The following is a 57,263-nucleotide window of genomic DNA, read 5'->3' as shown; positions in this document are numbered from 1 at the left end:
CCCCGTTCCGCGTTCTCCTCCTCGCGCGACGACCGGTCCTCGATCGGCTCGCCGCGACCGGCAGTGCGAGCGCACCACCGGTCGCTCCCGTCGCACGCCGCGACGTCGCGCGTCCCGATCCCCAGGAGTTCGCATGTCCGCCACCTTCGCCGATCTCGGCGTGTCCAACGCCGTCGTCCGCGCCCTCGAGGAGCAGGGGATGACCTCCCCGTTCGCCGTCCAGGAGCTCGTGCTCCCGGACGCCCTCGCCGGCCGCGACGTCCTCGTCTCCTCCCCCACCGGGTCGGGGAAGACGATCGCCTTCGGCCTCGCGCTCGTCGACGGCATCGAGGCGACCGACCCGCGCCCCAGCGCGCTCGTCCTCGTCCCGACCCGCGAGCTCGCGACGCAGATCGTCGACGAGCTCTACGAGCTCGCCCACTCGCGTGCGCTGGCGATCACCGCCGTCTTCGGCGGCGCCGGGCTGGAGAAGCAGTCCCGCCTGGCCGCGAAGGCGCACATCCTCGTGGCGACCCCCGGCCGGCTCGAGGACCTCCTCTCGCGCGGCGCGTTCGACCTCTCGCGGGTCCGCAAGCTCGTCCTCGACGAGGCGGACCGGATGCTCGACATGGGCTTCCAGCCGGTCGTCAAGCGGATCGTCGCCCAGATCCCGCGCAAGCGCCAGACGCTCTTCCTCTCCGCGACGCTCGACGGCCGCGTCGGCGAGCTCGCCACCGCCTACACCACCGACGCGAAGCTCATCGAGTACGAGCCGCCGGTCCAGGACCAGGGCAAGATCGAGCACCGGTTCCGTCGCGTGACGCGCGACGACAAGCTCGACCACCTCGTGGGCGCGCTGCGCGACGAGGGGCGCGGCCGGACGGTCGTGTTCGTCCGCACGAAGTTCGGTGCCGACAAGATCGTGCGCAAGCTGAGCCAGCACGGCGTCGAGGCCGTCGCGCTGCACGGCAACCGCTCGCAGGCCCAGCGCCGCCGGGCGCTGCAGGCCTTCGACGAGGGCACCGTCACGACGCTCGTGGCCACCGACGTCGCCGCCCGCGGCATCGACGTCCAGGACGTCACGCACGTCATCCAGTACGACGTGCCGGTCGACCACGAGACCTACGTGCACCGGATCGGTCGCACCGGCCGCGCCGGCGCGACCGGCATCGGCATGACGTTCGTCGAGCCGGAGGAGCTGTCCGACGTCGCCGTCATGGGCCGCGACCTCGAGCTGCACGACGAGCTCGAGGCCGCCGGCCTGCGCGTGGCGCTCCCGGGCGAGAAGGGCTCCGGCTACGTCCGCCAGCAGGGCAAGCGCCAGCCGGGCGGCGACGGTCGCCCGCAGGGCGGCGGCCAGGGCGGCCGCGGTCCGGGCGGCCGCGGCCAGGGCCGCGGCGGCCAGGGGCGCGACGAGCGCCACGGCGTCCGCCGCCACGAGGAGCGCGGCGCGCGCGGCGAGGGCCGCGAGCCCGGGCGCCGCCACGCGACCGAGGACGACCGCCGCCGACACCAGTCCGACGGTCGCCAGGGCGGGGGGCGCAACCGCTCCGAGGGCCAGCGGGACGGCCGCTCCGGCGGCGGCCAGGGCAACGGCCGGCAGGGCGGGCGCGGTCCGGGCGGCCGGGGCCAGGGCGGCCGCGGCCGCGCGGGCGGCGGGCGCTCCAGCGGCGGTCGCTGAGCGCGGGGCCGCGTCGCCCGACGCGCGACGCGGGCCGTCGGGCAGGATGAGGCGCCGATGGCTCCGCCCCCGCGCAACCTCGTGAACCTCCAGGCGGCCGGCAAGGAGTACGCCAGCCGCCGGATCCTCGACCGCGTGACGCTCGGCGTGGCGGCCGGCGACCGGATCGGCATCGTCGGGCGCAACGGCGACGGCAAGTCGACGCTCCTGCGGCTCATCGCGGGCCGCGAGCAGCCCGACGGCGGCCAGGTGACGCGCCAGAACGGGCTCCGCTCGGCGGTCGTCGACCAGCAGGACCCGCTCGACCCGGCCGCGACGATCCGCCAGGAGCTCATCGGGGAGCGCGCCGAGCACGAGTGGGCCGGCGACCCGCGCTTCCGCGACGTCCTCGACGGGCTGCTCGGCGGCGTGACGCTCTCGCGCTTCGCCCAGGGCCTCGACACGGTGATCGGCGGCCTCTCCGGGGGCGAGCGGCGCCGGATCGCGCTCGCGCAGGCGCTGACGCTGCAGCTCGACCTGCTGCTGCTCGACGAGCCGACGAACCACCTCGACGTCGAGGGGGTCGACTGGCTCGCGCGCCACCTCGCCGCCCGCCGCAGCGCGCTCGTGGTCATCACCCACGACCGCTGGTTCCTCGACGCCGTGTGCACCCACACGTGGGAGGTCGCCGACGGCGACGTGCACCAGTACGAGGGCGGCTACGCGGCCTACGTGCTGGCCCGCGCCGAGCGCGACCGGCAGGCGGCCGCCGCCGACGCCCGCCGCCGGCAGCTCCTGCGCAAGGAGCTCGCATGGCTGCGACGGGGCCCGCCGGCGCGGACGTCGAAGCCGAAGTTCCGGATCGAGGCCGCCAACGAGCTGATCGCGGACGAGCCGCCCGCCCGCGACGGCGTCGAGCTGCTGCGCTTCGCCAGCGCGCGGCTGGGCAACACCGTGCTGGAGGCGGAGGACGTCGTGGTGCGCCGCGGCGAGCGGACCGTCCTGCGGGGCGTGACCTGGCGCCTGGGTCCCGGCGACCGCGTCGCGCTCGTCGGCGTCAACGGCGCCGGCAAGTCGACGCTCGTGCGCACCCTCGCGGGCGAGATCGAGCCGGAGTCCGGCACGGTCCAGCGCGGCAGCACCGTCCGGCTGGGCATGCTCTCCCAGGACACGGTCGAGGTCCGCGGCGACCTCATGGTGATCGAGGCGCTCGAGGAGGTCCGCGGGGTCGCGACGACGAGCGAGGGCGAGGAGCTCACGGCCGGCTCGCTCGCGGACCGCTTCGGCTTCCGCGGGGCGAAGGGCCGGACGCTCGTGCGCGACCTCTCCGGCGGCGAGCGCCGGCGGCTGCAGCTCATGCGGGTGATGCTCGCCGAGCCGAACGTCCTGCTGCTCGACGAGCCGACGAACGACCTGGACATCGACACGCTGACCGCCCTCGAGGACCTGCTGGACCGCTGGCCGGGGACGCTCGTGATCGTGAGCCACGACCGCTACGTCGTCGAGCGGGTCTGCGACGACGTCTACGGCCTCGCCGAGGACGGCTCGATCCGGCACCTGCCCGGCGGCATCGAGCAGTACGTCGCCGAGCGCCGCGAGGCGCTCGAGCAGGCGCCGCGGGCCCCGGCGTCGGCCGCGCCGGAGGCCGGCGCGCGCCCGCGCGGGGCGATCGTCCGCGCCGCGCGCAAGGAGGTCGCGCGGCTCGAGCGCCAGCTCGAGAAGCTCGCCGCCCGCGAGGAGGCGCTCCAGGAGGAGATGGCCGCCGCGATCAGCGACCACGTCCGGCTGCGGGAGCTCCAGGTCGAGCTCGCCGAGCTCGTCGCGCAGCGCGAGCAGTCCGAGGCGGACTGGCTCGAGCAGTCCGAGCTGCTCGAGGACGCGTAGGCGGCCGCGGCCGGTCGGCCGCGGCCGGCGGTGCCGCGCGCCGCGGGCGCCGCCTCCGGGGTGACCGGCGCCGCGCCGCTCAGCCCGTCACGTCGCGACCGATCAGGGACCGCGCGATGACCCACTGGAGGACCTCGTTGGCCCCTTCGAAGATCTCGAGGACCTTCGCGTCGCGGAAGAGCTCCTCGAGCTGGAAGGTCTCGCCGGTCGCGGCGATCTCGCGCGCGAAGCCGTAGCCGCCGAAGACCTGCACCGCGTCGCGGGCGACGTCGTTGGCGAGCTTCGTCGCGAACTGCTTGGCCATCGACGCCTCGGGCTCGCCGGAGCGGTCGCCGCGGTCCAGTCGGACCGCCGCCTTCTGGTAGAGCGACCGCGCCGCCTCGAGGTGCGTGGCGTGGTCGGCCAGCCGGTACTGCCAGTGCTGCATCTCCCCCAGCCGCTTGCCGAAGAGCACGCGGGAGCGGACCCGCTCGACCGCCAGGTCGAGCGCCTTCTGCGCGACGCCGACGCCGGCCGCGGCGATCCCCACCCGCCCGGCGGCCAGCGACGCGAGCGCCGCGCCCAGGCCCTTGCCGGGCGCGCCGAGGACGCGCTCCTCCGGCACGAGGACGTCCTCGAAGACGATGTCGGCGGTGATCTGGCCGCGGTGCCCGAGCTTGCGGTCGGGCGCGCCGACCGTCACCCCGTCGGCGCGCATGTCGACGAGGAGGAACGTCAGCGCGGGCTCGTCGCCGTCGCGGCAGAGCACGCAGCACCAGTCCGCGACGACGGAGTTCGTGATCCAGCGCTTGCGACCGCTGATCCGGAACCCGCCGTCGACGCGCCGGGCGACCGTCCGCAGCGCCGTCGGCGTCAGGTCGCTCGAGGCGTCCGGCTCGGTGGTGGCGAAGGAGAAGGCCGACGCCCCGGAGACCAGCGACGGCAGGACGAGCTCCTGGACCTCCGGCCGGGCGAACGAGAGCGCGCGGGCGTTGAGGATGCACTGGCCGTCGTAGACCCCGGCCATCGAGGAGGACTCGTAGGCGATCTCCTCCGTGACGAGGCAGGTCGCCAGCATCGCGTGCTCGAGCCCCGCGCCGTGCGGCTCGGGGAACGGCACCGCGAAGAGGCCGTCGGCGGCGAGGCCGCGGAAGGCCTCCCAGGGGAAGGCGTCCGCGGACTCCTCCATCGCGCCGATCTCGCGGGCCACCGGTGCGAGGTGCCGCGCGACCGACGTCCGCGCGAGCTCGCGGACGTGGGCGACGTCGTCGGGCAGGAACACGTCGTGCCAGGTCCGGTCCTGCGTGCGCGCCGGGGTCCCGCCGCTCGTCGAGCTCGTCATGCCGGGAAGCCTGCGGCCCGCGCGGCGCGCCGTGCACCGTCCGTTCGGGACAGGTTCCTCCCCCGGTCGGCGATGCGGCACGCGGCTCGCCGTGGCGGGAGCCTCCGGAGCGAGTAGCGTGGCGTCCCGATGGACGGCGCGACGATCGGGGACCTGCGGCGCGCGATCGAGCGCCTCCGCGGGCCCGCGAACCGGCAGGGGCTCTGCGACGCGACGGCGGGCGCGCTCACCGCGTGCCTCGGGTTCGGGCGCGGGCTCGTCCTGTGCACGGCCGACGAGCGGCCGCTCATGATCAGCGCCGCGGTCGCGGACGACCGGGCCGCGGCCGGGGCGCTCGTGGCGGAGGCGGCCGACCGCGGGCTCGCCCTGCCCGAGGACGGCCCGGAGCGCGACGCCCTGCGCCGCCGCCGCGCCGTGCTCGGCGACGGCGGGCGCAGCTGCGCGGTCGCGGTGCGCGGGCCCTACGCCGTGGCGCCGATCCTCGAGGACGGGCGCCCGGTCGGGCTGCTGCACGGCGACCGCGAGCAGGGACGGCCGGTCGACGCCGGCGACCTCGTGGTGCTCGAGGCCTTCGCATCGGCCGTCGGCCTGGCGTTCGAGCGGGCCGGCGCGCAGGAGCGCGCGCGACGGCAGGCGCACGCCGTCCGGCACACCGCGGCGGCGCTGGAGGCCGTCGCCGACGACGCGCTGGCCCCGGCCCGCTCGCTGCTGCCGCGCACGACGGCGCCCGGACGATCCGACACGCCCGTGGCCCGGCTCGCGCAGGCGCTCACGCGGCGCGAGCTCGAGGTGCTCGAGCTGCTGGCCGCCGGCGCGACGAACCAGCGGATCGCCGAGGAGCTCGTCCTCTCGCACGGCACGGTGAAGACGCACGTGAAGCACATCCTGCGCAAGCTCCGGGTCGCCAACCGCGCGCAGGCCGCGGCGCTCTACAGCCGCTTCGTCGCGCGCAGCTGAACGGTCGTCGATCAGCGGTCGGCGGCGAGCGCGGCGCGCATCGTCGGCCCGGGACGGTGGCGGCGGCGCCAGGTGTCGTACCCGGCGACCGACAGGAGCGTCACCACGAGCAGCACGCCGACGGCGAACGCCGGGATCGCGGTCCCGGCCAGCCCGATGAGCAGGCACGCGCCGATCGCGATGGTCCGCGACGGGCTGAGCCTCCCCGTGTTGCGCAGCCGCATGAGGTCCTGCGCCAGCAGGTAGAGCACCGGTCCGGCGACGGCGGCGATGAGCGCGGCGGTCTCCAGCTCGTCCTTCGGGTGCGCGAGGATCACCTCGTCGCCCACGGCGCTCGCGACGATCCCGCCGATCAGCACGACGTGGAGGTACGTGAAGATGTCGCGGGCGACCGTCGTCCGCTGCTCCTCGGCGCCGTGCAGGTGCGTCTCCGTCAGCAGGGCGATCGAGCCGAAGTACAGCCACCAGAGCGTCGCGGTGCTGACGAACGCCAGCACGACGGCGAGGGTCGAGACGAGATCGAGCTCGTGGCTGGACGCGGTGGCGCCGGTGAGGATGATCGTCTCGCCGAGCGCGATGATCACGAACAGCTGGAAGCGCTCGGCGAAGTGCGACGCCCCGACGTCCCACGCGCCGGCCGGGGACCGCCCGCGGCCCGGCAGCCAGTACAGCGCCAGCGGTCCGCCGTAGTCGATCAGCAGCGCGACGAGCCAGAGCGCCGTCCGGGAGCCGCCGTCCGCGATCCCGCCGGCGATCCAGAACGCGCCCGCGACGACGAACCACGTGAAGATCCGCGCCGCCCGGTCGCGCTCGACGGTTCCGGGACGGGCCGCGGAGAAGGCGAGGAACCCGTGGCGCAGGAGCTGCACCGCGACGTAGCAGCCGACGAAGAGCAGCGCCCGGTCGCCCCACGCCTCGGGGATCGCCACGGCCATCAGCAGCCCCAGCAGCATGAGGACGAGGAGCAGCAGGCGGACCGGGCCGGACTCGGGGTCCAGCTCGTTCATCGCCCAGGTGGTGAAGTTCCACGACCACCACACGACGAGCAGCACGAGGGCCGTCTGCCCGGCGCCCTCCCAGCTGAGGTGCTCGAGCAGGAGGTGCGAGGTCTGCGTGATCGCGAAGACGAAGACGAGGTCGAAGAACAGCTCGAGCGTCGTGACGCGCTGGGCCTGGTCGCCGGCGCGGCGAAGGGTGGTGGTCATGCGTGTTCCGGGGCCGTTCGGGGGACGCGGGGCAGCGTACGGGCCCGGCGGCGATCCGCCGCCGGGCCCGGTCGAGGTTGGCGCGTGCCCGCTCTCCACGGGCGGGGGTGCCGCGCGGCTCAGCGCGTCGTGTAGCCGCCGTTGGCGAAGATCGTCTGGCCGGTGATCCACCAGCCGCCGGTCACGAGGAACTCGATGATCGGCGTGATGTCCTCGATCTTCGTCAGCTCGCCGTTGAGGCTCTGCGAGCGGTGGTAGGCGATCGAGTCGTCGTCCTCGGCCGGGTAGAAGAACGGCGTGTCCATCGGCCCGGGCCCGAGGGCCGTCACGGAGATCCCGCGCGGCGCGAGCTCCTTCGCGGCGGCGCGGGCGAAGTGCTCGACCGGCGACTTCGAGCCGGCGTACGTCGAGTAGAGGCCGGTGAAGGCCGCCAGCAGCGACGTCACGATCGTGACGATCCGCCCGCCGTCCTCGATCCGCTTGCCGGACTCCTGGAGGAAGAAGTACGCCGCCTTCGCGTTGATCGCGAACATCTCGTCGTACTCGGCCTCGGTCGTCTCGACGATCGGCTTCTTCAGGACCTTGCCGACGGTGTTCACGGCGACGTCGACCTTGCCGAAGCGGTCGATCGCGGCGTCGAACAGGGCCTGGACGTTCGCCGGGCGCTTGAGGTCGCCCTGCACGGCGATCGCCTGGCGGCCCGCCGCCTCGACGGCGGCCACCGTCTCCCGCGCGGCGTCGGCCGAGGCGTCGCTGTTGTAGTGGACGACGACGTCGGCGCCGCGGGCGGCGACCTCGCGGCTCAGGAGGCCGCCGAGGTTCTTCGCGCCGCCGGCGATCAGGACGACCTGGGACTCGAGCGTGGGGGACATCGGGTGCTCCTTCGTGGGGTGCGGGGTGCGCGGCGTCGGGGCCGCGGGCGCGGCGGCGACCGCGGGCCCGGGACGCGGAGACCGACGCTACGAGCGACGTGCCGCGGAGGGAAACGCGCGCTGCTGGTGGATCCACAAGCAGCGCCGGTGGATCGCGTACCGTGGGGCTCGTGCCGCTGGACCTGCGCAAGCTCGAGCACTTCATCGCGGTCGCCGAGGACCGGAGCTTCACCGCCGCCGCCACGCGGCTGCACCTGAGCCAGCAGGCGCTCTCGGACTCCATCCGCCGACTCGAGCGCGAGCTCGGCGTGACGCTGCTCACCCGGACCACGCGCCGCGTGGCCCTCACCGAGCCGGGCCGCGCGCTGCTCACCGACGCGCGGTCGCTGGTGGCCGCCGCGCTCGCGGCCCGCGAGCGCGTGCGCCGCGTCGACCGCGGCGATCACCCGGTCCTGCGCGTCGGGCACACCCCCGCCCTCAGCGGGGAGCAGGTCCACGAGCTCACCGCGCCGCTGCTGGACCGCGTGCCCGACGTGCGGTTCGCGGCCACCCAGCGGTACCCGAGCGACCTGCTCGACGAGCTCGCGCGGGGGACGCTCGACCTCGGCCTCGCGCGCGCCCTCGCCGCACCGGCCGGGCTCGAGGGCCGGATCGTCGCCGAGCACGCCCTGCGCGTCGCCCTCCATCGCGACCACCCGCTCGCCGGCCGCGAGCGGGTCGCGCTCGGGGACCTCGCCGAGGACCGCCTGATCGTGTGGGGCGATCCCGGGCGCTCGAACCACGCCGACGAGCTGATCGAGCGCTGCCGTGCGGCCGGATTCACCCCGCGCACGGTGCGCAGCGCGATGCAGGGGACGCCGCCGGTCACCTCGGTCGTCGCGCCGGACCGGTTCGCGCTCGTGACGGACCGTCCCGGGCCCGCGGTCGGCGGACGGGTGCTCGTCCGCGAGCTCGACCCTCCGGCGACGACGGCGGTCCGCGCGCTCTGGAACCCGGCGGCGACGCCGCCGCTCGTGACGACCTGGCTCGAGGCCCTCCTGCCTGTCACACACGAGAAGTGACATCACTTCTTGACTCGGGAGGGTCGGCCCGACTACCGTCGGCCATGCCCTCCGCGACCGACCCGGCCTACGAGACGATCCGCTACGCGACCGACGGCCCGGTCGCGACGATCACGCTGGACCGTCCCGCCGAGCTGAACACGATCGTGCCGCCGATGCCCGAGGAGGTCGAGGCGGCGGTCCTGCGCGCCACGCGCGATCCGGCGGTGAAGGTCGTCGTCCTGCGGGGCGCCGGCCGGGCGTTCTGCGCCGGCTACGACTTCGGCGACGGCTTCCACCACTGGGGCGAGCTGCTGGAGACCGACGGGCGCTGGGACCCGGGCAAGGACTTCGTCATGGCCACCGCGCCGCAGCTCTCGCCGACCCAGCAGCTCATGAGCATCTGGCGCTGCCCGAAGCCGGTGATCGCGCAGGTGCACGGCTGGTGCGTGGGCGGCGGGAGCGACTTCGCCCTCTGCGCGGACCTCGTCGTGGCGAGCGAGGACGCCGTCATCGGCACGCCCTACAGCCGGATGTGGGGCGCGTACCTCTCCGGGATGTGGCTGTACCGCCTCGGCCTGACGAAGGCGAAGGAGCACGCGCTGACGGGGCGGCCGCTCACCGGGCGCGAGGCCGCCGACGTGGAGCTCATCAACCGCGCGGTGCCGTTCGCCGAGCTCGAGGCGACCGTCGCGGCGCTCGCGGCCGACCTCGCGCGGATCCCGAGCTCGCAGCTCGCGGCGCAGAAGCTCATGGTGAACCAGGCCTACGAGCAGATGGGGCTGCACGCCACGCAGACCCTGGGGCCGATCCTCGACGGCCTGATGCGCAACACGCCCGACGCGCTGGCGTTCATCGACCGCGCCGAGCGCGAGGGCGTGCGCGCCGTCGTCGCCGAGCGCGACGGCCCCTTCGGCGACTACGGCCAGGCGCCCCCGGAGCGGCGGCCGAACCCCGAGCACGTCATCGAGCCGTGAGCCGCGCTCGGGACGGCGCCGCACCCGCCCTCGCGCGGGACGCCGGCGGTCCGGCGACCGCGAAGGGCCGGGCCACCCGGGCGCGCCTGCTGGACGCCGCCGCGGCGCAGCTCGCCGCCGACGGGCGGATCGAGGTCGCCGCCGTCGCCGAGCGCTGCGGCGTCGCCCCCAGCGTGCTCTACCGCTACTTCGCCGGCCGCGACGGCCTCGTCGCCGCCGTCGTGGACGCGCTCTACGACGACTACGCGGCGGCGGTGTTCGATCGTCCGCTGGGCGAGGACCCCGACCTGCCGGCCGGCGCCGGCTGGCTCGTGCGCGAGGAGCACCGGATCGGGCGCGAGGTCGCGTTCCTCTACGCCCACCCGCTCGGGCGGGCGGTGGCCGCCGGGCTCGTGCACGACGCGGCGGCGACGCAGGTCGACGCCGCCCGCCTGCGTCGCCACGTCGCGCAGGCGGCGCGCAACATCGAGCACGGGCAGCGACGCGGGGAGCTCGACCCGGCCATCGACGCCGGCCTCGCGGCGGCCGCGATCATCGGCGCGCTGCGCGCGGTGATCGCCGACGCGCTCGGACGACCCGAGCCGCCGCCCGAAGCCGAGGTCGTCGCGACCGTCGTGCGGGTCGGGCGAGCCGTGCTGCGGGCCGGCTGACCGAGGACGCCACGCGCCCGTGCCCGGCCGCGCGGCCCCGGCCACCCGCGCTCGTCCGGCCCTACGGGGCCAGGCCGACGGCGCGGGCGAGGTCCCGGCCCAGCGGGGTGAGCACGAGGCGCTTGCGCACGAGGCGCGCACGACCGACCCGGCGCGCCAGGGCGACCTCCGGCTGCGCCTCGAGCACCTCGTAGGGCCCGTCGCCCGGCAGCGGCTCGTCGCAGGCGGTCGCGATCCCGAGCCGCCGCAGGTCGTCGAGCAGCACCGCCGGGTCCAGCGCGGTGCGCACCCCCGCCTCCCGGACCGCCATCGTCGCGTCCGCCAGCACGGTCCGCTCGCCGCCCCGCAGGCCCTCGCGGACACGAACGTCGAGCATCGGCTGCGGGCCCCCTTCGGCGAGCAGGCGCAGGACGCGCGCGCCGTCCGGGCTGAGCTGCTCCAGCAGGCGGCCGAGGACGGGGTCCGGCGCGCCGTCGTCGCGCGCGACCCGGGAGCTCTGCTCCAGCAGCGCGGCGAACCGCGCCCCGAGGCCGCCGCCGCCGGGGCCCGCCGGTCCGGCGGTGCACGCGTCGGCCGTCCCGGTGCCGAGCGCGCGCTCGGGTCCGGTCGGCTCGTCGAGCAGCGCGCGGAGCTGCCGGCGCAGGCCGCGGCCGCCCCAGCGAGCGACGGATCCGGCGAGGTCGAGCGGGGCGGTGGCGATGGCGATCACGGGGGTCCTCCGACGGTCAGACATGGGTTCCGAAGACGGCGAGGTGCAGGAGGCCGCCGACGACGCCGAGCGCGCCGCCGTGCAGCAGGAGCAGCCACTCGTCCTCCTTCATCGCCGCGCGCAGGAGCTCGGCGAACTCGGGGTGGCTGAGGCTGCGCATCCGCTCGGTGAGCATCCGGTGGATGTGGACGCCCTGGCGCGCGTTGAGCTCGGGATCGGCGAGCGGGGCCAGGGACCGCGCGGTCGAGCGACGGGCGATCTCGGCGCCGAGCGCGGCGTAGTCGCCGGCGCCGACGGCCGCCTTGAGCGCGATCCGCGCGGAGCCGAGCGCGTGATCGAGGACCGGCTCGAGCTCCTCCGCGATCATCGCCCGGGTCCGGTCGGACTTCGGTCCGTGCAGCAGGTCGTCGGCGAGCCGCTCGACGGTCAGGACCTCCTCCGCGATGATCGAGCTGTAGATCTCGGCGACGTCGTGCTGGCGGCGGATGAAGAGGCCGTGGACGGTCAGCGGGCCGATCCTCCGCGGCTCGAGCGGCGAGAAGATCGCCTCGATCGCCAGCCAGTTCGTGACCCACCCGATGACGATCCCGGCCAGCGGCAGGACCCACCACTGCGGCACCGCCGAGACGAGCGCCACGAGCGGGATCCCGAGCACGAAGCCGAACACGAAGCCGAGCCGGATGATCATCTGCAGCTCGCGCTCGCCGACCTCCTGGAAGACGCGGTTGGCCAGCTGCGGCCGCTCGGCCATCCGACGGATGACCATGAGCTTGATGTCGAGCAGCTCGTCGACGTCGTCGCCGATCCGGACGGTCACGCGCCGCAGCGCCGCGGGCAGCTCGTCCTGGACGCGCCGCTCGATCGAGCGCTTGGCCCCGGCCGGGACGCGGTCCCACAACCCGCCGTAGCGGGCACGGATGGCCTCGTCGACGAGCTCCGGCACCTGCGGCGACAGCTCCCGCTCGAGCCGTGCGGCGATCTCGTCCGGCTGCAGCTGGCGGTAGAAGTCGGCGGCGCCACCCAGCCGCGAGAGGCCCTTGTCGACGGCGATCGAGCCCATCTTCGCGGCCCGCGAGGGGATGATCCCCTGCCAGCCGAGGCGGCCCTCGGCGAGGCCGAGCGGGACGAGCCGCAGCCGGCGCGGCAGCGCCGGCCCGATCCGCGCGAGCCCCGGGATCCGCGCGCCCCGGAACTCCAGCGGGCTGAAGAGCATCCAGATGCCGGTCCAGTTCGTGACGTAGCCGATCACGGCGGTGAAGAGCGGGATCGAGAGGCCGGCGACGCCGACCCCCAGGACGGTGAAGCTCGCGATCGTCATGCGACGTCTCGGAGGCGGTCGGTCACGGGCGTCTGGCTCATGGGGACGACCGTAGGCCCGGCGCTCCCTCGGTCGCTCGTCCCGCTCCGACAACCCGGCCGCGGGCGTTGTCCGGAGAGGACGAAAGGGCACGCGCGACCCGCCGTAGGCTGGCGACCGTGGCCAGCATCCCCTCCTCCGATCCCGCCGTCGACGCCGCGCTGCGGGCGACCGTGGAGCGCAGCCGCGAGCGGCTCGACGCGCTCGCCGACCGCCTGTCGGGGCACCTCATCGGGAGCGTCGCGGATCTCGCCGACGAGCCCGAGATCGCCGACGTGCTCGTCACCGCGGCCCGCGAGGGCACGGCCGCCTGGCTGGCGATCGTCCGCGACGGCGCCCTCCCGCGCGAGGTCGCGGTGCCCGAGTCGGCGCGCGCGCTCTCGCGCGCCTGGGTCCGGCGCAACCGACCGCTGCCGCCGCTGCTGCGCGCCTACCGGCTGGCGCACGGCTTCGTCGCGCGCGAGATGCTCGCGCTGCTGCGCGAGCTCGCCGACGATCCCGGGACGCTCGGCCGGGCGTCGGAGCGGCTCGTCGAGCTGAGCTTCGGCTACGTCGACGGTCTCTCGGCCGCGATCACCGACCTCTTCCTCGGCGAGCGCCAGCGGCTCGTGCGCAGCGCCGAGCTCGCCCGGGCGGAGGTCGTCACCGCGCTGCTCGCCGGCGAGGCCGTCGACGTCGACGCCGCCGAGCGCCGGCTCGGCCATCCGCTGCGCGGCCACCACCTCGGCCTCGTGCTGTGGGCCGAGGGCGGCGAGGCGACCGACGAGCCGCTGGGGCGGCTGGAGTCCGAGGCGCAGCGGCTCGCCGACGCGGCCGGCGGCCGCGCCCTGCTGCGCATCCCGGTCGGGGGGCGGCTGCTGTGGGCGTGGATCGCCGGCGACGCCCCGCTCGAGGATCGCGCGCTGCGCGCCGCGCCGTCCGCCGCCCAGCGCACGCGCCCGACCGGCGAGCGACCGGCCCCGCGGGAGGCCGCGGCCGGTCCCCTGCCGGCGGTGCTGCACGTCGCGATCGGCGCGCCCGCCGCCGGCCCCGCGGGGTTCGTGCGCTCGCACCAGGACGCGCTCGAGACCCGTCGGGTCGCGGTGCTCGCCCCGCGACCGCCGCGGCTGAGCCGCTACCGCGACACGGACCTGCTCGCGCTGCTGACCGGCGACGAGGAGCGCGCACGGCGGTTCGTCGAGGCCCGGCTCGGCGCGCTGGCCGAGGACGAGGACGGCGCGCGGCGGCTGCGGGTGACGCTCCGTGCGCACCTCGAGGAGCGCGGCAGCAACGTCGCCGTGGCCCGCCGGCTCGGGATCCACGAGAACACGGTGAAGTACCGCGTGCGCAAGGCCCGCGAGCTGCTGGCCGCCGGCGCGGCGGACGACGACCCGCTCGCGCTCGGCGCGGCGCTGCGCCTCGCCGACCTGCTGCCGGCTCCCTGAGGCTCAGTCCTTCGCCGACCCGGGCTTCGTCTGGCGCTCCTGCATCCGCGCTCCCAGCCGGTCGGGCACGACCGAGCCGACCGTCGCCTGGACGCTGTTGCTCGCGCCGCCGGTGACGACGTGGTCCTCGCCGCGCATCATCGCCTCGAACCCCTCGCGGGCGACCTCGGCGGGATCGTCCTTCGGGCCGGCGCCGACCTTCGTGTCCTCCATGTCGGCGCGCACGAAGAACTCGGTGTCGGTCGGGCCCGGCTGCAGCGCGGTGACGCTCACGCCGTGGGGGTCCAGCTCGCGCCGCAGCCCCTCGGCGAAGGACTGCACGAACGACTTCGACGCGCCGTAGGTCGCCTGGTAGGGCGCGGGCGCCGACGCCGCGATCGAGGAGGTGATGAGGATCCGCCCCGAGCCCTGCCCGACCATCCGGTCCACCACGTGCTTGGCGAGGTGGACCGTGTGGCCGACGTTCAGGTCGACGAGCCGCAGGTGGTCGTCCAGCGAGGTCTCGGCGAACGGGCCGCCGAACCCGACGCCCGCGTTGATGACCGCGACGTCCAGCGGCCGCGCGTCGCCCTCGACGACCGACCAGAGCTCGTCGACGCCGTCGCGACGCGCGAGGTCGACGCGGACCGCCTGGACCGCGACGCCGGAGCCGCGCAGCTCCTGCGCGACGTGCTCGATGTCGTCGTCCTCGGCGGCGACGACGAGGTCGAAGTCGTGAGCGGCGAGCTGGCGGGCGAGCTCGCGCCCGATGCCGCTCGAGGCGCCGGTGACGACGGCGCGCTGCCGGACGGGGGACTCGGTGTGCGTCATGACCCGCGCCTGCCCGCCGCGGGTCGTGCGCATGCGCGCTACATCCGGAACAGCGGCCGGCGGACCGGCGGCAGCGGTGCGTTGGCGCACGCGTCGAGCGCCAGGCCGACGACGCGGCGCGTGTCGCGCGGGTCGATGATCCCGTCGTCCCAGAGCCGCGCCGAGGCGTAGACCGGGTTGCCCTGGCGCTCGAACTGCGAGCGCACCGGGGCGGCCATCGCCTCGCGGTCCTCGTCGGAGAACGTCTCGCCGCGCGCGGCGAGCTGCTGCTCGCGCACGGTGGTCAGGACGGTCGCCGCCTGCTCGCCGCCCATCACGCCGATGCGCGCGTTGGGCCACATCCAGAGGAACCGGGGCGAGTACGCCCGGCCGCACATCCCGTAGTTGCCGGCGCCGTGCGAGCCGCCGACGACGACGGTGAGCTTCGGCACCCGGGCGCACGAGACGGCGGCGACCATCTTCGCGCCGTCCTTCGCGATCCCGCCGGCCTCGTACTCGCGGCCGACCATGTAGCCGGCGATGTTCTGGAGGAAGAGCAGCGGCACCGAGCGCTCGTCGCAGAGCTCGATGAAGTGCGCGGCCTTCAGGGCCGACTCGCGGAAGAGGATCCCGTCGTTGGCGAGGATCCCGACGGGGTGGCCCTGGACATGGGCGAACCCGGTCACGAGCGTCTCGCCGTAGAGCGGCTTGAACTCGTGGAGGTCGCTGCCGTCGACGAGCCGCTCGATCAGCGGCCGCGGCGAGTACGGCTCGCGCGTGTCGACCGGCACCACGTCGAGCAGGGTCTCCGGGTCCTCGCGCGGCGGGCGCGGGGCGCGGGTGGCCCACGGCGCCAGCGGCGCCCCCTCCTCCGGTGCCGGGTCGGACGCCAGCGCGCCGCCCGCCGCGCGACGGCGCTCGTGCGGGAGCGTCGCGACGATCCGCCGGACGATCTCGATCGCGTGCGCATCGTCCTCGGCCAGGTGGTCCACGACGCCGGAGGTCCGGGCGTGCAGGTCGCCACCGCCGAGCTCCTCCGCCGTGACCTCCTCCCCCGTGGCGGCCTTCACGAGCGGCGGGCCGCCGAGGAAGATCGTCCCCTGCTCCTTGACGATCACGGTCTCGTCGCTCATCGCCGGGACGTACGCGCCGCCGGCGGTGCAGGAGCCCATGACCGCGGCGATCTGCGCGATCCCCTCGCGGGAGAGGCGGGACTGGTTGTAGAAGATCCGGCCGAAGTGCTCCTTGTCCGGGAAGACCTCGTCCTGCTTGGGCAGGAACGCCCCGCCGGAGTCCACGAGGTAGATGCAGGGGAGGCGGTTCTCGAGGGCGATCTCCTGCGCGCGCAGGTGCTTCTTCACCGTCAGGGGGTAGTACGTGCCGCCCTTGACGGTGGCGTCGTTGGCGACGATCACCACCTCGCGGCCGTGGATCCGGCCGACCCCGGTGATGATCCCCGCGGCCGGGACGTCGTCGTCGTAGACCTCCTCGGCCGCCAGCGGGCTGAGCTCGAGGAACGGGCTGAACGGGTCCACGAGCCGGTCGATCCGCTCGCGCGGCAGGAGCTTCCCGCGGGAGACGTGCCGCTCGCGCGCCCGCTCCCCGCCGCCGGCGGCGACGCGGTCCAGCCGGGCGCGGAGGTCGTCGATGAGCGCCAGGTGGCGCTCGCGGTTCGTCGGGGCCGGCGCGTCGGGCGCGCCGGCGGTCGCGGTCGTCTCGGTGCTCATGCCTCGTCCTCCTCCTCGACCGCGGCCAGGACCTGGCCGCGCTGCACGTGGTCGCCGACGGCGACGTCGACGTGGGCGACGACGCCGTCGCGCGGGGCGCTCACGTCGAGCTCCATCTTCATCGACTCGAGCACGACGACCGTCTCGCCGGCCGCCACCCGCGTGCCCGCCGGGGTGCGGACCGCCAGGACGACGCCGGGCAGCGGCGCCTCGAGGCTCCCGGAGCCGGCCGCGGCCCCCGCCGCGCGCGCGGGCTCCGGGCGCCAGGCCACCGTGCCGGTCGGGCCGTGCAGCCAGCGCCACTCGCCATCGGGCACGCGACGCCAGGTCGCCTCGTCGCCGTCCTGCACGACCCGCAGCACCAGGTCGTCGGCCGGTCCGGCCACGGCGTGCGCCCGGACGACCCGTGCCTCGCCGTCGTCGAGCGCGACCTCGAGCCCGCCGTCGTCGGTCGGCCGGACCGTCGTGACGAGCGGCTCGTCCTCGCCGTCGCGCCAGGCCAGGCGCGTCGCGGCGCGTCGGCCCACGCGCCAGCCGTCGGCGTCGCCGAAGCCCGCGTCCGCCGTGCCGCCGAGGGCGAGCCGCTCGGCGGCCGCCAGGGCGACGGCGGCCCGCGCGCGCTCGGCCGCCGGCGGCTCCCGCAGCGCCGGGCCGGCCTCCTCGTCGGCGAGCAGCCGCTCCAGGAGCGTCGTCGTCGTGCGCGCCGCGACGACGTCGGGGTGGCCGAGGAGCCGTCGCAGGAACGCGGCGTTCGTCTCGACGCCGAGCACCGCGAGCTCGGCGAGCGCCGCGACGAGCCGCTCGCGCGCCTGCTCCCGGTCGGCGCCGAAGGCGATGACCTTCATGAGCATCGGGTCGAACGCCGTGCTCACGACGCTGCCGGTCGTGATGCCCGAGTCCACGCGCACGCCGACCCCGGCCGGCTCCCGGTAGGCCACGACCGTGCCGACGGCCGGCAGGAAGCTCGTGCCGACCGTGCGCTCGGCGCAGATCCGCGCCTCGATGGCGTGGCCGCGAGCGACGTGGTCCCCACCCACCCCGCCGTCGGGCAGGAGGACGGCCAGCGGGACGCCCTCGGCGATCCGCAGCTGCAGCTCGACGAGGTCGAGCCGGTGCACGAGCTCGGTCACCGGGTGCTCGACCTGCAGCCGGGCGTTCATCTCGAGGAAGTAGATCCCCGGCGCGTCGGGGTCGGCGGCGGCGTCGGGCGCCTCGACGAGGAACTCGACGGTGCCGAGGTTGCGGTAGCCGGAGGTCGTCGCCAGGCGCACCGCGGCGTCGTGCAGGCGACGGCGCGTCGCGTCGCTCAGCCCGGGGGCCGGCGACTCCTCCAGCAGCTTCTGGTGCCGGCGCTGGAGGCTGCACTCGCGCTCGCCGATCGCGACCGCCGCGCCGTGGTGGTCCGCGGCGACCTGGACCTCGACGTGCCGCGCGGGCTCCACGAGCCGCTCCACGAGCAGGTCGCCGCGACCGAAGGCGGCCTCCGCCTCGCGACGGGCGGCGCCGACCGCGTCCGGCACCTGGCCGAGCTCGTCGACGCGGCGCATGCCCTTGCCGCCGCCACCGGCGGCGGCCTTCAGGAGCACCGGCAGGCCGTGCTCCTGCGCGAACGCGCGGACGCCCTCCTCGGTCAGCTCGTCGGCGTCGAGACCCGGGACGACCGGGACGTCACCGGCGATCGCGGTCCGCTTCGCGGCGCTCTTGTCGCCGAGCAGCGCGATCGCCTCGGGCGTCGGCCCGATCCAGCGGATCCCGGCGTCGACGAACGCCTGCGCGGCGTCGTCGCGCTCGGCCAGGAAGCCGTAGCCGGGGTGGACCGCGTCGCAGCCCTCCGCGCCGGCGATCGCCACGAGCTGCTCGACGTCGAGGTACGGCGAGCGCTCGCCGGTGCGGCGCAGCGCGATCGCCCGGTCCCCCGCGAGGACGTGCGGCGCGTCCGGCGCCTCGTCCGGCGCGCGGACGACGACCGACGCGACGCCGAGCCGCCGCAGCGTCGCGGCGATCCGGACGGCGATCTCGCCGCGGTTGGCGATCAGGACGCGCCGGATCGGCTCGCGCCCGGCGCCGACGCTCGGGTCCGTGACGGTCGCGGCCATCGACTGCTCCCCTCCCAGGACGCTCATGCGGGCGCCCCCGCGTCGCGGTGCCAGTCGATCGGCCCGGCCACGAGCGTATGGGAGCCCAGCGGGCGGCCGAGCACCCCCTGAACGGCCCGGCTCGCGTCGAGCAGCGCCCGCAGGTCGATGCCGGTGGCGACGCCCATCTCGTGGAGCATCGACACGAGGTCCTCCGTGGCGATGTTGCCGGTGGCGCCCTTCGGGACGGGACAGCCCCCGAGCTCGCCGAAGCTCGACTCGAAGCTCGTGCAACCGGCCTCGAGGGCGGCGACGGCGTTCGCCAGGCCCTGCCCGCGGGTGTTGTGGAAGTGCGCCGTCAGCAGGACGCCCGGCAGCGCGGCCGCGGCGTCGGCGAAGAACCGGCGGACCTGGCGGGGGTTCGCCATGCCCGTCGTATCGCCGAAGCCGATCTCCGTGACGCCCATCGCGGCGAGCTCGCCGGCGATCTCCCGCACCCGGGCGGGATCGACGTCGCCCTCGTACGGGCAGCCGAAGCTCGTCGCGATCACCGCCTCGACGTGCAGCCCCTCCGCCTGGGCGCGGGCCACGACCGGGGCGATCCCGGCGAGCGACTCTTGCACGGCGCGGTTGACGTTCTTGCGGTTGTGCGTCTCGGAGGCGGAGAGGAACACGCCGACCTCGTCGAAGCGCTCGCGCAGCGGCAGCGCCCGGTCGAGGCCGCGCTCGTTCGGGACGAGGACGGACCGGGACACGCCCTCCGGCACGTCGATCCGCCGCAGCACCTCCTCGGCGTCGGCGAGCTGCGGGATGACGTCGGGCCGGACGAACGACGTCAGCTCGATCCGGTCGATGCCGGTGCGCACGAGCCGATCGATGAGCGCGACCTTGTCGTCGGTCGCGATCCGCTCGGGCTCGTTCTGGAAGCCGTCGCGCGGTCCGACCTCGCGGATCCGGACGGTCGCGGGCAGGTCGTCGTCGGTGGGCTGCTCGGGGGCCATGTCGCTCCTCGTCGTCGGGCGGCCGGGCTCAGGCCGCGAGCAGGGCGCGCGAGATGACCATCTGCTGGACCTCGTCGGTGCCCTCGCCGATCGTGAGGATCTTCGCGTCCCGGTAGAAGCGGCACACGGGGTACTCCTCGATGTACCCGTAGCCGCCGTGGATCTGGACCGCGTCCTCGGCAGCGCGGACCGCGAGCCGGCCCGTCTTGTACTTCGCCTGGGCCGCGGTCAGCGAGAAGTCGCGCCCGGCGTCCTTCAGCGCCGCCGCCTTGTAGACGAGCATCCGGGCGGCCTCGATCTCCGTGGCGATGTCGGCGAGCTTGATCTGGATCGCCTGGAACTTGCCGATCGACTGCCCGAACGCCTCGCGCTCCTTCGCGTAGGCGACCGCCTCGTCCAGCGCGCCCTGGGCGAGGCCGAGCCCCATCGCCGCGACGCCGATCCGGCCGATGTCGAGGATCCGCAGGAACTGCTTGAAGCCGTGGCCGCGCGGGCCGAGCAGGTTCTCGGCGGGCACGCGGCAGCCGTCGAAGCTCAGCGGGCGCGTGTCGGAGGCGTTCCAGCCCATCTTGCGGTACGGCGCGCCCGGCTCGTAGCCGGGGGTCCCGTTCTCCACGACGAAGGCCGAGACCTCCTTGCCGCCGCGCTCGTCCTGCCCGGTCACGGCCGTGAGCGACACGACGCCCGAGATGTCGGTCCCGGCGTTCGTGATGAACTGCTTCGCGCCGTCGATGACCCACTCGTCGCCCTCCTCCCGGGCGCGCGTGGCGGTGTTGCCCGCGTCGCTGCCGGCTCCGGGCTCGGTCAGGCCGAACGCCCCGAGCTTGCGCCCCGCGCAGAGGTCCGGCAGGTAGCGCTCCTTCTGGGCGTCGTCGCCGAAGAGGTAGATCGGCTGCGTGCCCAGCGACGTGTGGGCGCACATCGTGATCGCCACGGACGAGTCGACCCGCGTGAGCTCCTCGACGGCCACGGCGTACTGGAGCGTCGTGCCGCCGGCGCCGCCGACCTCCTCCGGGAACGGGATGCCCATCCAGCCGAGCTCGCCCATCTTCGCGACGAGCTCGTAGGGGAAGCGCTTCTCGCGGTCGAGCTCCTCGGCGACGGGGGCGACCTCCTGACGCGCGAACTCGCGGACGACGGCCTGCAGCGCGCGCACGTCGTCGGGCAGATCCAGATCCATGCTGGACTTGTACCGAACGAACGGTCTAAATTTCAAGCCGCGTTCCGATCGCCCCTCCGGGCGGCCGGCGATCCGGCCCCCGCTCCTCGTACCGTTCGCGTCACCCGATGGCCGCCCCGCCGAAGAAGCCCCACCTCCGCGAGCGCTACGACGAGCGCCAGCGGGAGGTGCTCGACACCTGCGCGGGCGTGCTCGCCAGGCACGGCTACCACGGCACCTCGATCGACGACCTCATCGCGGCGACGGGCCTGACCCGCGGCGGCCTCTACCACTACATCGGCTCCAAGCCGGAGCTCCTCAGCCGGGTGCTGGCCGACCTCATGGCGCCGCTGTTGGAGCAGGCGCGGCCGATCGTCGAGGGCCCCGACGCGCCCGCGACGGCGATCGAGCGGCTGCGGGCGCTCACGCGGCTGTGGATGACGCACGTCGAGGAGCACCAGGACCACGTCACCGTGTTCCTGCAGGAGCGCCACACGCTCGAGCAGGATCCCTCCTGGGACGAGGTCCGCGGCGACCGCGACGCGTTCGAGGCGCTCCTGACGACGGTCCTGGAGCAGGGGGTCGCCGACGGGGAGCTGCGTCTCGCGGACCCCGGGCTGACCGCGCTCGGCCTCCTCGGGATGGTGAACCACAGCGTCGTGTGGTTCCGTCGCGGCGGGCGCCTGAGCGCGCAGCAGGTCGCCGACGGCTTCGTCGACCTGCTGCTCGGCGGCATCCGGGCCTGACGGCCGGCGCGGCCGCCGTCCCGGGCGCCCGCGGCGCCGGCGCGCGCGGCCGCGCCGGGACCCCGGGACGGTCAGGCGCGCCAGTCCGCCGTCCGCTCGGGGCTCGCCGCCGCCAGCGCCGCCCGCAGGCCGTCGGCGTCGAGCTCCGCGCCGTAGCTCGGGCTGCCCGGCTGCTGGCGCCAGGAGTCCGCGAGGCCCCCCGCGTCCACGGGATCGAAGCCGAGCTCGCGCACGAGCTCGAAGACCCGCTCCTTCGCCGCGGCGTCGTCCCCGGCGATCGGGATCGCGAACCCGGCGGCGCCGGGCGCCCCGACGTCGAGGATCCGCTGGGCGTAGACGCCGTTGAACGCCTTGACGACCGGACGGCCGAGCTGCGCGGCGACCCACGCGCTCTCCGGCGTGCCGTCCTCGATCTCGGCGATCCGCCCGTCGCGCTGCTGCGGGTAATAGTTGTTCGTGTCGATCACCGCGGCGCCCGGTGCGGCGCCGTCGAGGATCCCGGCGGGAAGCTCCGGGACCCGGGCGAGCGGGATCGTCACGACCACGACGTCCGCCCCGTCGGCGGCCTCGGTCGCCCCGACGGCCGTGGCGCCGATCTCCTCGGCGAGCGCGGCCAGCGTCTCCGGGCCGCGCGAGTTCGAGATCCGCACGTCGTGGCCGAGCGCGGCGAGCCGCCGCGCGAGGTTGCCGCCGATGTTGCCGGCGCCGATCAGGCCGATGGTGGCCATGTCCTGCTCCCTGGTCGAGCGTCGCGGCCCGGGACGGCCGCGATCGTCGATCGGTTGTAGCGCACCGCCGAGCGTGCCCCGCGAGGGCGCCCGACGGACGTCAGTCCGCGCTCACCGGCGCCGCGTCGGCGGGGACCTCGGTCGCCGCGCGGTACGAGCCGTCCTCGGTCAGCCGCCAGGAGCGGTCCGCCGGCGGCAGCCCCTGCGCGCGCAGCGGCTCGGTCAGGGGACGCGACCAGGTCGAGAGCGGGACCTCGTCGATGACGTGGATGATGTCCGGCCGCAGGTCCGCGGCCACGCCGGAGAGGGCCGCGTTCAGGTCGTCGGCGGTGAGCTCCTCCCCCGCCCGGACGGTCACCGCGGTGACCGCGACCGGCTGCCCGTCGGGATCGGCGAGCGGGTAGGTCACGGCCAGGCCGATCGCCGGCACGTCGCCGAGCGCGTCCTGGATCGGGAACGCGTACACCGGGCCGTGGTCGGTTCGGATCGCCGCCTTGCCGTGGTCGACGAGCCAGAACTCGCCGTCGAGGTCGACGCGGAAGAGGTCGCCGGTGACGTGCCACGCGTCACCGCGCTCGAACACGCCGCGGACCGGGTGGCCCGGCGCGACCTCGACGCCGGTGCGCACGCGGGTCAGGAGCATGCCGACGTCGCCCGGCTTCGCCGGCAGGACGAACCCGTCCGGCCCCTCGATGAGGCCCTGGGCGTCCGGGTCCCACGCCGCCAGGCGCACCTCGGCGCTGCCGGGCAGCGGACGGCCCTTCGACCCGGGCTTCGCGCCCGAGACGTTCACGAGCACCGCGTCGCCCTCGGTCGAGGCGTAGAACTCGAGCACCCGCGCGCGCCCGCCGGTGCCGGTGCCGAACCGCTCCACGACCCGCCGCCACACGCCGCGCGGCATGCCCGAGCCGATGAAGAGCCGCACCGGGTGGTGGCGCTCGGCCGGGTTGCGGGGCGCGCAGGTCAGCGGGTCCAGCAGCGCCCACGTGTACGAGACGACCGTCACGCCGTAGCGCCGGACCTCGTCCCAGAAGATCTCCGGCTCGAAGCGGCGCGCGAGCGCGATCCGCGCGCCCGAGGCGACGGCGCCGCCGACGCTCATCATGAGCCCGGACGGGTGGTGCAGCGGCGTCACGGCGTAGACCGTGTCCGACGGCGTCAGCGCGGCCGCGGTCGCCGTGCCGAACGCCGAGAGCGCCCAGCGATGGTTCGTGATCCGCTTCGCGCGCGTACGGTCGCCCTCGCCGGTGAAGGTGATGAACGCGAGGTCGACCGCGCGGCCGGGGTTCGGCGCGTACCAGCCGGGCACGTCGACCCGGTCGGGGTCGATCCGCTCCATGTCGACGACGTGGGGGCCGAGGTCGCGGTCCTCGCCGCCGCCGCCGAGCACGAGCACCTCGACGTCGAGCTCCTGGCTGGCGGCCTCGGCGAGCTCCGGGTCGCAGACGATCCGCTCGATCTGCCCGAGCTGCGCCTCGCGGGCCAGCGCGCCGTCCGGGCGCATGAGCACGACGACCGCGCCGAGGCGGCTGAGGGCCGCGACGGTCGCCAGGGCGCTCGGCCGCGGTTCCATGAGGACGCCGATGTGCTGCCCCTGGCGGACGCCGACGGAGATCAGGCCGCGGACGATGTTGTCGATCCGGGTGCCCACCGCCGCGTGCGTGTGGGCCCGGTCCTCGAAGAGGAAGAGCACGCCGTCGGGCTGGCGGGCCGCCTGCTCCTCGAGCAGGAGGCCGAGCGAGATCCGCGTCTTCGGCTGGATCTGCTCCAGCCGGAAGAGCCGCGGGACCTGGCTGGCGGCCTCCGTGGCGAGCTCGCGCACGCCGCGCGCGGCGCGGCGCAGGCGGTGGCGCACCGTCCGCGCCAGCCCGAGGCCGACGGAGCCGGCGAGCTCGATGCTCGTCCCGATCCCCGGCCCGGCCGGCTCGGTCGAGGGCGGCGGGCCGTCGGCGGTCAGCGGCGTGACGTCCGGCCGCTCGCCGCGACCGGCGCGCCAGCTCATCCACGCGGCGACCGTCGGCCAGGTCACCGTCGAGGCCTGACCGCCGACGACGAGGCCGAAGTGCCCGGCGGTGAGGGGCTGCTCGTAGACCTCGGCGCGCGGCGCGGCGAAGGCGATCGCGCGGACGGCGGGCGGCTGGGCGATCTGGTCGACCTCGCCGACGAAGGCGAGCACCGGGCAGGTGATGTCGGCGAGCGTCACGAGGCGGTCCTCGATGACGAAGCCGCCGGACACCATCCGGTTGTGCGCGACGAACTGCCGCAGCAGCTCGGCGATCGCCGGACCGGACCACGCGACGAAGCCCTCGCCGCCGAGGAACCGGCGCTGGCGCTCGCGCGGCAGCAACGCCTCCCGGTCGTGCAGCTGGAGCAGGAAGTCGATCCGCGACCGGACGTCCTTCACCGGGTCCAGGAGCTTGAAGCCGGTGCTCGACGCCCACGCCGGGAGGGGCCGGGAGTCGAAGACGTCGGCCAGCACCCCGGCGGCGCCCGACGCGACGCGCTCGGGGATGCCGAGCGGCAGGTTGCGGCCGATGTCGACCGGGCTGCCGAAGGTGATGAGGCTCGCCAGGCCCTTCGCCCGGCGGTACGCGGCCGCCTGGTAGCAGAACATGCCGCCCTGGCTGTAGCCGCCGAGGTGCACGTCGCCGTCGACGATCTCCAGCACGCGGTCGATCGCGTCGCTCACGCCGACGACGTGATCGGTGAGCGTGCGCTCCAGGCCGCCCTCCTCCTGGTCCGGCGCGCCGAAGTCGACGACCCACGGGTCCATGCCGTGCTCGTGCAGCGACGTGACGGCGCTCGAGGTCGGCGCGACGTCCCAGATCTCGGCCGAGAGCATCATCGGCGGGACGAGGACGATCGCCGGGCGGGACGTGCCGTCCTCGGCGGCCTGCGCGTCGGGGAAGTAGCGCCGCAGCCGGAAGAGCCGCGTGGACGCGACGACCTCGTACGGCGCGTGCTCGTCCTCGCCCGCGTCGAGCCCGCCGAAGCGGACGACCTCCAGCGCGTTCTGGGCGGCGGCGCCGAGCCGCACGCCCGGGCGGGTGATCGCGTCGGGCACGAGCTTCACGGTCGGGTCCCCCGGGGATGGTGGTGGAGCGGTCCTTCGAGCATGCGCACTCAGCCGCGAACCTACACCCCGCGGCGACGTCGTACACCGCAGACGCGAGCGGGACACGACGTCCGGACGCGGCGGGCGGGCGGCCGCGCTCCGCGTCGTCGCGCCGACGCCGGCCGCCACGGCGCACGAGCCCGCTCCGGACGAGTGCTACCGTCGGTAGGAATGTACGAGCACTTGCTCTCCCCGCTCGACCTCGGCTTCACGACCCTCCGCAACCGGGTCGTCATGGGCTCGATGCACACGGGCCTCGAGGACCGGGCCTGGGACACCGGCCGCCTGGCGGCGTACGCGGCCGAGCGGGCCCGCGGGGGCGTGGGGCTGATCGTCACCGGCGGCTACGCGCCGAACCGGACCGGCTGGCTGCTGCCGCTCGCCGGCGACATGACCTCGTCGCGCACGGCGCGGCGCCACCGGCGGATCACCGACGCCGTCCACGCCGAGGGCGGCAAGATCGCGCTGCAGCTCCTGCACGCCGGCCGCTACGCGTACCACCCGTGGTCGCGCTCGGCGTCCACGACGCGCTCGCCGATCACGCCCTTCGGCGCCAAGGGGATGAGCGGCGAGGAGGTCCTCGGGACGATCGACGACTTCGCCACCGCCGCCGCGCTCGCCCGCGAGGCCGGCTACGACGGCGTCGAGATCATGGGCTCGGAGGGCTACCTCCTGAACCAGTTCCTCGCGCCGCGCACGAACCTCCGCCGGGACGAGTGGGGCGGGACCGCCGAGCGACGCCGCCGGTTCCCCGTCGAGGTCGTCCGCCGCGTGCGCGAGGCCGTCGGCGAGGACTTCATCCTCGTCTATCGCCTCTCGCTGCTGGACCTCGTCCCCGATGGGCAGAGCTGGGACGAGGTCGTCGCGCTCGCGCAGGAGGTCGAGGGGGCCGGGGCGACGATCCTGAACACCGGGATCGGGTGGCACGAGGCGCGCGTGCCGACGATCGTCACGTCGGTGCCGCGCGGCGCGTTCGCCTGGGCGACCGCGAGGCTCCGGCCCGAGGTCTCGATCCCGGTCGTCGCGTCGAACCGGATCGCGATGCCCGACCAGGCCGAGGAGCTCCTCGCCTCCGGCGCCGCCGACATGGTCTCGATGGCTCGGCCGCTGCTCGCCGACCCGGAGTGGGTCGCGAAGGCCGCCGCCGGCCGGGCCGACGAGATCAACACGTGCATCGCCTGCAACCAGGCGTGCCTGGACCACACGTTCCGGAAGAAGACCGCGAGCTGCCTCGTCAACCCGCGCGCCGCGCACGAGACGAAGCTCCGGATCGAGCCGGCGGCACGACCCCGACGGATCGCGGTCGTCGGCGCCGGGCCGGCCGGGCTGGCCTGCGCGACGACGCTGGCGCAGCGCGGGCACGCCGTCGAGCTGCTCGAGCGGGACGCGGCGATCGGCGGGCAGTTCAACCTCGCACGCCGGATCCCCGGCAAGGGCGAGTTCGCCGAGACGCTGCGCTACTTCGATCGCCGGATCGCCCGGACCGGCGTGACGCTGCGCCTGGGCACCGAGGCGACGCCCGCGCTGCTGGCCGGCTACGACGAGGTCGTCCTGGCGACCGGCGTCGCGGCGCGCACCCCGTCGATCCCCGGCGTCGAGCACCCGAAGGTCGTCACCTACGCCGACGCGATCATCGGCGCCGTCCCGATCGGGCGGCGCGTCGCGGTGATCGGGGCCGGCGGCATCGGCTACGACGTCTGCGAGCTGCTCGTCCACGCCGGCGAGCCGGAGACCGCCGAGGAGGCCCTCGCCGCCTGGCAGGCCCAGTGGGGCGTGGCCGATCCCGCGGAGGCCCGCGGCGGCGTCGTCGCCCCGGTCCAGGCGCCGCCGCTCCGCGAGGTCCACCTGCTGCAGCGCAAGGCGTCGAAGCTCGGCGCCGGCCTCGGCAAGACCTCCGGCTGGGTCCACCGCGCGGCGCTCGCCCAGCAGCAGGTCCAGCTGTACGCCGGGGCGACCTACGAGCGGATCGACGACGACGGCCTGCACGTGACGCTGCCCGACCCCGAGCGGGGCGACGACGCCCGCCGGTCGCTCGTGCTCGACGTCGACCACGTCGTGCTCTGCGCCGGCCAGGACCCGCGCCGCGACCTCGTCGAGCCCCTGCGCGCCGCCGGCGTGGAGCCCCACCTGATCGGCGGCGCCGACGTCGCCGCCGAGCTCGACGCGAAGCGCGCGATCAAGCAGGGCACCGAGCTGGCCGCCCGGCTCTGAGGGGACGCCGCTCAGGCGGCGGCCGCGTCGTCGCCGGCCCGCGCGAGCAGGTCGGTGACGTACGGGCGGATGAGCGCGGTGACGCCCTCGACGGTCGGCGCGATCCGGTCGACCGGCAGGACGACGTAGGAGATCGCGAGGCGCACGATCGTCTCGGCGAGGAAGCGGGACTCGCCCTCGGCGACGAACGGCCAGGTCTCGCGAACGAGCGCGGCGAGCGCCTCCGTGGCGTGCTCGAGCAGCGGACGACCCTCGGCGGTCACGAGCGGCAGGAGCTCCTCGCGACCGCCGTCCTCCGCGAGCAGCGCGCGCACGACGGGATCCTCGGCGGCGGCGTGGAGGAAGATCCCCAGCGCTCCGGCGATCGCGGCGGCCGGGTCCCCGACGCCGTGGCGGATCGTGTCCGCGACCGCGCCGACGAAGCGGTCGACCTCGTGCAGGACGAGCGCCTCGCTCAGCGCGCCGCGGGAGCCGAACTCGTTGTAGAGCGTCTGGCGGCTGACGCCGGCGCGGCCGGCGATCGCCGCCATCGTGACCTCGCGCCAGGGGCGCTCGGACGCGAGCTCCCGCGCGGCCTCCAGGAGCGTGCTGCGCAGGAGCGTCCGCGTCGCCTCGGCGTAGGAGGGGCTGCGGGGTGCGGACGCCATGCCGGGTCCCGAGGCTACTCGTCGGCCCGCGACCCCGCGGCTCACCCCCCGGCGGCGGCCCCCACCACCGGCACGAACGAGCGCTTGTCCTCGACGCCGCAGTCCGGGCAGGTCCAGCCGTCGGGGATCGCCGCCCACGGGGTGCCGGGCGCGAAGCCCTCGCGCGGGTCGCCGGCCGCCGTCTCGTAGACGTAGCCGCACTCGGGGCAGCGGTGCGCGGGCGCCGCGTCGGCGTCCGGCTCGGCCGGGGCGTCGGTCGCCCGCTCCGCCACGGCAGCGGCGCCGACGGCCGGGGACGCCCCGTAGCGGCGCAGGTACCGCTCGCGCTTGCGCGGCTGGAGGTTCGCGCGCGTGACGTCGCCGCCGTAGTGCGCCACGACCTTCGGGTCCATGACGCGCCGCCAGAGCGGCGGGAACAGCGCGAGGACGATCATCCCGGCGTACCCCGTCGGGAGCTCGGGCGCCTCGTCGAAGTGGCGCAGCGCCTGGTAGCGACGCAGCGGATGGGCGTGGTGGTCGCTGTGGCGCTGCAGGTGGTAGAGGAAGACGTTCGACGCGACGTTGTTGCTGTTCCAGCTGTGCTGGGGCTGGCAGCGCTCGTAGCGCCCGGTCCCGTCGTCGCGCTTCTGGCGCAGCAGGCCGTAGTGCTCGAGGTAGTTCACGACCTCCAGGAGGGAGAAGCCGAAGACGACCTGGATCGCCAGCCACGGGGCGATCTCGAGCCCGAAGACCGCCAGCAGCGCGCCGTAGAGGACGACCGACATGAGCCACGCGCCCAGCAGGTCGTTGCGCAGCGTCCACGGCGAGCGCTCGAGCCGGCGGAACCGCTCGCGCTCGAGCTCCCACGAGGACGCGAGGCTGCCCCGCACGGTGCGCGGCCAGAAGGCGTAGAAGCTCTCCCCCAGCCGCGAGCTCGCCGGGTCCTCGGGCGTCGCGACGCGGACGTGGTGCCCGCGGTTGTGCTCGATGAAGAAGTGGCCGTAGAAGCTCTGCGCCAGCGCGACCTTGCCGAGCCACCGCTCGCTGCTGGCGCGCTTGTGACCGAGCTCGTGCGCGGTGTTGATCGCGATGCCGCTGACGCAGCCGATCGTGAGCGTCAGCCCGATCTTGTCCACGACGCTCAGGCCGCCGTCGGCGAGCAGCCAGGCCGCGAGCACGAGACCCGCGTACTGCAGCGGCAGGAACGCGTAGGTGCACCAGCGGTAGTACCGGTCGCGCTCGAGCCACGCGAGGACGCGGTCCGGCGGGTTCTCGGCGTCGGTGCCGATGAGGACGTCCAGCAGGGGCATGAGCCCGAAGACGAGCACCGGCCCGAGCCACCAGAAGGCGCCGGCGCCGGTCGCCTCGACCAGCCCCCAGGCGAGGAACGGCGCGGCGGGGACGATCAGCCCGAGCAGCCAGGCGTAGCGCTTGGCGTCACGCCACGTGGGCTCGGTCACGGGGCCGTCGTACCCGTGGTGGTGGTCGTGGGCGTCGTGGTGCCCGTCGGCGACCGCAGCGTCGGTGCTCATGCGAACCCTCTCCCGGTTGACAACGATCGATCCGGTGTCGATCTGCTTGACAAGCATAGCTTCGATGTAAAGCGCGTTGCAACCCCGGCGTACGACGCCCGCGTCCGCCCTTGCCTCCCGACTCGCCCGCGGCTACGCTCGCGTGGCGATGTTGCACGGCTGTAACCGACCAGGCGCGAGCGCTCGCTCGACGCGTCCGACCCTCGACCGCCCGGCACCGGCCTGCGACCCGCGACCAGCGCCCCGCGTCCTGCTCGCGCTGCTCGTCGCCCTCGTGGCGAGCATCGGGCTGGCCGCCCCCGCGGCGGCGCACGTCGAGCGTCCCTCCTACTGGCCGGACCCGGCGCCCGACACCGCGGTCACCCCGCCCGCCGGCGGGGCGGTCCCCGAAGCCCGCAGCCTCTTCACCGCCCTCGACGCCGAGCCCGTCGGGGACACGCGCGTCGTCTGCGCCGCCCCGGCTCCGAGCGCCGCCGCGGTGACCCGCGCCACCCGCTCCCTGACGACGATGCGCCGCACCTACCGGACGCAGCGCAAGAAGCTGCGCGGCGCCCGGCGGACCGCGTTGCGCAAGGCCTTCGTGCGTCGCGAGCGCCGCGCCAAGCGCACGGTCACCACGGCGAAGCGCCGCTACGCCGCCGCCGTCGCCGCCCACCCGTCGATCGCGCGCCTGCGCGCGTCGCTGGCCAAGGCGACGACCGAGGGCTACCAGGACCGTCCGTCCCAGTCCCCGGTGAAGATCAGCACCGCCGAGGCCAGCCGGCTGCTGCGCTTCAACGAGCGCCTGCTCGCCGCGTGCGCGTTCCAGGAGATCCAGCCGGCCGTGACGGCGTCGGGCAACAACGACCGCGTCGTCGTCATGCCGGGCGTCTACACCGAGCCGACCTCCCGCAAGCAGCCGAAGTTCGACCCGAAGTGCAAGAAGTACACGGGCTTCAGCGACTACCCGCAGAAGCTCGGCGCCGCGACGTACCCGTACCACTGGAACTGCCCGAACGACGCGAACCTCGTGGCGGTCATCGGTCGTGAGCCCGGCGCGAAGGCCGCGCCGAACCCGCCGCTGCTGGACCGCCACGGGATCCCGGACCTCGGGAAGTGCGTGCGCTGCAACCTCCAGCTCGAGGGCTCGGGCGTGAACGCCGACGACACCGTCGTGGAGGCCGGCGACCCGAACGCCGGCAACGGCGGCCCGTCGGCCGCCGGTCATGCGAAGGACGTCGCGGTCGGCGCGCAGCGCGCCGACGGGTTCGTCCTGCGGAACCTCACGACCCGTCACGCGCTGGAGCACGGCATCTACGTCATCGAGACCGACGGCTACCTGCTGGACCGCTTCAAGACGCTCTACAACGGCGAGTACGGGACGCTGACGTTCGTCGCCGACCACGGGCGGCAGTCCAACTGCGAGGCGAAGGGCCACGGCGACTCCGGGCTCTACCCCGGCGCGCCGCCGGAGACGGGCGAGGGCCGCCGCGCCGGCGAGCGGTTCCGCTACAACCAGGAGCTCGTCAGCTGCGACATGCACCACAACGCCGCCGGCTACTCGTCGACGAACGGCAACGCGGTCTGGATCCACCACAACGAGATCTACGACAACTCGCTGGGCCTGACGATGGACGTCGCGACCTCGGCGGGGCACCCGGGCTTCCCGGACGACTCGATCCTCATCGAGGACAACAAGATCTACTCGAACAACTTCAACGTGTTCGCGAAGGGCTCCGACGTCAAGCCGAAGCTCCCGTACCCGGTCGGCACCGGCATGTGGATCGCCGGCGGCAACGCCCACCAGATCCGCAACAACCGCTTCTACGACAACTGGCGCCGCGGCGTGATGCTCTTCGCGGTCCCCGACGTCCTGGTCTGCGGGCCGACGACGAACAACGTCCAGGCGAACTGCAACACGGCGAAGCTCTCCACGTCGCACCGCAACCGCATCTACGACAACGTCATGGGCGTGGCGCCCAGCGGCGCGCGGCAGCCCAACGGCCAGGACTTCTGGTGGGACAGCTTCCCGGCGACGACCGGCAACTGCTGGTTCCGCAACACGACGCTCGGGGGCTCGCTCGTGACGAGCCCGGCGATCCTGCCGAACTGCAGCGACGGGACCGACCCGGGCTCGAGCATCGGCCTCGGGGACGTCGGCAACGAGGGCGAGCTGCTCTCGTGCCTCGTGTCGTTCGAGACGCGGAACTTCGACCCCGCGCAGTGCCAGTGGTTCCGCGACCCGTCGAAGCCGTCGCTGCGCGCCGGCGTCCGCTCCGCCGCCTCGACGAAGGCGCAGTCGGCCTACGCCGGCCTGTTCGCCGACTTCTGCGGCGACCGGCCGTCGGCCCCGATCTGCACCCGGTACCGGGCGGGGACGCGGTCGCGATGACCGCGGGCGCCGCCCCGGTCCCGGCGCGCGGGGCCCGCGCCCCGCGCCCGGGCCGTCGTCGCGCGCTCGTCGCGCTGCTCTGCGCCGGCGGCCTGGCGGTCGCCGGCTGCGGCGGCGACGACGGCGCGAGCGCGCCGCCCGTCTCGGGTGCGGGGCCCAACGGGCTCGACGCTCGCGCGATGTCGACCTACGACTGCGACGACTGGAAGGCCGCCGACGCCGACGGCCGGCTCGCGGCGCTCGAGGCGCTGCACCACCTCGTGGGCGGGCCGATCGTCGGCGAGGACGCCAACGGCAGCGGGCGGGTCCTCGCGGAGGAGGACGGCTACCGGCTGCTGGACCGGATCTGCAAGCCCGACTACGCCGCCGGGTTCCTGCTCTACAAGGTCTACGGCCGGTCCGCCGGGTTCGCCGGCGTGGCGCCCTGAGGGCCCGGCGTCCCCGTCCCGTGCGGCTGTGGCGCTGGCTGCCGGCGGGCGTGGCGGCCCTCCTGCTCGGAGCGCCGTCGCCCGCGGTCGCCCACGGCATCACCGGCGTCTCGCGCGACCGGCCGATCCCCGACTGGCTCTTCGGCTGGGGGGCGGCCGTCGTGCTCGTCCTGTCGTTCGTCGGGCTCGCGCTCGCGTGGCGGACGCCCCGGCTCCAGGCCGACCGCTGGCGGCCGCTGCGCGTCGGGGGGCGCTCGGCGTCCGCGGCGCGGCGCCGGCTCGTCGTGGGGCGCGTGCTGGGCGGCGCGCTCGGCGTCGCGGTCCTCGGCCTCGTCCTGTGGGCCGGATTCACGGGCACGCCCGACCCGTCCCGCAACGTCGCGCCGACGATCGTCTTCGTCACCGTGTGGGTCGGCCTGCCGATCGCCTCGGCGCTGCTCGGCGACATCGCGCGGCCGCTGAACCCGTGGGCGGCGATCGGACGGGTGGCCGGGCTCCTCGTCCGCCGGGCGACCGGTGGTCGCGCTCCGCGGCACCTGCCCTACCCGGAGCGGCTCGGGCACTGGCCGGCGGTCGCCGGCGTCCTGGCGTTCGTCGTGCTCGAGCTGCTCTACGAGGTCCCCGGCGGCCCGCGGCTGGAGTCCGACACCGTGGCGACCGCGACGGCGATCTACACCTGCTGGACGCTCGCGGCGATGGCGCTCTTCGGCGTCGATCGCTGGCTCGACCGGGGCGAGACGCTCGCCGTCCTCTTCGGGCTCTTCGCGCGGCTGTCGCCGCTCGAGCGCCGCGACGGGCGGCTCGGCGTGCGCGGGCCGCTGCGCGGCGTGGCCGGCTGGCCGGAGGGCCCGCCGGCCGGGGCGGTCGCGCTCGTCCTGACGCTCATCGGGACGACGGCGTACGACGGCGCGCAGGAGGGCGTCCTGCGCGAGCCCGGCACGGAGCTGCTCGGCTGGTTCATCGACCGCGGCGTCGGCATCACGACCGCCCTGCGGCTGAGCTCGGCGCTCCTGCTCGTCGGCTGCATCCTGCTCGTCGCCGCGGTGTACTGGCTGGCGATGGTGGGCGCCCGACGGGCGGCGGGGCGCAAGCACCGGGTCGGCGCGCTCGGCGCGACGTTCGCGCACAGCTTCGTGCCGATCGCGCTCGCGTACCTCGTCGCGCACTACGTCGGGCTGCTCCTCTTCCAGGGCCAGGCGCAGCTCGCGCTGCTGTCGGACCCGCGGGGCGACGGCAGCGACTGGCTCGGCACCGCCTCCTGGGGCATCGACTACGGCCTCATCGACGCCGAGGGCGTCTGGTACCTGCAGGTCGGCGCGCTCGTCCTCGGGCACGTCGTCGCGCTCGTGCTCGCCCACGACCGCGCGCTCGCGCTGCTCGGCGACCACCGCGCCGCGGCGCGGTCCCAGCGGTGGATGCTCGCCCTGATGGTCGCGTTCACCGTCGGCGGGCTCTACCTCATCTCCCAGGCCAACGGCTGAGCACCGCCGCCGTGCGCCGGCCGGGTCCGTCCCGTCGGCGCGCGCTCCCGCCACCCGCGTCCCGGCCGACGGGACGCGAGTCACCTGGGACCGGCATCCCACCCCCGAACGACTCGAGTCACCGAGGACCGACATCCCGTTCCAGACGACTCGAGTCATCTGTGACCGAGTTCCCGTCCCCGAACGACTCGAGTCACCGGGGACCGAGATCCCCTTCCCGAACGACTCGAGTCACCGGGGACCGAGATCCCCTTCCCGAACGACTCGAGTCACCGGGGACCGAGATCCCACCTCTGGACGACTCGAGTCGTCCGGAGGGAGTCGTCGACCGGTCAGCGCCCTACGGGCGGTGCTGATCGACGAGCGCGTCGGCGAGCCGCGTCGTCGCGGCGTCCGGCGTCCAGGGCTTTTCGGCACCGAAGCGGGTCGCGAGGCCGGCGGTGAGGGCGGCGACCGGGGGCGGTTCCTGGACGTCGGCGATCGCGCCGGCGGTCTCGGGACGCCACTCGATGGCCAGCGCCGCGTAGACGTCGCGCAGCACCGGGCCGATCGGCGGGTCGTCGCGCAGGAGGACCATGGCGGTGACGAGCGCCGCGCCCTGGACGACGCGCTGCGACACCCCCGCGACCTTCACGCGATCGCCGAGCGCGACGCTGTGCGCGCCGGCGCAGTACTCGCCCGGCAGCTCCCGCTCGGTCGCCGGGACGCCGAGCGCGCGCAGCGTCCCGACGAGCGCGTCGCCGAACGCGGCGTACCGCTCGGCGTTGCCCGTCAGCGCCGCCGCCTGGGGCGTGAACCACTCGACGAGCAGCGAGCCGGGACCGTAGGCCGCCGCGTGTCCGCCACCGAGCCGCACGACGGGGACGAAGCCGTGCCGGCGACTCGCCGCGACCGCCGCGCCGAAGCCCCCGGCGCGCGCGTCGAGCCGGGAGAGCGCGAGCGTCGGCCCCGGGACCGCGACCCGCAGGATCGGCGGCAGCTCCCCGGCCGCGACGCGCTGCAGCAGCGCGTGGGACAGCGCCATCTCCCGCAGCGGGTCCCCGGGGACCGTCTCGTGCCACAGCCGCGTGCTCACCGCATCGATCCTGACGGAGGACCGGTGCCGACGCGGCCGGGCGCGGGCTGCGAGCCGTCGATGTCGCGGATCCGCCCGCCACGACCTCGACGATCGACAGGCGATCCGTGCGACGCGTCGCTCTCGTCGCCGTGCCGTGGACGACCTCGGCGATCGACACGCGACCCATGCCTGCCGCGCGTCGCCGTCGTCGCGGAGCCAGGGCGACCACGACGATCGACAGGCGTCCGTGCGACGCGTCGCCGTCGTCGCCGTGCCCGTGGGCCACCTCGACGATCGACACGCGACCCATGCCGCGCGTCGCCGTCGTCGCGGCGAGGGCGACCGCAACGATCCGCATGGTCGACGTCCGCTCGACGCAGGGAGCGCTCGCGACGACCCGCAGGCCGTCCCCCGCTCCGTGGGCGGCCCGGAGCGGCGTCGTGCTCCGACGCTCGCGGTCAGGCAGCGGCCGCGGCGCGGCGCAGCGCGCTGCCCGGAGCGCCGGAGCGCCGGAGCGCGGCGCGCCGGGAGGGCCGGCGCGCGCCCGGCGCCCCGACCGAGCCCGGTCGCGCTCAGCGCCGGACGGCGACGCGCCGGCCGCGCATCGTGAGGTCCTGCAGCGCCGCGAGGACCTCGTCGGCGCGGTCCGACGGGACCTCGACGAACGAGAAGTGGTCGTGGATCTTGATCGAGCCGATCTCGCGACCGCTGATCGAGCTCTCGCCGGTGAACGCGCCGACGATGTCCTGGGGACGGACGCCCCCCTTGCGGCCGAGGCCGACGTAGAGCTCGGTCGTCGGGCCGTCCGGGCCGCCGCGGCCGCCGCGCTCACGCGGCGGGCGATCCCCGCGGTCGCGACCGCGCCGATCACCGCGCTCCCCGCGCTCGCCGCGCTCGCCGCGCTCCCGACGGTCGCCGCGCTCCCGACGGTCTCCGCGGTCGTTGGACCAACGGTGCGCGGCGTCGGGGATGTCGCCCTCGTCGTCGGCCGTCCCGCCGGATTCCTCGAGGAGCTTCACCGCGGCGAGCGCGACGGTCAGCGGATCGTGCTCCTCCGCCAAGGCCTCGACGACGACCCGCTGGTGGTCGAGGTCGCCGGCGATGATCGCCTCGCGGAGCGCGGCGACGGTCTGCTCGGCACGCTTGGCCCGCAGGTCCGCGACCGTCGGCAGGCCCTCGATCGAGACCTTCGCGCCCGTCGCCCGCTCGATCTGCTTGAGCATCCGGTGCTCGCGCGGCTGCGCGAGCGTGATCGCCGTGCCGGCGCGGCCGGCGCGGCCGACGCGGCCGATCCGGTGCACGTAGGCCTCCGGGGCGGACGGCAGGTCGTAGTTCACGACGTGGGTCAGCGTCTCGACGTCGAGGCCGCGCGCGGCGACGTCCGTGGCCACGACGAGCTCGGTGGTGCCGCCCTTCAGCCGCTCCACCACGCGGCTGCGGCCCTCCTGGTCGATGCCCCCGTGCAGGGCCTCGGCGCGGAACCCGCGCCCGTTGAGGCTCGCGGTCAGCTCGTCGACCTCCGCCCGCGTGCGGCAGAACACGATCGCCGCGGTCGGCTGCTCCATGTCGAGCACCCGTCCGAGCGCCGCCGCCTTGTGCGCCCGCGGGACGACGTAGGCGAGCTGGCGGATCGCGGGCGCCTCGCCCGCGACCGGCTTCTCGCGCTCGAGCCGGATGCGGACGGGATCGTCGAGGTGCTCGTCGGCGAGCCGCGCGATGCGGCGCGGCATCGTCGCGGAGAACAGCACCGCCTGGCGCTCGTCGGGCACCGCGGCGAAGAGCTCCTCGAGGTCCTCCGCGAAGCCCATGTCGAGCATCTCGTCCGCCTCGTCGAGGACGAGCGTCCGCAGACCCGAGAGATCGAGGGCGCCGCGGTTCAGGAGGTCCAGGGCGCGGCCCGGGGTGGCGACGACGATGTCGACGCCCCGCTCGAGCGAGCGCAGCTGGCGGCCGATCGGCGTGCCGCCGTAGACGGGCAGGACGCGCGCGCCGAGGGCGCGGCCGTAGTTGTGCGTCGCCTCGGAGACCTGCATCGCGAGCTCGCGCGTGGGCGCGAGAACGAGCGCGCTGGGCTTCGGGCCGCGCGGCCACTCCGGCAGCGCCTGCAGCAGCGGGAGCGCGAACGCCGCCGTCTTGCCGGTACCGGTCGCGGCCTGCCCGAGGACGTCGCGCCCCGCGAGCAGCGGGACGATCGCCTCGCGCTGGATCGGCGTCGGCTCCTCGTAGCCGAGGCGGTTCAGCGCCTCGAGCAACTCGTCGCGCAACCCGAGCGCCGCGAACCCCTCGTCCTCGGCCGCCGGCGCAGGCTCGGCGCCCGTCGGCTCGGGGTCCTCGACGGCGGTCTCGGCGACCGCCGGCTCGGCCTCCTGCGCGGTGGCCTCCGCGACCGCCGGCTCCGACTCCTCCGCGGCAGTCTCCGCGACTGCCGCCCCCGGCTCCTGCACCACGGGCTCGGCGACCGTCGCCTCGGGCTCGTCCACAGCGGTCTCCTCGACCGTCGGCTTGGGCTCCGCCGAGATCGGCGCCTCGTCGGCCGGGGCGTCGTCGGCCGGGGCGTCGAGCGACAGCTGGCCGGGCAGCTCGTCGGCGTCCGGCGTGGCCGGCGCCTCCGCCTCGACGCCGGGCGTCGGGGCGTCGGCGGGCGCGGCGGTGGTCGCCGGGGCCTCCGCGGACGGGGTGGGGTTCTCGGGGTCGGGCAGCGCGTCGGTCACAGGGTCCTCCTCCCCCATGCTGACGGCCGCGGCCGCGCGAGGGGGTGCGCCCTCGCACGGACTGCCCCTTCCTGCGGGTGCGGCCGCTGTGGTTGAGTGGCGTCGATGCCCGACACGGAGCGGATCCCCCAGGCCATCGCCGCGATCACGCTGGTCGCCGGCGTGGTCCTCGTCGCCCGACCCGAGGCCGTCACGCGGCCGCTCGGGCTCGAGGGGCAGGAGCTGCAGGCACGCGGCATCGGCGTCTCGGACCTGCTGCTCGTGCCGGGGCTGGCGGCCGGCCGTCCGCGATGGCCGTGGATGGTCGGCCGCGCGGCGCTGAGCGTCGCGCAGGCGACGTACCTCGGCGGGGTGGCGCCGCACGTGCGCTCCCGTCGCCCGCGGGCCGGGGCCGCGACCCTCGCCGCGCTCGCGGTGGCCGACGCCGCCACCGCGCTGCGCCTGCGCGCCGAGGGCCGCTGACCCGCGCCGGCGCGGGGACGGGGACGGCTCCCCGGGTGGCCGCCGGCCTCAGCCGGCGCCGGGGACGCCCCCGGCCGGCGAGGCGGCGCCGAACCACGCGCGGCGCCACGCGTTCATCTCGGCGATCTCCTGCGCCTGCTCCTCGACGATCGCCTTCGCGAGCTCGCGCGTCTCGGGATCCGCGCCGGCGACGAGCACGGCGCGGGCCATCCGGATCGCCCCCTGGTGGTGGGGGATCATCGCGTCGATGAAGTCGCGATCGAACCGCTTCGAGCGCTCGAGCGCGGCCATGTCCATCGACATCCCCATCTCGTCGACGGAGAGCCGCAGGGTCGCCGCGTCGCGCTCGAGGGCGCCACCGCCGTGCGCGGCGTGGGCGTCGTGGCCGCCGTCGCCCGCGGGGAGGCGGACGCCGAGCCGGTCGGCGATCGTCCGCAGCCGGACGATCTCCGCCTCCTGGGTGGCGATCACCTGGCGCGCGAGCGTCCGCAGCTCCGCGCGCTCGCTGCGCCGCGGGACGAGCTCGGCCATCTCGACGGCCATCTCGTGGTGCGGGACCATCTGGGCGACGAACGCGGCGTCGACGTCCGCGCGGCTCGTCGTCGTGGCGGTCGACGCGCCGCCGCCGTGGCCGGCGTGGTCGCCGCCGGACCCGCAACCGGCGAGCGCCAGCGCGGCGACGGCCGCCGAGGTCAGCAGGACGGGGGCGATCCGGGACCGCCGGTGGTGGGTGGTGCTCGTGCTGGGCACGGGTGCTGCTCCTTCTCGTGATGGGGTGGCGGTGGGGTCCGGCGTCGCCCGGGCGGGCGGCCGCCGGCCGTCGCTCACCGCCGCAGCACGGCGTGGTGGAGGAACAGCCGCTGCGTCACGACGCCGCCGCCGGCGCGCGCCCGGGCCAGCGGGGCCACCGGGGCACCGCGCCGCCGCGTGCCGAGGAGGACCCGATCGCGCGGACGCCGACGACGACGGAGCAACGGGGCCACGACCGCCGCCCCGAGGACCGCGATCCCCGCGCAGGCCGTCGCCAGCACCACGACCGGCGTCCCGTGGTCGCCATGGCCGCCGTGGGCCGCGGCCGGCAGCCCGTGGTGCGCGACGACGCCGGCGACGAGCAGCGCGAGGAACGCGGCGCGCAGGCCCGGCCGGCGCGCCCAGCGGCGTCGGATGCCGGCGGGACCCATCGGACGGTGTTCTACCCGGTGGCGGGCGATCGTGGGGCCGGCCGCGCGCCCGGCGGACCGGCGAGCTGGTGGCGTAGGAGGGCGATCCGCAGGGCCAGCTGGTCGTCGAGCGCCTGCAGCGAGGCGCCCGTGAGCTCCTCGATCCGGTGCAGGCGCTTGCGCACGGTGTTCGGGTGGAGCGTCAGCGCCGCCGCGGTCCGCTCGGTGCTGCGGCCGGCGTCGAGGAAGGTGCGCAGCGTCTCCAGCAGCTCGTCGCCGACCGGCGTCCCCGGCCCCACGGGCTCGAGGTAGCGGTGCACGAGCTGCTCGCCCAGCGTCTCCTCCGAGCGGGCGATCGCCTCCATCGCGACGTCGGTGATCCGCAGCACGCCGTCGCGCCCGACGGCCGCCGCCGTGTCGACGACGCGCGTCGCGACGCTGAACGAGCGCGCGAGGTCGGCGACCGCGCCGGGCGGGCCGAGGCCAAGGACGGTCCCGGCGGCCGGCACGAGCCGCGGCCGGTCGGCGGCGAAGCCGACGACGTCGGCGCCGTGCAGGGCCACGGCCCCCTCGCGCAGCACGCCCTCGAGCTGCAGCTCGTGCAGCAGCCCGCGCTCCCGCCCGCCCGGCACGCGCGCGCGGAACGCGAGGTAGCGCCCCTGCGGATCCAGGCCGGCGTCCCGCAGCAGGGCCGCCGGCGCGCCCGCCGGCGTGAGGAGCGCCGCGTGGACGAGCGCGGCGCGTCGCTCGGACGCCTCGGCGACGAGCTCGAGCTCGCGGTGGCGGTAGGCCGCCGCCGCCATCTCCATCGCGTGATCGGCGATCCGCCACATGTCCCGCGTGAGCGTCAGGGCGTCGCCGTGGGCGACCACGCCCTCCTCGCTCGCGCGCCAGACGACGCCGAAGACCTCGTCCAGCGCGATCCGGTAGACGCGCAGCATCGACTCGAGCGGCACCTGCTGACGTGCCCGCGTGTCGCCGATGATCCCGAGCGCCTGGCGCTCGTCGTCGCTCGGGTCCCGCTCGCCGACGAGGACCGCCATCGCGATCTCGAGGTCGCGGGCGATGCCCTGCCGGATCTCGAGCTCCTCGATCCCCTCGTAGACCGGGATCTCCTGCTTGGCGCGCTGCGCCGACCGGCGCACCACGTCCTCGAGGTGCGGCAGCAGCGTCGTGATGATCAAGGCCCGATCCAGCGACGGGGCGTCGTGATCGGGCGCGGCCACCCGCCGACCCTATCCGGCCCGCCTCGCACCGCACGCCGAGCTCGACGAACCACCGTCCCGCAGGCGTTCGCGCGGCCGGACGCTCCGTGGCCGGACGACCGATCGAGCCGGGTCATCGCGAGCCTCGGACGGGTCGGACGGCGACGGGGCGCAGGCCGCGGGCGCTGATCCGCACCCGCCGGACGTCGCGAGCGAGGCGCAGGCGGAACGTGCGGCAGGGGACGGCACGGCGCCTGATGGTGCGCGTGCGGGGCCGCCCGCGCGCGTCGGTGGGACGCTCCACCGCGATCCGCAGGCGGCGGTCGGTGCGCGGGCGCAGGCGCAGCACGGCGTGGCGGCGTCCTGCCACGAGCCGGACGCGCCGGGCGGCGGGGCCGCGCGTCGCGGGCGCGCACCGCGGGGCGGTCGCCGGCGGGACCGGCGCCGGCTCGTCCTCCGGTCCGTCGCCCGGCGCGAGGCGATCGACGATCCACCGCACGCCGGCCCGCGCGGCCTGGGCGTCGCCGGTGATCGTCTCGTGCGTCGCCGACGGCCACCGCTGGTACGTCAGCCGCGTCCCGCGGGCGCGCTGCTCGGCGGCGAACCGCTCCGCCAGCGCGATGTTCGTGATCGCGTCGGCGACGCCGACGTCGACGCGGATCGGCAGGTCGCCGAAGGCCAGGCGGCGCACGTTGTGGCGCTCGAGCACCTCGCGCGCGACCGGCCACAGCGCGTCGAACCGCGGACCGGGGACCTCGCTCGGCGCCAGTCCGCCCCACGAGTCGGCGCGTCCGAGCTCCGTCAGGCACCGGGACTCCAGGTGCCCGAGCAGGGCGGTCGCACGCGGCCCGAGCAGCCCGGTGCGCAACGCGGCGGCGATGCGGGGATCGTCCTCGGCCGCCCCGGCGGCGATGAGGCCGCCGAGCGCCGCGAGCGTCCCGGCGCCGACGGGCGCCAGCGGCAGCGGGATCAGCCGGAACAGCCCGATGAGGTCGACCGCGTCGACGAGCGGCGCGAACGCCGCCGCACCGCGGAGGTCGAGCTCGGGCGCGTAGCGCCGAGCCTGCGCGGCGCTGAAGAGCGTCGCCACGCCACCCTCCGAGTGACCGGCCGCGACCCACCGCGCGCTGATCCGCGGGTCGAGCTCGCGCGCCGCGCGGACGAGGTCGACCTGCGAGCGCATGAGGGACGGGCCGACGAGGTAGGGGTGCGGCCCGGGCGTGCCGATGCCCTCGCCGTCCACGCGCGCCACCGCGATCCCCGCCGCGAGCAGCCGCGACGCGATGACGTCGCCGCGCGTCAGCCGCTCGAGCTCGGGGTTGTCGGCCGTCGCGCGGCTCGGTGCGCAGCGGTCGCCGGCGCCGGTCGTCACGTGGAACCACGACACGATCGGCCACCCGCCCCGGGGCGGCGTGCCGGGCGGCACCGCGACGGTGCCCGAGGAGGCGATCGGCGCGCCCGTGCCCGAGCGCGAGCGGTAGAGCACGGTCGTCGTCCGGGCCGCCGCCCGCAGCGCGGGGATGCCGGTGGCGGGCCGCTGCCACACGACGCTGCCGACCGGACCGGGCAGCGACGCCGCCGGCGGCGCGTAGAAGCCGTCGCCGGCCGGACCGGTGGGCGGATCGGCGGCCCGCGCGCCGCTCGCGGCCGTCCCCGCGACCACGGCCGTGACCACCGCCGCGACCCATCGCCGCCCGTTCCCGCTCCCCATGTCGCGACGCTACGACGCGGCGCGGTGTGGCCACCGCCACCGGCGGGCGCCTCGGGGTGGAGGCTGGACCACGGACCGCCCGTCGGGTAGGAGTGGGGGCATGAGCTACGACGACGACCGGACGCGCCGCCTGCCGCAGGTCCCCCATCCGCCGGCGCCGCGCGGGCCGGCCGGTCCGGGCGGGCCCCCACCCGAGGACGTCGGGCCGGCGACGCTCGCCGTGCTCGAGGAGCGCGTGCAGACGCTGCGCCAGACGGTCACGGTGCTCGCCGCGATCGCCCTCGTCGCGCTCGCGATCGGGTTCTGGGCGCTGCTCGACGGCGGGGGCGGCGATGAGGAGTCCGCCGGCTCCGGTGACACGAGCGGCCTGAGCTCGGAGATCAGCGACCTCGACGACCGGATCGACGACCGCGCCACGAAGAAGAGCCTCGCCGCGCTGGAGGAGAAGGTCGACGCGCTCAGCGAGCAGCAGGAGTCCGGCACGAGCACGACCGGCACGACGAGCACCGAGACGAGCCCCGAGCCCCCCTCCTCGAGCGAGCTGAGCGACCTGCGCAGCCAGCTCTCCGACCTGCAGAGCCGCGTGTCGTCGCTCGAGTCCGGCGCGCGGCTCACCGCTGGCGGGCGGTGAGCCGCACGGTCCGCCCGCGGACCGACACGACCGCCGACCAGGTCCCGCGCCGCACGCGCGGCGCGATCACGACGTCGGCGCCGCGGCGCAGGCCGCGGGCGCGCAGCCGGCCGCGACCGTCGCGCACGCGGTAGCCGACCGCCGCCCGCGCCCCGTCCGTGCGCTCCACCCGGATCCGGGGCCGCGCGCTGCCGCGGGCCTCGCGGACGGTCACCACGACGGGCGCGGTCGGACGCAGGTCGAGGATCCGCTGCCGCTGCGCGTCCCGGTCGGCGTCGAGCTCGCCCGGGCAGAACGGCGGCTTCACCCAGCCCTTGCGGCTGTAGAGCTCCGTCTGGTCGCTCGTGCGGGGCGACTCCGGGTTCGTCGACTCGCCGAACGTCAGGATCGTCCGCACGTCCGGGCACCCCGGCTTGAGGTGCACGGCCTGCACGAACGAGGAGCCGTGGACGACCTCGGTGTAGCCGCGCTTGGCGCTCCACGTCGGGGTGATGACGTTGAAGATCCCGCTGTTGCCCGGCCCGCCGTGGATCGGGATCCGCTGACCGCGACGGGTCACCGACTGCCCCTGGCGCAGCGTCGCGTCGAGCGGCAGGCCCGCTCCGCGCAGGTCGTCGGCGGCCTGCTGCAGCGCCGACTGCGCGTTCGGCAGCGGGGCGAGCCCGGAGGGGGTGTTCACCGGGTCGCGGGCGTCGAAGCCCTTCGTGAACGGTCCCAGCAGGCCGAGCGCCAGGCCCGTGGGCCCGGCGTTGAGCCGCACGATGAACCGCTGCCAGAGCATCGCCCCCTTCGCGTCGAGGTCGTTGCGCATGTTCCAGCCGCGCAGCACGCCGCAGGCCGCGCTGGAGCAGCCGGCCACGAGCCCGTCGCGCCAGAGCTCGGCGCTGTAGACCCGATTGCCCATGCCGACCTCCATGAGGTTCTGGAGGTCGAAGCCCTTGCCCGGCAGGCCGTCGGTGCCGGCCAGCCGCTCCTCGATCTGCTTGATGCCGATCCGGGTGCGCAGCGACCGGGCGGTCCGCTCGTCGCCGATGATCCGGCTGAAGCCCTCCAGCGGCTGCTTCGGGTTCGTGAGCCAGTACGAGTCGTTCATGTTCGACACGTGGTCGGTGCGCTTGAGCAGCGGCTGGTCGCCGACGCCGAGCAGCCCCGGCGCGACCGCGTCGGCGGCCCGTCCGGGGGCGCAGCCGGCCCGCGAGCCGTCGAGCACGGGCAGCCGCTGCAGCAGGTCGGTCGCCTGCCCGAGCAGGACGCCGCAGGCGCGGTACTTCGCCTCGTCGACGTTCGGCATCGAGCCGATGTCGGCGTAGAGCGCGTTGCCGGCGGTGTCGGCGGCGATCGTGTTGACCCACGGGATGCCCTGGTACCGCTTCAGGATCCCCTCGACCTCGCCGGTGCTCTGCGCGTGGTTCATGTCCCAGAAGTGGTTCATGAGCCGGCCGAGGTTGTCCGCGTTGGCGTCGTACAGCGCGTAGGCGGTGACGGGCGTCCAGGGGAACAGCGGCAGGCCGAGGATCGAGGTGAAGATCGGGCCGTACTCCGACGAGTAGAGCGTCCGCGTGCGGCTGCCGATGCGGCCGCTGCGCTCGCGCACCTTCACCGTCACGCGGTCGCTCGTCATCCTCCGGACCTGGCCGTCGACGAGGTAGGACGTGGGCTGGCCGGGGACGAGCGTCAGCTGGTACGGCGCGAACCGGCGGGCGGTCGAGACGGTGTGACTCCACGCCATCCCGTGCGTCGTGCCGATGAGGACGATCGGGACGCCGAGGAGCGAGCCGCCCATCGCGTCGACCTTGCCCGGGACGGTGAGGTGCGCCTGGTAGAAGCGCTCCGGTCCCTGCCACGGGAAGTGCGGGTTGCCGTAGAGCAGGCCGTGGCCGTCGCGCGAGGCGTCGCGACCGATCGCGTAGGCGTTCGATCCCAGGCCCCCGAGGCGCCGGTCCAGCTCCCCCGGCGGCAGCGCGCGGGCGCGCGCGGCCGCGTCCGCCTCGGTGCCGCCGGTCAGCGGCTTGGCGCCCGCGATGCCGTCGATCGCCACGCCGCCCGAGGCCAGCAGGGACAGCTGGTAGAAGCGCCGGTAGGCGTCCATCTCGGTGATCGGCTTGACCCACTCCTTCCCGCGACAGGTCGGGTCGGGGACGCCGTCGCTGCCGCCGACGTCGCGCAGCCACGCGTTCCAGCCGTCGACGTACCCGTGCATCGCCTCGCGCAGCTCGGGCTTCGGCCCGAGCGGGGCGGGCTGGGCGAGCAGCCGCTCGACGGTCCGGCGGTCCCGGATCCGCTGGTAGAAGAGGTCGCTGGCGAGGTTCGTCGCCGTCGAGCCGTTGCCGCGGATCGCGTACTTCTCGTTCGGCCCGAAGTACCGCGAGCGCTCGCCGTTGGCGGTGACGTACGCCTCCGCGACCGTGCAGACCGTGTCCTCGGCGAGCGCCTTCGCGTAGCCGTAGCCGAGCGACGCGTAGTCGGCGGCCCGCACGTGCGGGATGCCGTACGCCGTGCGCGTGACGGTCACGTCGTAGGTCGGCGTCGTCACCTTGCCGGCGGCCGGCGCGGTCGCGGGGAGCGCGAGCGCGAGGGCGGCGGCCAGCAGGGCCGGGAGGGCTGGTCGGAGCGGCACCGCCCGACCCTACGGGGAACGATGGTGTTCGTGGGACCTGTACGGCGTATCCGACGATCGACGCCTCGGGCCGTCCCCGCTGCGCCCCGCGCGGTCGCCGTCACGACCGATTCAGGTCAGGATCTGACCGCTGTGCGGTCGAGGATGCCGCTCGTCCCGTCCGCCGCACCAGGCGACGCCCCGAAGCCCCAGGAGACGCCACGTGCGCACCACCGACACCGCGACGCCGACGATCACCGGCCTCGACTTCGTGACCATCCCGACCCAGGACCCGGACCGCGCCGCCCGGTTCTACGGCGAGGTCCTCGGCCTGCGCAAGGACGACAAGGCCGACTACGAGTTCTGGGCCGGGTCGACCTGCCTGGCGATCTGGGCGCCCGAGCAGGTCGGCCGCCCGTTCATCCCCCAGAAGGGGGCGCACCTGGCGCTGCATGTCGACGACATCGGTGCCGCCCGCGCGGCCCTCGAGGCACGAGGCGTGACGTTCGCCGGCGACACGTTCGACACCGGCGTCTGCCACATGGCGATGTTCTGCGACCTCGACGGCAACGACCTCATGCTCCACAGCCGCCACACCCCGCGGCCCTGAGGCGGGGCCGCCGGCGCCGAGGCGCTACGGTCGGTCCATGTCCGAGGACCGCGCCACGAGCGCCGACCCGGTCTGCGGCGTCTGCGCGGGCGAGGTCCCGCCGCTCGTCGGCAGCCGCCTGACCGGCACGGGCCTGACCCTCGACGCGGCGGCCGCCGCGCTCGTGCGCGACGGCCGGCCGCCCGCCGGCCTGACGCCGGTCCAGGCGCGCCTCGTCGAGGAGCGCGCCCTGCAGCTCGAGGGCTGAGCCCGGGACCGCCGGTCCCGGGCGCTCAGCGCAGGCGCAGCGTCGCGGCCGCGGTCGTCGACGGCAGGCCGTCGCCGCCGACGGTCAGCGTGACGCGGCTGCGGCGCGCGGCCTTCGCGCCGGTGCGGAGCTTCACCGACACCGTCCGCCGCGCCCCCGGCGCGATCGTCCCGATGCGCGTCCGCCGCGGCCCGCGGACGCCCTTGGGCAGCGTCGTGCGCACGCGGACCCCGGTCGCGTACCCGCTGCCCCGGTTGATGACGGTGAGCTTCACCGCGACGGTGCGACCGCGCGCGGTCGTGCGCGGGCGGGCGACCGAGGTCACGAGGTACGGCGTGGCCGCGGTGACGCGCCCACCGAGCCGGATGCCCGCGACGGCCGGCAGGCCGAGCTGCTCGTTGATCGCCCGGCAGACCGGCGCGGTGGTCGGCTCGGCCCGGGCCATCGGGGCGCTGCTCAGCCCGGCGATCGCGAAGGCCCCGCTCGTCAGCGGGGCGCCGCCCAGGGGCACGGTCGCGGGCGGCTCCGGAGCGGCCTGCGACGGGACGGCCACGGTCCCCGTCCCGAGACCGAACGACGTGCCGCCGATCGTGCAGGTCGTGTTGAACGCGGCGACGCGGATGTCGGCCCGCACGACGATCGGCGCGGTGAGCGCGCCGGTGGCGCGGTCGATCCGACCGCGGGCGGCGGCCGTGGGCACCGCGGTCACGGCGATGTCGGCGACGAACGGCGGCCGCGTGATCCGCACGGTCGAGGCGGGGAGCGAGATCGCCGCGGCGGGGATCACGACGCTGCCGTCGCCGGTGATCGTGCCCGAGAGGATCGCTGGGCGGTCGGGGCTCACCGTGTCGGTCACGGCGGCGCGACCGACCTTGAACTGCCCCTCGGTCGCGACGAACGTGAACGGCCCGGTCGGCACGGCCGCGCCGGCGGCGCCGGGGAGCCCGAGGACGCCCGCCGCGCCGGCGGCGCCCGCGAGCAGGACCGCGCTGGTCCGCGACATTGCTTCTCCTTCCGCCCCGATCCCGGGCGACGACGTGGGATGGCCGAGGGCGCAGCGGCCCCGACCGGAATCGCACGAGACTACCCCGTACGCGGTGGCTGGGTCACCGGTCCCTCGTCGGATGGCCGACGGGCCGGGCGGCCGGTCACGAGCGGCGGGCCGGCGGCGGGCCGGCGGCGTGCCGGACGCCCCGCCGCTCGGCGGCCGCACGGTCCCGGGTCAGCGGAGCTTCAGCGTCCGGCGGAAGGTGCGCGAGGCGATCCCGTCCCCGCCGACGATCACCCCGACGCGGCTGCGGAGCGCGGCGCGCGACGTCGTGCGGAGCTTGACCGAGACCGTCCGGCGCTTGCCGGCGGCGATCGTCCCGACGCTGACCCGGCGCGGACCGGTCACGCCCTTCGGCAGGCTCGTCCGCATCCGCACCCCGGTCGCGTCGGCGGTGCCCCGGTTGGCGAGCGTCACGCGCAGCGTCACGGTCCGGCCGCGCTTCGTGGTCCGGGGTGGCGCCAGACCCGCCGAGAGCCGCGGCGTCGCGCTCGAGAGCTGCCCGGCGAGCCGCACGCCGACCACGGCCGGCAGGCCGATCTGCTCGTTGACGAAGGCGCAGACCGGGCTCGACGCCGGCTGCGAGGGCGGCAGGGGCGCCGTCGACAGGCCGGCGACGGCGAACCCTCCGCCGGCCGACAGCGGGGTGCCCGAGAACGGGACCGTCGCCGGGGGCGCGGGCTCGGCCTGCGACGGCACCTGGACCGTGCCGGTGCCGAGGTCCAGCTGCGCGCCGGAGATGGTGCACGTCTGCTGCAGCGCGGAGATCGTCACGTCGACCGTCGCCCGCAGCGGGGTGGTGAGCGCCCCGGTCGCGCGGTCGATCCGCCCGCGGGCGGGGGCCGTCGGCGTGAAGGCGAGCGTCACCGTCGCCTGGATCGGCTGCGTGACCACGAGGCTCGAGGACGGCAGCGAGAAGCCCGTCGTCGGCACGGTGACCGTGCCGTCGGCGGCGACGGTGCCGCGGATCGTGGCCGGCGAGGCCGGCGTGACGAGGGTGAACGGCGCGAAGCGGCCGGCCTTCATCTGCCCGTCCGTGGCGACGAACGTGATCGGACCGGCGGGTACGGGCTCGGCGGCGGCGCTGCCGGCGAGGCCGAGGGCGCCCGCGCACCCGCAGGCGCCGGCGAGCAGGGCGGCGGTGGTCCGCGTCATCTGTCTCCCTTTCGGCCGCCCGTGCGGGCGGCGACGGTGTCGTGACCGGCGGCGCGCCGCCCGGTCGGGTCGTCGCGACCCTACCCGGGCCGGAAGACGTCCGCCGGCCGTCCGCCGGCCCGCGCCGACGGGCCCACCTCGCCGGCGCGCGCCGGCGGTCGGCGCACGTGCCGGGCGGAGCGGGGCTCCCACCCGGCGCGCACCGGCCCGCGCCGTCTCAGCGCGTGGCCGCGACCGTCGGCGTCGCCGCGTCGCTGGGCGGCAGCTCGTCGGGCAGGTCGGCGGCGGGCAGCGACTGCCAGCCGAAGCCCCGACGGGCGTGGCGCCAGCGGTACTTGATCCGGCCGTGGGTGTTCATCCCGTGCCAGGCGATCCCCTTCGTGACGATCGTCGACACGTCGGGGATCCAGAGCCGGTCCTTCAGCGGTGCGGTCGGCGCCGGCGGCAGCGTCAGGTCGACGTCGGCGGCGACGTGCCCCTCCCCGTCCTCGTACGACAGGCGCGCGAGGATCGTGCCGTCCCGGTCGCAGACCTGGGACTCGCCGAGCATCGTCGTCGGCCAGGGCAGGCCGGGCACCATCGGCGTGTCGCTGAGGACCGGCCCGACGTGGGCGGCCATCGCGACCGGCACGCCGGTGATCCGGGCGACCTGCCCGGGCAGCTCGTGCTGCTGCCGCGCCCAGAGGCGGTGCTCGTGGGCCATCCAGCGCCCGAGCGGTCCCGGCCAGTTCTCCGGCATCGACGGCCAGCACATGCCGCCGAGCACGGCCCGGGCGCCGCCCACGCGGATCCGCTTCGCGGTCCGGTAGCGCGCCAGCTCCCACCCGGACGTCACGCCGACGGTGGCGTCCAGCGCACCGCAGCGCACGACGCCGTCGTCGTCGCCCCCGACGTAGAAGTTGTTCTCCCACGCGGAGGGCGTGTCCTTGTCGTGCAGGTGGGCCGAGCCGTCGGGCTCGGCGAGGACGTACGTCCCGTAGGCGTGCCGGCCGCGGACGGCGAGGAACCCGCCGCCGACGACGCAGTCCAGCTCGCGCGCCAGCCGGGTGAGCAGCTGGAAGGGCTGCCCGTCGACCGGCAGCGCGGCGTCCTGCAGGACGCGCGCGAAGACGTTCGGCGACGTGCACGCCTCGGGCACGAGGATCACGTCCGGCCCGTGCTCGCGGTGGGCGTCGCGGATCAGGTCCTCGATCCGCGCGAGGTTCTCGCTGACGGCACCGAGCCGCAGCGCGGGCTGGACGACGGCGATGCGGGTCATGCCGCCACCTCCTCTCGGGTGGTGCGTCGCTCGCGGCCCGCGGCCGGCCTCCGGCCGCTCGGGCCGGGTCGGGCCACGGCGCCCGCCGCGCCGACCACGGGCGCGTCCGGGACGAGCGCCGCGATCGGCGCCGGGCCCTCGTCGGCCAGCGGCGGCAGCGACACGACGGGCGGGGCCGCCGGCATCTCCGGATCCGGATGGTCGGAGCCGTGCACGAGGCGCGCCTCGCGGAAGGCGTCGCGCCACCGCTCGCGACGGATCTCGAGCTCGGTGCGCAGCTCCGGCAGCGCCCGGGCGATCGTCTCGGCGCGCGGCCGCTCGCCGGCGATCAGGGCCTTCGTCGTGACCTTCAGCAGCCGCGGCAGCGGCGCGATCTGCTGGAGCGTGCGGCCGCGACCGAAGAGGTCCGAGAGGTCGGGATCCGGGGTCCGGCCCCCCTCCCGCACGAGCTCGCAGATGGTCGGCGACTGCGTCTCGACGCGGGTGTCGAGGTTGGCGAAGTGCCAGGCGGGCAGGCAGTGGCGATCGCGCTCGTGCTCCCAGACCCGCGTCGCGCGGTCGATCGCGAGGGGATCGTCGAGCTGCGGCAGCACGTGCTCGGCGAGCGTGCGACCCATCCACATGGCGTCGCGCATCCCCTGCGCGGTGACGGGGTCCTTGAAGTGCGCCGCGTCGCCCACGAGCGCCCAGCCCGGACCGGACGAGGCGCGGAAGTAGGCGGTCACGTCGGCGGTCGAGCGGATCTTGCTCGCGGTGCTCCAGTCCACGCCGGCGAGGCGGGCGCGCAGCAGGGCGTGCTGGGAGAGCTTGCGCCGCCAGTAGCCGTCGGGGTCGCGCCGGGCCTCGGCGACCTCCTCGCGCGGCCCCATGAAGAGGACGAGGGCGCGGCCCTTCGGCGCCGCCGGGAAGCAGAGCCCGAACGAGTCGCCCTCGCGCAGCTGGTAGTAGACCCGGGTCCCCTCGTCGCCGGTGCCCGCGAGGGGGTCGTCGACGTAGCGGAAGACGAGACCGCGGCCGTTGCGCGACATCCGGTACGGGCGCGATGCCCCGGCCGCCGCGGCGACGGGCGAGCGGCGGCCGTCGGCGCCGATGACGAGCGAGCAGCGGATGTCGTGGGGCTGGCCGTCGGCGTCGAGGTACCGCACCCCCGCCACGCGGCCGCCGCGCCACCGCAGCGCCTGGAAGGCGCATCGCTCGCGCACGTCCACGCCCTGCTCGCGCGCGGTCGCCACGAGCTGCACGTCGAGCAGGTCCCGGGGGACGCAGAGGCCGAAGTCGATCCCGCTCTCGGTGGCCGCCCAGCGCTCGACGGCGTGCGACGTCTCGGCCTGCATCCGGACGCCCCGGACGTGGCTGGGGTCGCACTCCTCCAGCACGCGGCGCAGGGCGCCCATCCGCTCGATCTCCATGACCCCGGCCGGCATCAGCACGTGCGTGGAGAGCTGGTCGGACGGGAAGCTCATGCGGTCCAGCGCGATCACGCGCCGGCCGGCACGCGCCAGCGGGATGGCCGCCGCGCAGCCGCCGAGGCGACTCCCGACGACGACGACATCGGCGCTCTCGCAAGGAACGTCCACGGTGCTCTCCTCGGTCGGCATGCGCGCACCCTCTCACCTCGGCGCCCTATTTGCAATGAGATTCATTTTCGAATCTCATTGAACTTCGGCGCCGGCGCGTCGATGGGAAGATGCCCCGGTGAGCTCCACCCCGGCCACGGGTCGCGTCGCGACCCGCCGCACCCGCACGCGCGCCGCGCTGCTGGAGGCCGCCGAGCGCGCGTTCGTCCGCCACGGCTTCAACGGCGTGACGATGGAGCGTCTCGCCGAGGAGGCCGACGTCTCCGTCGGCTCGATCTACGGCCACTTCTCGAACAAGGACGGCCTCTACGTCGCGGTGGCCACGCGCGCCGTCGAGCTCTTCGGCGAGTACCTGCAGCGGGCCTACGCGGCCAGCGACTCGCCGCTGGAGCAGGTGATGACCGCCGGCGACGCCTACCTGCGCTTCCACCTCGAGCACCCCGGCCGCTTCCGCTTCATCGCCTTCGACGGCGTCGAGTCGCGTCCCTCGATCGCCAACGACGCCGAGGACCGCGTGCTCGCCGAGCGGCTGGCCGCCGTCCTGGACGGCTTCCGCGACCGGATCGGCGCGGCGGTCGCCTGCGGCGAGGCCGGCCCGCACGTCGACCCCGAGCTCACCGCCCGGTTCCTCTTCGGCGCCTGGAACGGCATGGTCGCCCTGACCCTGCGCCACGACGCGCTCGGGCTCGACGACGCGGGCATCAGCGCCTGCACGATGCAGGCGCGGCGGATCGTCGTCGAGGGGCTGACCGCGCCGGCCCATCGTGGCGGCGACGGACGCGCCACCGCCCGGTTGTTGGACCTCCCGTCGGCGCCGCCCGCGACGGGGTGACCGCCACAGGGGCCGCCGCCGGCGGTCCCCTACGCTGGGGCGATGGACGAGCTGCTGGCGCCCGGGACGTTCATCGACAGCGACCACCCGCGCGTGATCGCCTTCACCGAGGAGGCGACCGCCGGCGCGCGGACCGACCGGGAGCGCCTCGCGGCGCTGTTCACCGCCGTGCGCGACGGCATCCGCTACGACGCGGCGAGCTTCCCCCAGGACCCCGCCGCCTACCGGGCGAGCGCGGTGGCCGACGCGGAGGCGTCCTACTGCATCCCGAAGGCGATCCTCCTCTGTGCCGGAGCGCGGGTCCTCGGCGTGCCCGCGAGGCTCGCCTTCGCCGACGTCCGCAACCACCTCCAGACGCCGCGGATGCGGGAGATGATGGGCGGCAGCGACCTGTTCGTCTACCACGGCTACGCCGAGCTGCTCGTCGACGGGACGTGGCGCAAGGCGAGCCCGGCGTTCAACCGCGAGCTCTGCGCGCGCTTCGGCGTCGAGGCGATGGACTTCGACGGCCGCGCCGACGCGATCCTCCACCCCTTCAGCGGCGACGGCTCGCGCTACATGGAGTACGTCCGCGAGCGGGGGCACCACGCGGACTTCCCGTTCGACGAGGTGATCCCGGCGATCCTCGCCGCGTACCCGGCGTTCGACGCGCTCGACGCGCCCGCCTAGCGCGGAGCGGGGCCGGCCCCTCCCAGACGACCGGCCCCGCGGTGCCGCGCGCCATCCCCCACCGCCGGGGCCCCCGGCGGTCGTCGCGCCGCACGATCGTGGTGCCCCCTGCGGGCGCCGGGCGGCTCAGCCCTCGCGCGGCACCTCTCCGCGCCAGGCGCCGCTCGGGGCGCCGCCGCGCTGCTCGATGAGGTCCCGGAAGCGCTCGAGGTCGCCCTTGGCGCGGCGCTCGATCACCCCGAGGGCGTCGGCGGCCTTCTCCGCGATCCCGGAGGGCTCGATGTCCTGCTGGAGCATGATGCGGGTGTGCCCGTCGTCGAGCTTGTGGAACGTCACGACGCCGGCGTTCTGCTGTCCGGACGTGCTGCGCCAGGCGACGCGCTCGTCCGGGTGCTGCTCGGTGATCTCGGCGTCCCACTCCCGCTCGACGCCGGCGATGCTCGCCCTCCAGTGCAGGTGGCGATCGTCGGTCTGGCGCACCTCGTCGATGCCCTCCATGAACGACGGGAACTCCTCGAACTGCGTCCACTGGTCGTAGGCGGCCGTCACCACGGCGACGTCGATCGACTGCTCGATGGTGCTCATGCGGGCTCCTCTCGCTGGGGTCTGACCAGCGCCTACCCGCCGTCGTGGCGCCGAAACGGTGCCGGTGCGCCACGTCGCCGCGCCCCGGCGCTCGCGCGCCGCGGGGCTTCCTAGACTGGGCGGGTGGCCGACGCGCTGACCCTCCTCGACGCCGTTCGGTGGCGGGGAGCACCGGTGGTCGGCGAGCGGCCGCAGGCGCTGCTCGCCGCGCTCGCCGCGCGGCCCGACCGGCCGGTCCGCAGCGAGCGGCTCGTGGACGTCATCTGGGGCGACGAGCCCCCGGCCAACCGGGCCAAGGCCCTCCAGGTCCTCGTCTCCCGCACGCGCTCGGCGTGCGGGCCCGAGGCGGCGCACCGCGACGGCGACGGCTACCGGCTGGGCCTCGCGGCGGAGGAGGTCGACAGCGCGCGGCTCGCCGCCCGGGCGCTCGCGGCCGGACGGGCGCTCGACGTCGATCCCGCCGAGGCGGCCGACCTCGCCCGCGAGGCGCTGGCGATCGGCGAGCGGCTGCTCCCCGCCGGCGAGGAGGAGCAGGGCCCGCTCGCCGAGCTGCGCCGCGACGCCGCGCGGCAGCTCGCCGGGGCCCGCCTCGTGCTCGCCCGCGCCTCCGCGCGGACCGGGTCGCACGCCGACGCGCTGCCGGCGCTGGAGACCGCCCACGCCCGGCGGCCCGACGACGAGGGCCTGCTGGCCGACCTGCTGCGCAGCGAGGCCTCCGCGCGCGGTCCGGCCGCCGCGCTCGAGCGCTACGAGGGCTATCGGGTCGCCCTGCGGGAGCGGCTCGGCGCGAACCCGGGCGAGGCGCTGCGCGCCGCGCACCGCGACCTCCTCGCCCTCGACCGCCCGGTCCGGGAGGGGGTCCGCTTCGACGCCACGTCGCTGCTGGGTCGCGAGGAGGACCTGCGCCGGCTGCGCGCCCTGCTGGCGACCTCGCGCGTCGTCTCGATCGTCGGGCCCGGCGGGCTGGGCAAGACGCGCCTGGCGCACGTGCTGGCACGCGGCGCGACGCAGCCGGTCGTCCACGTCGTGGAGCTCGTCGGCGTGACCGCCGGCGAGGACCTCGTCGGGGAGATCGGCTCCGTGCTCGGGGTGCGCGACTCCGTCGGCGGGCGTCGCGCGCTCACCGCCCAGCAGCGCGCCGACCTCCGCAGCCGGATCGTCCACGCGCTCGGGCAGGTGCCGAGCCTCCTCGTGCTGGACAACTGCGAGCACCTGATCGAGGACGTCGCCGCCCTCGTCGCGTTCGTGGTCTCGGCGACGCCCGACGTCACGGTGCTCACGACGACGCGCGCGCCGCTGGCGATTGCCGCCGAGCGGACGTACCCGCTCGGCGAGCTCGCCGGCGACGACGCGGTCGAGCTCTTCCGCCAGCGCGCGACGGCCGCGCGGCCCGACGTCCGCCTCGCCGCCGACGCGGTGCGCTCGATCGTCCGGCGGCTCGACGGGCTGCCGCTGGCGATCGAGCTCGCGGCGGCGAAGGTCCGCGTCATGTCGGTCGAGGACGTCGACCGGCGGCTCGCGGACCGCTTCGCGCTCCTGCGCGGCGGGGACCGCAGCGCCCCCGACCGCCACCGGACGCTGCTGGCGGTGATCGACTGGTCCTGGAACCTCCTGGAGGAGCGCGAGCGCCGGGCGCTGCGGCGCCTCTCCGTCTTCCACGACGGCTTCACGCTCGACGCCGCCGAGGAGCTGCTGGGCGAGGAGGCGCTCGACGCGGTCCAGAGCCTCGCCGACCAGTCGCTGCTCAGCGTGCGGGAGACGCCGGCCGGCGTCCGGCACCGGATGCTCGAGACCGTCCGCGAGTTCGGCGCGCTGCGGCTGGAGGAGGCGGGCGAGACGGCGCAGGCGCGCGCCGCCCACCGCGCCTGGGCGGCCCGGTACGCCGCGCGGCACGTCGCGCGTGCGTTCGGACCCGACCAGGTCGAGGCGCTCGACGCGATCGCCGCGGAGGAGGCGAACCTCGCCGACGCGCTGCGCGGCGCGCTCGCGGCCGCGCCGCCGGACCCCGGCGCGGTGGCCCAGCTCGTCGGCGGCCTCGGGACGCTCTGGTCGCTGCGCGGCGACCACGGCCGCCTGATCCCGCTGATCGACCCCGTCGCGCAGGTGCTCGCGGGCTGGGAGCCGCCGCCGGAGCTCCACGACGCGGCGCGGGGCGCCGGGGTGGTGCTGCTCACGAACGCGACCGTCATCGCGACGAGCGACGCCGGGCCGCTGCGCGCGCTGCTGGAGCGCGTCGGACCGGGCGACGGGCCGCAGATCTCCGCGGCGGTCCGGGTCGCGCTCGCCTTCCGCAGCCCGCACGACCCCGCGGTCGCCACGGAGCTCGACGCGCTGGGCCACGACCCCGACCGCCACGTCGCCCGCCTCGCGCTCCAGTGGTCCGCGCACGCGCGGGAGCACCGCGGCGATCCGCGGGGCGCGGTCCGGGCCGCCGAGCGAGCGCTGGCGCTCACGCGCCCCGAGGACGGGGTCTGGGCGACGGCGAACCTCCGCACGCAGCTCGCCCAGCTCGTGGCGGGGCTCGGCGACCACGCGGCGGCCCGCGCCCACGCCGCGGCCGCGCTCCCCGCCCTCGTCCGGCTCGGCGCCGACGACGACGTCCTGCAGCTCCACGGCCTGATCGCGATCGGGGCGATCGCCGAGGGGCGCCTGGACGACGCCGCGCAGCTGCTGGAGGACCTGAGCGCCGACGAGACGCACGAGACGGCGTTCGGCGGTCGCGTGGCGATCGCGACGGGGCGCGCCGAGCTCGCGCTCGCGCGGGGCGAGCGGGCCGCCGGGCTCGCCCGGTACCGCGAGGTCACCGCGACCATGCGCGGCCTCGTCTTCCCCGGGCTGCCGACGACCGGCCTGGAGCCGTGGATCATCTTCGGCGAGGCGAGCTGCCTGAACGCCCACGCCCGCTGGGCCGGGCCCGCCGACGAGCGCTACGCGCGGGAGCTGCGCGACGCCTGCCGCGACCGGACCGCGCGGACGCTCGACGTCGAGGGCGACGGCCTCGACTTCCCCGCCACCGGGATCGGCCTCTTCGCCCTCGGCGCCTGGGGCGTCCTGCGGGAGGACGGACCGCTGGACGCCGCGCTCGAGCTCCTGGCGCTCGCCGCCGGCTTCGCCTACAACCGCTGGGTGCCGAGCATGTCCTGGGACGTCGTCGCAGCGGTCGCGGAGGGGCGGGCTCCGGGAGCGCTGGATCGGGCGCTGGCCGCGGTGGGCGACCGCCGGGGCCGGGCCCTGCTCGAGACGGCCCGGGGCGCGATCGCCGCCGCGCCCGGGGCGTCGTCGGTGCCCGCGCCGGCCGGCCCGGGCACCTGAGCCGTCGCGGCGCGGGGCGCATGGCCCGCGGTGCGCCGACTGCGCGTCGCGACTCAGACGTGGCGCTTGTAGCTGCGCACCGCGAGCGGCGCGAAGATCGCCACCACGACGCCCGAGGCCAGCAGCGTCCAGCCGACCTCGCCCGTGATCTGGCCGTGGTTGGCCAGGTCGCGGGCCGCCGAGACGAGGTGCGAGACGGGATTGACGTTCACGAACTCCTCGAGCCAGTGCGGCAGCGTGTCGACGGGCACGAACGCGTTGGAGAGGAACGTCAGCGGGAAGAGGATCATCATCGAGATCCCCTGGACGCTCTGGGCGCTGCGGGCGATCGTCCCGATCCAGGTGAAGACCCACGCCAGCGACCAGCCGGTGAAGATCGCCAGGAGGATCGCGCCGAGCGACCCGAGGATCCC

Annotated in this window: 46 protein-coding genes (1 of these 46 cut by a window edge); 19 read left to right on the top strand and 27 right to left on the bottom strand. The window is 75.8% G+C overall.

Annotated features, from left to right (window positions below):
* Window positions 1-133 precede the first annotated feature (133 nt).
* Both SK069_RS06895 and SK069_RS06890 read left to right on the top strand, forming a co-directional pair.
* Window positions 134-1,660 (top strand): DEAD/DEAH box helicase, encoded by a 1,527-nt coding sequence (locus SK069_RS06895; RefSeq protein ID WP_319953458.1) that lies wholly within the window; start codon window positions 134-136, stop codon window positions 1,658-1,660.
* A gap of 57 nt (window positions 1,661-1,717) precedes the next feature.
* Entirely contained in the window at window positions 1,718-3,523 is a 1,806-nt protein-coding gene (locus tag SK069_RS06890; RefSeq protein ID WP_319953457.1) for an ABC-F family ATP-binding cassette domain-containing protein, read from the top strand.
* A gap of 79 nt (window positions 3,524-3,602) precedes the next feature.
* Here the strand turns inward: SK069_RS06890 and SK069_RS06885 are convergent, their stop codons facing one another.
* A complete protein-coding gene (locus SK069_RS06885) occupies window positions 3,603-4,844 on the bottom strand; it encodes an acyl-CoA dehydrogenase family protein (protein WP_319953456.1) in 1,242 nt (413 codons plus the stop codon).
* A gap of 129 nt (window positions 4,845-4,973) precedes the next feature.
* Here SK069_RS06885 and SK069_RS06880 point away from each other — a divergent pair, with 129 nt between their 5' ends.
* Entirely contained in the window at window positions 4,974-5,801 is an 828-nt protein-coding gene (locus SK069_RS06880; RefSeq protein WP_319953455.1) for a helix-turn-helix transcriptional regulator, read from the top strand.
* A gap of 11 nt (window positions 5,802-5,812) precedes the next feature.
* Here SK069_RS06880 and SK069_RS06875 read toward each other — a convergent pair whose 3' ends face one another.
* Together SK069_RS06875 and SK069_RS06870 are read right to left on the bottom strand one after the other, a co-directional pair.
* The gene (locus SK069_RS06875; protein WP_319953454.1) at window positions 5,813-7,006 is read right to left on the bottom strand and encodes a low temperature requirement protein A; all 1,194 of its coding nucleotides are present in this window, start codon (window positions 7,004-7,006) and stop codon (window positions 5,813-5,815) included.
* A gap of 119 nt (window positions 7,007-7,125) precedes the next feature.
* A complete protein-coding gene (locus tag SK069_RS06870; RefSeq protein ID WP_319953453.1) occupies window positions 7,126-7,878 on the bottom strand; it encodes an SDR family oxidoreductase in 753 nt (250 codons plus the stop codon).
* Between the two features lie 170 nt (window positions 7,879-8,048).
* Here SK069_RS06870 and SK069_RS06865 point away from each other — a divergent pair, with 170 nt between their 5' ends.
* The 3 genes from SK069_RS06865 to SK069_RS06855 are packed head-to-tail and all read left to right on the top strand — an operon-like array spanning window position 8,049 to window position 10,545.
* Window positions 8,049-8,939 (top strand): LysR family transcriptional regulator, encoded by an 891-nt coding sequence (locus SK069_RS06865; RefSeq protein ID WP_319953452.1) that lies wholly within the window; start codon window positions 8,049-8,051, stop codon window positions 8,937-8,939.
* Between the two features lie 44 nt (window positions 8,940-8,983).
* Window positions 8,984-9,895, top strand: a complete 912-nt coding sequence (locus SK069_RS06860; RefSeq protein ID WP_319953451.1) for a crotonase/enoyl-CoA hydratase family protein — start codon at window positions 8,984-8,986, stop codon at window positions 9,893-9,895.
* Window positions 9,892-10,545: a TetR/AcrR family transcriptional regulator gene (locus tag SK069_RS06855; RefSeq protein ID WP_319953450.1), complete on the top strand. Its 654-nt coding sequence runs from the start codon at window positions 9,892-9,894 to the stop codon at window positions 10,543-10,545. The genes SK069_RS06860 and SK069_RS06855 overlap by 4 nt, the downstream gene beginning before the upstream one ends.
* 61 nt (window positions 10,546-10,606) lie before the next feature.
* On the opposite strand, the gene SK069_RS06850 is transcribed toward SK069_RS06855, so the two are convergent.
* Both SK069_RS06850 and SK069_RS06845 read right to left on the bottom strand, forming a co-directional pair.
* A complete protein-coding gene (locus SK069_RS06850) occupies window positions 10,607-11,254 on the bottom strand; it encodes an Abi-alpha family protein (RefSeq protein ID WP_319953449.1) in 648 nt (215 codons plus the stop codon).
* A 16-nt stretch (window positions 11,255-11,270) separates the two neighbouring features.
* A complete protein-coding gene (locus SK069_RS06845; RefSeq protein WP_319953448.1) occupies window positions 11,271-12,572 on the bottom strand; it encodes a hypothetical protein in 1,302 nt (433 codons plus the stop codon).
* Between the two features lie 158 nt (window positions 12,573-12,730).
* Between SK069_RS06845 and SK069_RS06840 the strand changes: the two genes are divergently transcribed.
* Entirely contained in the window at window positions 12,731-14,035 is a 1,305-nt protein-coding gene (locus SK069_RS06840; protein ID WP_319953447.1) for a PucR family transcriptional regulator, read from the top strand.
* A gap of 3 nt (window positions 14,036-14,038) precedes the next feature.
* On the opposite strand, the gene SK069_RS06835 is transcribed toward SK069_RS06840, so the two are convergent.
* From SK069_RS06835 to SK069_RS06815, 5 genes are read right to left on the bottom strand one after another with little or no spacing between them, the layout of a single operon-like run.
* A complete protein-coding gene (locus SK069_RS06835) occupies window positions 14,039-14,878 on the bottom strand; it encodes an SDR family NAD(P)-dependent oxidoreductase (protein WP_319953446.1) in 840 nt (279 codons plus the stop codon).
* A gap of 5 nt (window positions 14,879-14,883) precedes the next feature.
* Window positions 14,884-16,551, bottom strand: coding sequence for a carboxyl transferase domain-containing protein (locus SK069_RS06830; RefSeq protein WP_319953445.1), 1,668 nt, complete (start codon window positions 16,549-16,551; stop codon window positions 14,884-14,886).
* Window positions 16,548-18,674 carry an ATP-binding protein gene (locus SK069_RS06825; RefSeq protein ID WP_319953444.1) on the bottom strand — a complete coding sequence of 709 codons (2,127 nt, stop codon included), beginning with the start codon at window positions 18,672-18,674 and terminating at the stop codon, window positions 16,548-16,550. Before SK069_RS06825 ends, SK069_RS06830 begins: the two co-directional genes overlap by 4 nt.
* A complete protein-coding gene (locus SK069_RS06820) occupies window positions 18,671-19,627 on the bottom strand; it encodes a hydroxymethylglutaryl-CoA lyase (RefSeq protein ID WP_319953443.1) in 957 nt (318 codons plus the stop codon). Before SK069_RS06820 ends, SK069_RS06825 begins: the two co-directional genes overlap by 4 nt.
* A 28-nt stretch (window positions 19,628-19,655) precedes the next feature.
* A complete protein-coding gene (locus SK069_RS06815) occupies window positions 19,656-20,807 on the bottom strand; it encodes an acyl-CoA dehydrogenase family protein (protein ID WP_319953442.1) in 1,152 nt (383 codons plus the stop codon).
* Between the two features lie 107 nt (window positions 20,808-20,914).
* Between SK069_RS06815 and SK069_RS06810 the strand changes: the two genes are divergently transcribed.
* Window positions 20,915-21,532, top strand: coding sequence for a TetR/AcrR family transcriptional regulator (locus SK069_RS06810; protein WP_319953441.1), 618 nt, complete (start codon window positions 20,915-20,917; stop codon window positions 21,530-21,532).
* Window positions 21,533-21,603: 71 nt separating this feature from the next.
* On the opposite strand, the gene SK069_RS06805 is transcribed toward SK069_RS06810, so the two are convergent.
* Together SK069_RS06805 and SK069_RS06800 are read right to left on the bottom strand one after the other, a co-directional pair.
* On the bottom strand, window positions 21,604-22,311 hold the full coding sequence (locus SK069_RS06805) for an NADPH-dependent F420 reductase (protein WP_319953629.1): 708 nt from the start codon (window positions 22,309-22,311) through the stop codon (window positions 21,604-21,606).
* A 49-nt stretch (window positions 22,312-22,360) separates the two neighbouring features.
* Window positions 22,361-25,333 carry an AMP-binding protein gene (locus tag SK069_RS06800; protein ID WP_319953440.1) on the bottom strand — a complete coding sequence of 991 codons (2,973 nt, stop codon included), beginning with the start codon at window positions 25,331-25,333 and terminating at the stop codon, window positions 22,361-22,363.
* A 213-nt stretch (window positions 25,334-25,546) separates the two neighbouring features.
* Here SK069_RS06800 and SK069_RS06795 point away from each other — a divergent pair, with 213 nt between their 5' ends.
* On the top strand, window positions 25,547-27,586 hold the full coding sequence (locus SK069_RS06795) for an NADPH-dependent 2,4-dienoyl-CoA reductase (RefSeq protein WP_319953439.1): 2,040 nt from the start codon (window positions 25,547-25,549) through the stop codon (window positions 27,584-27,586).
* An 11-nt stretch (window positions 27,587-27,597) separates the two neighbouring features.
* On the opposite strand, the gene SK069_RS06790 is transcribed toward SK069_RS06795, so the two are convergent.
* Together SK069_RS06790 and SK069_RS20245 are read right to left on the bottom strand one after the other, a co-directional pair.
* Window positions 27,598-28,233: a TetR/AcrR family transcriptional regulator gene (locus SK069_RS06790; protein WP_319953438.1), complete on the bottom strand. Its 636-nt coding sequence runs from the start codon at window positions 28,231-28,233 to the stop codon at window positions 27,598-27,600.
* Window positions 28,234-28,274: 41 nt separating this feature from the next.
* Window positions 28,275-29,744, bottom strand: a complete 1,470-nt coding sequence (locus tag SK069_RS20245; protein ID WP_406628255.1) for a fatty acid desaturase — start codon at window positions 29,742-29,744, stop codon at window positions 28,275-28,277.
* A gap of 148 nt (window positions 29,745-29,892) precedes the next feature.
* Here SK069_RS20245 and SK069_RS06775 point away from each other — a divergent pair, with 148 nt between their 5' ends.
* Genes SK069_RS06775 through SK069_RS06765 form a run of 3 tightly spaced genes read left to right on the top strand, consistent with a single transcriptional unit; the run spans window position 29,893 to window position 34,024 of the window.
* Window positions 29,893-32,115, top strand: a complete 2,223-nt coding sequence (locus SK069_RS06775) for a right-handed parallel beta-helix repeat-containing protein (RefSeq protein WP_319953437.1) — start codon at window positions 29,893-29,895, stop codon at window positions 32,113-32,115.
* On the top strand, window positions 32,112-32,543 hold the full coding sequence (locus tag SK069_RS06770; protein ID WP_319953436.1) for a hypothetical protein: 432 nt from the start codon (window positions 32,112-32,114) through the stop codon (window positions 32,541-32,543). Before SK069_RS06775 ends, SK069_RS06770 begins: the two co-directional genes overlap by 4 nt.
* A 50-nt stretch (window positions 32,544-32,593) precedes the next feature.
* A complete protein-coding gene (locus tag SK069_RS06765; protein WP_319953435.1) occupies window positions 32,594-34,024 on the top strand; it encodes a fenitrothion hydrolase in 1,431 nt (476 codons plus the stop codon).
* 340 nt (window positions 34,025-34,364) lie between these two features.
* On the opposite strand, the gene SK069_RS06760 is transcribed toward SK069_RS06765, so the two are convergent.
* Both SK069_RS06760 and SK069_RS06755 read right to left on the bottom strand, forming a co-directional pair.
* Complete coding sequence (locus tag SK069_RS06760; RefSeq protein WP_319953434.1) at window positions 34,365-35,099, bottom strand: lipoate--protein ligase family protein; 735 nt, start codon at window positions 35,097-35,099, stop codon at window positions 34,365-34,367.
* 554 nt (window positions 35,100-35,653) lie between these two features.
* The gene (locus SK069_RS06755; protein WP_319953433.1) at window positions 35,654-37,792 is read right to left on the bottom strand and encodes a DEAD/DEAH box helicase; all 2,139 of its coding nucleotides are present in this window, start codon (window positions 37,790-37,792) and stop codon (window positions 35,654-35,656) included.
* Window positions 37,793-37,897: 105 nt separating this feature from the next.
* On the opposite strand from SK069_RS06755, the gene SK069_RS06750 reads away from it, so the two are divergent.
* Window positions 37,898-38,254, top strand: a complete 357-nt coding sequence (locus SK069_RS06750) for a hypothetical protein (protein ID WP_319953432.1) — start codon at window positions 37,898-37,900, stop codon at window positions 38,252-38,254.
* Between the two features lie 48 nt (window positions 38,255-38,302).
* On the opposite strand, the gene SK069_RS06745 is transcribed toward SK069_RS06750, so the two are convergent.
* The 4 genes from SK069_RS06745 to SK069_RS06730 all read right to left on the bottom strand — a co-directional run bounded on the left by SK069_RS06745 (window position 38,303) and on the right by SK069_RS06730 (window position 42,330).
* Window positions 38,303-39,004: a DUF305 domain-containing protein gene (locus SK069_RS06745; protein WP_319953431.1), complete on the bottom strand. Its 702-nt coding sequence runs from the start codon at window positions 39,002-39,004 to the stop codon at window positions 38,303-38,305.
* 74 nt (window positions 39,005-39,078) lie between these two features.
* Window positions 39,079-39,435, bottom strand: coding sequence for a hypothetical protein (locus tag SK069_RS06740; protein ID WP_319953430.1), 357 nt, complete (start codon window positions 39,433-39,435; stop codon window positions 39,079-39,081).
* 11 nt (window positions 39,436-39,446) lie between these two features.
* Window positions 39,447-40,640, bottom strand: coding sequence for a PucR family transcriptional regulator (locus tag SK069_RS06735; RefSeq protein WP_319953429.1), 1,194 nt, complete (start codon window positions 40,638-40,640; stop codon window positions 39,447-39,449).
* Window positions 40,641-40,752: 112 nt separating this feature from the next.
* Window positions 40,753-42,330, bottom strand: coding sequence for a lipase family protein (locus SK069_RS06730; RefSeq protein ID WP_319953428.1), 1,578 nt, complete (start codon window positions 42,328-42,330; stop codon window positions 40,753-40,755).
* 100 nt (window positions 42,331-42,430) lie between these two features.
* Here SK069_RS06730 and SK069_RS06725 point away from each other — a divergent pair, with 100 nt between their 5' ends.
* Entirely contained in the window at window positions 42,431-42,961 is a 531-nt protein-coding gene (locus SK069_RS06725) for a hypothetical protein (protein WP_319953427.1), read from the top strand.
* On the opposite strand, the gene SK069_RS06720 is transcribed toward SK069_RS06725, so the two are convergent.
* Window positions 42,942-45,578: a penicillin acylase family protein gene (locus SK069_RS06720; protein ID WP_319953426.1), complete on the bottom strand. Its 2,637-nt coding sequence runs from the start codon at window positions 45,576-45,578 to the stop codon at window positions 42,942-42,944. The genes SK069_RS06725 and SK069_RS06720 overlap by 20 nt on opposite strands.
* Window positions 45,579-45,780: 202 nt before the next feature.
* On the opposite strand from SK069_RS06720, the gene SK069_RS06715 reads away from it, so the two are divergent.
* Entirely contained in the window at window positions 45,781-46,167 is a 387-nt protein-coding gene (locus SK069_RS06715; RefSeq protein ID WP_319953425.1) for a VOC family protein, read from the top strand.
* A 37-nt stretch (window positions 46,168-46,204) separates the two neighbouring features.
* Complete coding sequence (locus SK069_RS06710) at window positions 46,205-46,414, top strand: hypothetical protein (RefSeq protein WP_319953424.1); 210 nt, start codon at window positions 46,205-46,207, stop codon at window positions 46,412-46,414.
* A gap of 25 nt (window positions 46,415-46,439) precedes the next feature.
* Here the strand turns inward: SK069_RS06710 and SK069_RS06705 are convergent, their stop codons facing one another.
* The 4 genes from SK069_RS06705 to SK069_RS06690 form a co-directional block, all read right to left on the bottom strand.
* Window positions 46,440-47,417: an NEW3 domain-containing protein gene (locus SK069_RS06705; protein WP_319953423.1), complete on the bottom strand. Its 978-nt coding sequence runs from the start codon at window positions 47,415-47,417 to the stop codon at window positions 46,440-46,442.
* A gap of 219 nt (window positions 47,418-47,636) precedes the next feature.
* Window positions 47,637-48,617: an NEW3 domain-containing protein gene (locus SK069_RS06700; RefSeq protein ID WP_319953422.1), complete on the bottom strand. Its 981-nt coding sequence runs from the start codon at window positions 48,615-48,617 to the stop codon at window positions 47,637-47,639.
* Between the two features lie 217 nt (window positions 48,618-48,834).
* A complete protein-coding gene (locus SK069_RS06695) occupies window positions 48,835-49,875 on the bottom strand; it encodes a carbon-nitrogen hydrolase family protein (protein ID WP_319953421.1) in 1,041 nt (346 codons plus the stop codon).
* The gene (locus tag SK069_RS06690) at window positions 49,872-51,473 is read right to left on the bottom strand and encodes an NAD(P)/FAD-dependent oxidoreductase (protein WP_319953420.1); all 1,602 of its coding nucleotides are present in this window, start codon (window positions 51,471-51,473) and stop codon (window positions 49,872-49,874) included. Before SK069_RS06690 ends, SK069_RS06695 begins: the two co-directional genes overlap by 4 nt.
* A gap of 97 nt (window positions 51,474-51,570) precedes the next feature.
* Here SK069_RS06690 and SK069_RS06685 point away from each other — a divergent pair, with 97 nt between their 5' ends.
* Both SK069_RS06685 and SK069_RS06680 read left to right on the top strand, forming a co-directional pair.
* A complete protein-coding gene (locus SK069_RS06685; protein ID WP_319953419.1) occupies window positions 51,571-52,284 on the top strand; it encodes a TetR/AcrR family transcriptional regulator in 714 nt (237 codons plus the stop codon).
* A gap of 42 nt (window positions 52,285-52,326) precedes the next feature.
* The gene (locus tag SK069_RS06680) at window positions 52,327-52,953 is read left to right on the top strand and encodes a transglutaminase-like domain-containing protein (RefSeq protein ID WP_319953418.1); all 627 of its coding nucleotides are present in this window, start codon (window positions 52,327-52,329) and stop codon (window positions 52,951-52,953) included.
* 126 nt (window positions 52,954-53,079) lie between these two features.
* Here the strand turns inward: SK069_RS06680 and SK069_RS06675 are convergent, their stop codons facing one another.
* Window positions 53,080-53,538 carry an SRPBCC family protein gene (locus SK069_RS06675; protein WP_319953417.1) on the bottom strand — a complete coding sequence of 153 codons (459 nt, stop codon included), beginning with the start codon at window positions 53,536-53,538 and terminating at the stop codon, window positions 53,080-53,082.
* 123 nt (window positions 53,539-53,661) lie between these two features.
* On the opposite strand from SK069_RS06675, the gene SK069_RS06670 reads away from it, so the two are divergent.
* Complete coding sequence (locus SK069_RS06670; protein ID WP_319953416.1) at window positions 53,662-56,850, top strand: BTAD domain-containing putative transcriptional regulator; 3,189 nt, start codon at window positions 53,662-53,664, stop codon at window positions 56,848-56,850.
* Window positions 56,851-56,903: 53 nt separating this feature from the next.
* Here SK069_RS06670 and SK069_RS06665 read toward each other — a convergent pair whose 3' ends face one another.
* Window positions 56,904-57,263 carry the final stretch of an ABC transporter permease gene (locus SK069_RS06665; protein ID WP_319953415.1) on the bottom strand. Its footprint extends 501 nt past the window's final position, so only the last 360 of its 861 coding nucleotides appear in the window; its start codon lies beyond the right edge, outside the window; the stop codon is at window positions 56,904-56,906.

The sequence above is a fragment of the Patulibacter brassicae genome (genome assembly GCF_033949425.1).
Taxonomy (GTDB): domain Bacteria; phylum Actinomycetota; class Thermoleophilia; order Solirubrobacterales; family Solirubrobacteraceae; genus Patulibacter; species Patulibacter brassicae.
Note: the sequence above shows the minus strand (reverse complement) of the source record. Positions and strands in the feature narration are given on the sequence as shown.

What these genes read in the sequence shown, in the direction of transcription:
- SK069_RS06845 (WP_319953448.1), bottom strand. Translation starts at nt 12,572, where the DNA reads ATGACGATCGCGAGCTTCACCGTCCTGGGGGTCGGCGTCGCCGGCCTC.
- SK069_RS06835 (WP_319953446.1), bottom strand. Translation starts at nt 14,878, where the DNA reads ATGCGCACGACCCGCGGCGGGCAGGCGCGGGTCATGACGCACACCGAG.
- SK069_RS06695 (WP_319953421.1), bottom strand. Translation starts at nt 49,875, where the DNA reads ATGACCCGCATCGCCGTCGTCCAGCCCGCGCTGCGGCTCGGTGCCGTC.
- SK069_RS06815 (WP_319953442.1), bottom strand. Translation starts at nt 20,807, where the DNA reads ATGGATCTGGATCTGCCCGACGACGTGCGCGCGCTGCAGGCCGTCGTC.
- SK069_RS06890 (WP_319953457.1), top strand. Translation starts at nt 1,718, where the DNA reads ATGGCTCCGCCCCCGCGCAACCTCGTGAACCTCCAGGCGGCCGGCAAG.
- SK069_RS06790 (WP_319953438.1), bottom strand. Translation starts at nt 28,233, where the DNA reads ATGGCGTCCGCACCCCGCAGCCCCTCCTACGCCGAGGCGACGCGGACG.
- SK069_RS06775 (WP_319953437.1), top strand. Translation starts at nt 29,893, where the DNA reads ATGTTGCACGGCTGTAACCGACCAGGCGCGAGCGCTCGCTCGACGCGT.
- SK069_RS06700 (WP_319953422.1), bottom strand. Translation starts at nt 48,617, where the DNA reads ATGACGCGGACCACCGCCGCCCTGCTCGCCGGCGCCTGCGGGTGCGCG.
- SK069_RS06895 (WP_319953458.1), top strand. Translation starts at nt 134, where the DNA reads ATGTCCGCCACCTTCGCCGATCTCGGCGTGTCCAACGCCGTCGTCCGC.
- SK069_RS06825 (WP_319953444.1), bottom strand. Translation starts at nt 18,674, where the DNA reads ATGAGCGTCCTGGGAGGGGAGCAGTCGATGGCCGCGACCGTCACGGAC.
- SK069_RS06880 (WP_319953455.1), top strand. Translation starts at nt 4,974, where the DNA reads ATGGACGGCGCGACGATCGGGGACCTGCGGCGCGCGATCGAGCGCCTC.
- SK069_RS06860 (WP_319953451.1), top strand. Translation starts at nt 8,984, where the DNA reads ATGCCCTCCGCGACCGACCCGGCCTACGAGACGATCCGCTACGCGACC.
- SK069_RS20245 (WP_406628255.1), bottom strand. Translation starts at nt 29,744, where the DNA reads ATGAGCACCGACGCTGCGGTCGCCGACGGGCACCACGACGCCCACGAC.
- SK069_RS06705 (WP_319953423.1), bottom strand. Translation starts at nt 47,417, where the DNA reads ATGTCGCGGACCAGCGCGGTCCTGCTCGCGGGCGCCGCCGGCGCGGCG.
- SK069_RS06795 (WP_319953439.1), top strand. Translation starts at nt 25,547, where the DNA reads ATGTACGAGCACTTGCTCTCCCCGCTCGACCTCGGCTTCACGACCCTC.
- SK069_RS06810 (WP_319953441.1), top strand. Translation starts at nt 20,915, where the DNA reads ATGGCCGCCCCGCCGAAGAAGCCCCACCTCCGCGAGCGCTACGACGAG.
- SK069_RS06740 (WP_319953430.1), bottom strand. Translation starts at nt 39,435, where the DNA reads ATGGGTCCCGCCGGCATCCGACGCCGCTGGGCGCGCCGGCCGGGCCTG.
- SK069_RS06875 (WP_319953454.1), bottom strand. Translation starts at nt 7,006, where the DNA reads ATGACCACCACCCTTCGCCGCGCCGGCGACCAGGCCCAGCGCGTCACG.
- SK069_RS06680 (WP_319953418.1), top strand. Translation starts at nt 52,327, where the DNA reads ATGGACGAGCTGCTGGCGCCCGGGACGTTCATCGACAGCGACCACCCG.
- SK069_RS06885 (WP_319953456.1), bottom strand. Translation starts at nt 4,844, where the DNA reads ATGACGAGCTCGACGAGCGGCGGGACCCCGGCGCGCACGCAGGACCGG.
- SK069_RS06770 (WP_319953436.1), top strand. Translation starts at nt 32,112, where the DNA reads ATGACCGCGGGCGCCGCCCCGGTCCCGGCGCGCGGGGCCCGCGCCCCG.
- SK069_RS06750 (WP_319953432.1), top strand. Translation starts at nt 37,898, where the DNA reads ATGCCCGACACGGAGCGGATCCCCCAGGCCATCGCCGCGATCACGCTG.
- SK069_RS06725 (WP_319953427.1), top strand. Translation starts at nt 42,431, where the DNA reads ATGAGCTACGACGACGACCGGACGCGCCGCCTGCCGCAGGTCCCCCAT.
- SK069_RS06730 (WP_319953428.1), bottom strand. Translation starts at nt 42,330, where the DNA reads ATGGGGAGCGGGAACGGGCGGCGATGGGTCGCGGCGGTGGTCACGGCC.
- SK069_RS06710 (WP_319953424.1), top strand. Translation starts at nt 46,205, where the DNA reads ATGTCCGAGGACCGCGCCACGAGCGCCGACCCGGTCTGCGGCGTCTGC.
- SK069_RS06820 (WP_319953443.1), bottom strand. Translation starts at nt 19,627, where the DNA reads ATGGCCCCCGAGCAGCCCACCGACGACGACCTGCCCGCGACCGTCCGG.
- SK069_RS06675 (WP_319953417.1), bottom strand. Translation starts at nt 53,538, where the DNA reads ATGAGCACCATCGAGCAGTCGATCGACGTCGCCGTGGTGACGGCCGCC.
- SK069_RS06830 (WP_319953445.1), bottom strand. Translation starts at nt 16,551, where the DNA reads ATGAGCACCGAGACGACCGCGACCGCCGGCGCGCCCGACGCGCCGGCC.
- SK069_RS06690 (WP_319953420.1), bottom strand. Translation starts at nt 51,473, where the DNA reads ATGCCGACCGAGGAGAGCACCGTGGACGTTCCTTGCGAGAGCGCCGAT.
- SK069_RS06870 (WP_319953453.1), bottom strand. Translation starts at nt 7,878, where the DNA reads ATGTCCCCCACGCTCGAGTCCCAGGTCGTCCTGATCGCCGGCGGCGCG.